The sequence below is a fragment of the Kitasatospora sp. NPDC002551 genome, from assembly GCF_040296005.1.
Taxonomy (GTDB): domain Bacteria; phylum Actinomycetota; class Actinomycetes; order Streptomycetales; family Streptomycetaceae; genus Kitasatospora.
The window spans coordinates 1-56,565 of the sequence record NZ_JBEOWI010000033.1 but is presented as its reverse complement, the minus strand read 5'-3'; the positions used below and the strand labels follow the sequence as shown (position 1 = coordinate 56,565).

The 56,565-nt window shown below is 74.0% G+C and carries 50 protein-coding genes, 3 pseudogenes and 1 riboswitch; of the genes and pseudogenes, 34 read left to right on the top strand and 19 right to left on the bottom strand.

Annotated features, from left to right (window positions below):
• Window positions 1-44 precede the first annotated feature (44 nt).
• Window positions 45-1,109 (bottom strand): winged helix-turn-helix domain-containing protein, encoded by a 1,065-nt coding sequence (locus ABT093_RS25535; RefSeq protein WP_350568466.1) that lies wholly within the window; start codon window positions 1,107-1,109, stop codon window positions 45-47.
• A 102-nt stretch (window positions 1,110-1,211) separates the two neighbouring features.
• On the opposite strand from ABT093_RS25535, the gene ABT093_RS25530 reads away from it, so the two are divergent.
• The 6 genes from ABT093_RS25530 to ABT093_RS25505 all read left to right on the top strand — a co-directional run bounded on the left by ABT093_RS25530 (window position 1,212) and on the right by ABT093_RS25505 (window position 6,485).
• Window positions 1,212-2,393, top strand: coding sequence for an MFS transporter (locus tag ABT093_RS25530; RefSeq protein WP_350568465.1), 1,182 nt, complete (start codon window positions 1,212-1,214; stop codon window positions 2,391-2,393).
• 289 nt (window positions 2,394-2,682) lie between these two features.
• Entirely contained in the window at window positions 2,683-2,967 is a 285-nt protein-coding gene (locus ABT093_RS25525; protein WP_350568464.1) for a hypothetical protein, read from the top strand.
• 47 nt (window positions 2,968-3,014) lie between these two features.
• Entirely contained in the window at window positions 3,015-3,374 is a 360-nt protein-coding gene (locus ABT093_RS25520) for a GNAT family N-acetyltransferase (RefSeq protein WP_350568462.1), read from the top strand.
• Entirely contained in the window at window positions 3,371-3,850 is a 480-nt protein-coding gene (locus ABT093_RS25515; protein ID WP_350568461.1) for an OsmC family protein, read from the top strand. The genes ABT093_RS25520 and ABT093_RS25515 overlap by 4 nt, the downstream gene beginning before the upstream one ends.
• A complete protein-coding gene (locus tag ABT093_RS25510; protein ID WP_350568460.1) occupies window positions 3,843-4,811 on the top strand; it encodes a pirin family protein in 969 nt (322 codons plus the stop codon). Before ABT093_RS25515 ends, ABT093_RS25510 begins: the two co-directional genes overlap by 8 nt.
• Window positions 4,812-5,534: 723 nt before the next feature.
• The gene (locus ABT093_RS25505; RefSeq protein WP_350568458.1) at window positions 5,535-6,485 is read left to right on the top strand and encodes a ribosome-inactivating family protein; all 951 of its coding nucleotides are present in this window, start codon (window positions 5,535-5,537) and stop codon (window positions 6,483-6,485) included.
• Window positions 6,486-6,738: 253 nt separating this feature from the next.
• Here the strand turns inward: ABT093_RS25505 and ABT093_RS25500 are convergent, their stop codons facing one another.
• A complete protein-coding gene (locus ABT093_RS25500; protein ID WP_350568456.1) occupies window positions 6,739-9,519 on the bottom strand; it encodes a helix-turn-helix transcriptional regulator in 2,781 nt (926 codons plus the stop codon).
• 224 nt (window positions 9,520-9,743) lie between these two features.
• Between ABT093_RS25500 and ABT093_RS25495 the strand changes: the two genes are divergently transcribed.
• The 3 genes from ABT093_RS25495 to ABT093_RS25485 all read left to right on the top strand — a co-directional run bounded on the left by ABT093_RS25495 (window position 9,744) and on the right by ABT093_RS25485 (window position 12,381).
• Window positions 9,744-10,430: an alpha/beta fold hydrolase gene (locus ABT093_RS25495; RefSeq protein ID WP_350568455.1), complete on the top strand. Its 687-nt coding sequence runs from the start codon at window positions 9,744-9,746 to the stop codon at window positions 10,428-10,430.
• Between the two features lie 42 nt (window positions 10,431-10,472).
• Window positions 10,473-11,318: an alpha/beta fold hydrolase gene (locus ABT093_RS25490; RefSeq protein ID WP_350568454.1), complete on the top strand. Its 846-nt coding sequence runs from the start codon at window positions 10,473-10,475 to the stop codon at window positions 11,316-11,318.
• Window positions 11,319-11,694: 376 nt separating this feature from the next.
• Window positions 11,695-12,381, top strand: a complete 687-nt coding sequence (locus tag ABT093_RS25485; RefSeq protein ID WP_350568452.1) for an alpha/beta fold hydrolase — start codon at window positions 11,695-11,697, stop codon at window positions 12,379-12,381.
• Window positions 12,382-12,430: 49 nt separating this feature from the next.
• Here the strand turns inward: ABT093_RS25485 and ABT093_RS25480 are convergent, their stop codons facing one another.
• On the bottom strand, window positions 12,431-13,696 hold the full coding sequence (locus ABT093_RS25480) for an FAD-dependent monooxygenase (RefSeq protein ID WP_350568449.1): 1,266 nt from the start codon (window positions 13,694-13,696) through the stop codon (window positions 12,431-12,433).
• Between the two features lie 204 nt (window positions 13,697-13,900).
• On the opposite strand from ABT093_RS25480, the gene ABT093_RS25475 reads away from it, so the two are divergent.
• Complete coding sequence (locus ABT093_RS25475; RefSeq protein ID WP_350568446.1) at window positions 13,901-14,836, top strand: LysR family transcriptional regulator; 936 nt, start codon at window positions 13,901-13,903, stop codon at window positions 14,834-14,836.
• Here the strand turns inward: ABT093_RS25475 and ABT093_RS25470 are convergent.
• Complete coding sequence (locus ABT093_RS25470) at window positions 14,809-15,774, bottom strand: AraC family transcriptional regulator (protein WP_350568443.1); 966 nt, start codon at window positions 15,772-15,774, stop codon at window positions 14,809-14,811. The two genes, ABT093_RS25475 and ABT093_RS25470, sit on opposite strands and share 28 nt — an antisense overlap.
• Before the next feature lie 159 nt (window positions 15,775-15,933).
• Between ABT093_RS25470 and ABT093_RS25465 the strand changes: the two genes are divergently transcribed.
• From ABT093_RS25465 to ABT093_RS25455, 3 genes are all read left to right on the top strand, one after another.
• A complete protein-coding gene (locus tag ABT093_RS25465) occupies window positions 15,934-16,068 on the top strand; it encodes a hypothetical protein (protein ID WP_350568441.1) in 135 nt (44 codons plus the stop codon).
• 95 nt (window positions 16,069-16,163) lie between these two features.
• On the top strand, window positions 16,164-17,429 hold the full coding sequence (locus tag ABT093_RS25460) for a YcaO-like family protein (RefSeq protein WP_350568439.1): 1,266 nt from the start codon (window positions 16,164-16,166) through the stop codon (window positions 17,427-17,429).
• Window positions 17,422-18,441 (top strand): GNAT family N-acetyltransferase, encoded by a 1,020-nt coding sequence (locus ABT093_RS25455; protein ID WP_350568436.1) that lies wholly within the window; start codon window positions 17,422-17,424, stop codon window positions 18,439-18,441. The genes ABT093_RS25460 and ABT093_RS25455 overlap by 8 nt, the downstream gene beginning before the upstream one ends.
• Window positions 18,442-18,545: 104 nt before the next feature.
• Here ABT093_RS25455 and ABT093_RS25450 read toward each other — a convergent pair whose 3' ends face one another.
• The 5 genes from ABT093_RS25450 to fxlM form a co-directional block, all read right to left on the bottom strand.
• Window positions 18,546-19,448, bottom strand: coding sequence for an MBL fold metallo-hydrolase (locus ABT093_RS25450; protein WP_350568434.1), 903 nt, complete (start codon window positions 19,446-19,448; stop codon window positions 18,546-18,548).
• 35 nt (window positions 19,449-19,483) lie between these two features.
• Complete coding sequence (locus tag ABT093_RS25445) at window positions 19,484-20,326, bottom strand: alpha/beta fold hydrolase (RefSeq protein ID WP_350568432.1); 843 nt, start codon at window positions 20,324-20,326, stop codon at window positions 19,484-19,486.
• A 122-nt stretch (window positions 20,327-20,448) separates the two neighbouring features.
• A complete protein-coding gene (locus tag ABT093_RS25440) occupies window positions 20,449-20,883 on the bottom strand; it encodes an NUDIX hydrolase (RefSeq protein WP_350568429.1) in 435 nt (144 codons plus the stop codon).
• Window positions 20,884-20,968: 85 nt separating this feature from the next.
• On the bottom strand, window positions 20,969-22,123 hold the full coding sequence (locus ABT093_RS25435) for a hypothetical protein (protein WP_350568427.1): 1,155 nt from the start codon (window positions 22,121-22,123) through the stop codon (window positions 20,969-20,971).
• A 5-nt stretch (window positions 22,124-22,128) separates the two neighbouring features.
• Window positions 22,129-23,799, bottom strand: a complete 1,671-nt coding sequence (fxlM, locus tag ABT093_RS25430; RefSeq protein WP_350568529.1) for a methyltransferase, FxLD system — start codon at window positions 23,797-23,799, stop codon at window positions 22,129-22,131.
• Here fxlM and ABT093_RS25425 point away from each other — a divergent pair.
• The 3 genes and pseudogenes from ABT093_RS25425 to ABT093_RS25415 form a co-directional block, all read left to right on the top strand.
• Window positions 23,785-24,045, top strand: coding sequence for a hypothetical protein (locus ABT093_RS25425; RefSeq protein WP_350568425.1), 261 nt, complete (start codon window positions 23,785-23,787; stop codon window positions 24,043-24,045). The genes fxlM and ABT093_RS25425 overlap by 15 nt on opposite strands.
• A 200-nt stretch (window positions 24,046-24,245) precedes the next feature.
• Window positions 24,246-25,274, top strand: a complete 1,029-nt coding sequence (locus ABT093_RS25420) for a polyprenyl synthetase family protein (protein WP_350568422.1) — start codon at window positions 24,246-24,248, stop codon at window positions 25,272-25,274.
• 38 nt (window positions 25,275-25,312) lie between these two features.
• Window positions 25,313-25,402 (top strand): annotated as a pseudogene (locus ABT093_RS25415) (IS5/IS1182 family transposase); the annotation flags it as partial.
• 113 nt (window positions 25,403-25,515) lie between these two features.
• On the opposite strand, the gene ABT093_RS25410 reads toward ABT093_RS25415, so the two are convergent.
• The 6 genes from ABT093_RS25410 to ABT093_RS25385 form a co-directional block, all read right to left on the bottom strand.
• Window positions 25,516-26,256 carry a (2Fe-2S) ferredoxin domain-containing protein gene (locus ABT093_RS25410; RefSeq protein ID WP_350568419.1) on the bottom strand — a complete coding sequence of 247 codons (741 nt, stop codon included), beginning with the start codon at window positions 26,254-26,256 and terminating at the stop codon, window positions 25,516-25,518.
• Window positions 26,253-27,026 carry an ABC transporter ATP-binding protein gene (locus ABT093_RS25405; protein ID WP_350568417.1) on the bottom strand — a complete coding sequence of 258 codons (774 nt, stop codon included), beginning with the start codon at window positions 27,024-27,026 and terminating at the stop codon, window positions 26,253-26,255. The genes ABT093_RS25410 and ABT093_RS25405 overlap by 4 nt, the downstream gene beginning before the upstream one ends.
• Before the next feature lie 38 nt (window positions 27,027-27,064).
• Entirely contained in the window at window positions 27,065-28,144 is a 1,080-nt protein-coding gene (locus tag ABT093_RS25400) for a FecCD family ABC transporter permease (protein ID WP_350568415.1), read from the bottom strand.
• Window positions 28,141-29,154 (bottom strand): ABC transporter substrate-binding protein, encoded by a 1,014-nt coding sequence (locus ABT093_RS25395; RefSeq protein WP_350568414.1) that lies wholly within the window; start codon window positions 29,152-29,154, stop codon window positions 28,141-28,143. Before ABT093_RS25395 ends, ABT093_RS25400 begins: the two co-directional genes overlap by 4 nt.
• A gap of 53 nt (window positions 29,155-29,207) precedes the next feature.
• Window positions 29,208-29,412: riboswitch (cobalamin riboswitch) on the bottom strand.
• Between the two features lie 121 nt (window positions 29,413-29,533).
• Entirely contained in the window at window positions 29,534-31,294 is a 1,761-nt protein-coding gene (locus tag ABT093_RS25390; protein ID WP_350568412.1) for an ABC transporter ATP-binding protein, read from the bottom strand.
• The gene (locus ABT093_RS25385; RefSeq protein WP_350568528.1) at window positions 31,291-32,916 is read right to left on the bottom strand and encodes an ABC transporter transmembrane domain-containing protein; all 1,626 of its coding nucleotides are present in this window, start codon (window positions 32,914-32,916) and stop codon (window positions 31,291-31,293) included. The genes ABT093_RS25390 and ABT093_RS25385 overlap by 4 nt, the downstream gene beginning before the upstream one ends.
• 421 nt (window positions 32,917-33,337) lie before the next feature.
• On the opposite strand from ABT093_RS25385, the pseudogene ABT093_RS25380 reads away from it, so the two are divergent.
• The 17 genes and pseudogenes from ABT093_RS25380 to ABT093_RS25300 all read left to right on the top strand — a co-directional run.
• Window positions 33,338-33,515 (top strand): annotated as a pseudogene (locus ABT093_RS25380) (aldehyde dehydrogenase family protein); the annotation flags it as partial.
• A gap of 423 nt (window positions 33,516-33,938) precedes the next feature.
• Window positions 33,939-34,295, top strand: a complete 357-nt coding sequence (locus ABT093_RS25375; protein WP_350568410.1) for a beta/gamma crystallin domain-containing protein — start codon at window positions 33,939-33,941, stop codon at window positions 34,293-34,295.
• Between the two features lie 357 nt (window positions 34,296-34,652).
• Complete coding sequence (locus tag ABT093_RS25370; protein WP_350568408.1) at window positions 34,653-36,155, top strand: FAD-binding oxidoreductase; 1,503 nt, start codon at window positions 34,653-34,655, stop codon at window positions 36,153-36,155.
• A gap of 243 nt (window positions 36,156-36,398) precedes the next feature.
• Window positions 36,399-37,847, top strand: a complete 1,449-nt coding sequence (locus ABT093_RS25365; RefSeq protein WP_350568406.1) for an amidase — start codon at window positions 36,399-36,401, stop codon at window positions 37,845-37,847.
• On the top strand, window positions 37,848-38,063 hold the full coding sequence (locus ABT093_RS25360) for a hypothetical protein (protein WP_350568403.1): 216 nt from the start codon (window positions 37,848-37,850) through the stop codon (window positions 38,061-38,063).
• Between the two features lie 426 nt (window positions 38,064-38,489).
• The gene (locus ABT093_RS25355) at window positions 38,490-40,295 is read left to right on the top strand and encodes a condensation domain-containing protein (protein ID WP_350568401.1); all 1,806 of its coding nucleotides are present in this window, start codon (window positions 38,490-38,492) and stop codon (window positions 40,293-40,295) included.
• Window positions 40,296-40,366: 71 nt separating this feature from the next.
• Complete coding sequence (locus ABT093_RS25350; protein WP_350568399.1) at window positions 40,367-41,689, top strand: MFS transporter; 1,323 nt, start codon at window positions 40,367-40,369, stop codon at window positions 41,687-41,689.
• Entirely contained in the window at window positions 41,686-43,041 is a 1,356-nt protein-coding gene (locus ABT093_RS25345) for a type III PLP-dependent enzyme (RefSeq protein ID WP_350568397.1), read from the top strand. Before ABT093_RS25350 ends, ABT093_RS25345 begins: the two co-directional genes overlap by 4 nt.
• Window positions 43,038-43,712: a holo-ACP synthase gene (locus ABT093_RS25340; protein WP_350568394.1), complete on the top strand. Its 675-nt coding sequence runs from the start codon at window positions 43,038-43,040 to the stop codon at window positions 43,710-43,712. The genes ABT093_RS25345 and ABT093_RS25340 overlap by 4 nt, the downstream gene beginning before the upstream one ends.
• The gene (locus tag ABT093_RS25335; RefSeq protein WP_350568527.1) at window positions 43,594-44,025 is read left to right on the top strand and encodes a hotdog fold domain-containing protein; all 432 of its coding nucleotides are present in this window, start codon (window positions 43,594-43,596) and stop codon (window positions 44,023-44,025) included. Before ABT093_RS25340 ends, ABT093_RS25335 begins: the two co-directional genes overlap by 119 nt.
• Window positions 44,022-45,584: a class I adenylate-forming enzyme family protein gene (locus tag ABT093_RS25330; RefSeq protein ID WP_350568391.1), complete on the top strand. Its 1,563-nt coding sequence runs from the start codon at window positions 44,022-44,024 to the stop codon at window positions 45,582-45,584. Before ABT093_RS25335 ends, ABT093_RS25330 begins: the two co-directional genes overlap by 4 nt.
• A gap of 86 nt (window positions 45,585-45,670) precedes the next feature.
• The gene (locus ABT093_RS25325; protein WP_350568388.1) at window positions 45,671-45,940 is read left to right on the top strand and encodes an acyl carrier protein; all 270 of its coding nucleotides are present in this window, start codon (window positions 45,671-45,673) and stop codon (window positions 45,938-45,940) included.
• 90 nt (window positions 45,941-46,030) lie between these two features.
• On the top strand, window positions 46,031-47,683 hold the full coding sequence (locus tag ABT093_RS25320) for an ATP-binding protein (protein ID WP_350568385.1): 1,653 nt from the start codon (window positions 46,031-46,033) through the stop codon (window positions 47,681-47,683).
• 265 nt (window positions 47,684-47,948) lie between these two features.
• The gene (locus ABT093_RS25315) at window positions 47,949-48,401 is read left to right on the top strand and encodes a cupin domain-containing protein (protein ID WP_350568383.1); all 453 of its coding nucleotides are present in this window, start codon (window positions 47,949-47,951) and stop codon (window positions 48,399-48,401) included.
• Between the two features lie 88 nt (window positions 48,402-48,489).
• Window positions 48,490-49,230 (top strand): alpha/beta fold hydrolase, encoded by a 741-nt coding sequence (locus tag ABT093_RS25310; protein WP_350568380.1) that lies wholly within the window; start codon window positions 48,490-48,492, stop codon window positions 49,228-49,230.
• A 422-nt stretch (window positions 49,231-49,652) separates the two neighbouring features.
• Window positions 49,653-50,192, top strand: coding sequence for a hypothetical protein (locus tag ABT093_RS25305; RefSeq protein WP_350568378.1), 540 nt, complete (start codon window positions 49,653-49,655; stop codon window positions 50,190-50,192).
• Window positions 50,189-53,098, top strand: a complete 2,910-nt coding sequence (locus ABT093_RS25300) for a hypothetical protein (RefSeq protein ID WP_350568376.1) — start codon at window positions 50,189-50,191, stop codon at window positions 53,096-53,098. Before ABT093_RS25305 ends, ABT093_RS25300 begins: the two co-directional genes overlap by 4 nt.
• A gap of 98 nt (window positions 53,099-53,196) precedes the next feature.
• Here the strand turns inward: ABT093_RS25300 and ABT093_RS25295 are convergent, their stop codons facing one another.
• The 4 genes and pseudogenes from ABT093_RS25295 to ABT093_RS25280 all read right to left on the bottom strand — a co-directional run.
• Window positions 53,197-54,027, bottom strand: a complete 831-nt coding sequence (locus tag ABT093_RS25295; RefSeq protein ID WP_350568373.1) for a PIG-L family deacetylase — start codon at window positions 54,025-54,027, stop codon at window positions 53,197-53,199.
• Between the two features lie 114 nt (window positions 54,028-54,141).
• Window positions 54,142-54,546 carry a DUF4259 domain-containing protein gene (locus tag ABT093_RS25290; protein WP_350568371.1) on the bottom strand — a complete coding sequence of 135 codons (405 nt, stop codon included), beginning with the start codon at window positions 54,544-54,546 and terminating at the stop codon, window positions 54,142-54,144.
• 106 nt (window positions 54,547-54,652) lie between these two features.
• Window positions 54,653-55,048 carry a VOC family protein gene (locus ABT093_RS25285; RefSeq protein ID WP_350568525.1) on the bottom strand — a complete coding sequence of 132 codons (396 nt, stop codon included), beginning with the start codon at window positions 55,046-55,048 and terminating at the stop codon, window positions 54,653-54,655.
• Between the two features lie 24 nt (window positions 55,049-55,072).
• Window positions 55,073-55,345: pseudogene (locus ABT093_RS25280) on the bottom strand (ArsR/SmtB family transcription factor); the annotation flags it as partial.
• Window positions 55,346-55,528: 183 nt separating this feature from the next.
• On the opposite strand from ABT093_RS25280, the gene ABT093_RS25275 reads away from it, so the two are divergent.
• Window positions 55,529-56,353 carry a hypothetical protein gene (locus ABT093_RS25275; RefSeq protein WP_350568369.1) on the top strand — a complete coding sequence of 275 codons (825 nt, stop codon included), beginning with the start codon at window positions 55,529-55,531 and terminating at the stop codon, window positions 56,351-56,353.
• The last annotated feature ends 212 nt before the right edge of the window (window positions 56,354-56,565 follow it).

Sequence of the window (56,565 nt, the reverse complement as noted above, 5' to 3'; positions counted from 1 at the left end):
GTCGTCCCGTCGTTCCGCCGCCGTCGGCCCCCGGGCCGACCGGTTCAGCGCCGCCCGCCCCCGTCCGGTGCCGCGTCCAGCAGGACCTGGCCCGCCGGCGTGCGGTGGTACAGCACCGAGCGGCCCGCCCGGCGGCGCAGCGCCAGCCCGGACTCGCGCAGGATCCGCAGATGGCGGCCCACCGAACCGAGCGGCAGCCCGGTCAGCGCGACCAGCTGACTGGTGGTCTTCGGCGCGTCGAGCAGGGTGAGCAGCTCGGCCCGGCCCGGCCCCAGCAGGGCGGCCAGCGCCCCCGGCACCGGGGGACGGCCCTCCTCGGCCAGCACGCCCGAGCACGGGTAGACCACCGCGTACCGGCTGCCTCGCGCCGCGCGCCGCCGTCCGTCGACCGGCGGCACGTCCCAGCACAGCCAGCTCTGCTGCGGGGTGACCGGGACGAACAGCAACCGCACCCCGGTGAGGTCCAGCGGCTCCGGTCCGTCGTCCCGGTGGCCGATCCCCAGGCGGTCTCCGCCGAGCCAGCGCATCCCCGGCCGCAGGTCGCTCAGCGCGTCCGCCCAGCCGCCCGCGCCGAGCCGGGCGGTGCGCGCCAGCACGTCCGCCTCGATGATCCGCCGGCGCCGCGCCCAGCCCGGCTCGACGGTCTCCGTCCACACCCAGGCCAGCAGGCCGGCGGCGCGCTCCGCGAGGTCGTCACGGTGCAGCGGGGACGGCAGCGGGCCGCCCAGGGTCTCGGCCAGATCGGCCCGGGCGACGGCCGGCGGCGTCGCCCGGACCTCCGCCAGCTCCCGGGCGAACAGCGCCCCATCCGTGCGGGGGCCGCCCGTGCGGGGGCCGTCCGCGCGGTGCTGCTCGGCTCCCGGCGTCGGGGTGAGGAAGGTCGCGTTCCAGCGCGGGCCCAGCGCGGCCCGGACCACCGCGGCGGTGACCGGGTCGGCGGCCAGGCGCTCCCGGTAGCGGGGGAGTGCGGCGTCCAGCCAGCGCCGCTCGCCCGGGTGGGCGCCGCCGCCCCGGTGCAGCGTTTTCAGCGCGGCGACCGTCTCGGCCAGCGGGGAGAGCACGAACCGGCTCCCCGCCAGGGTGTCCGCGTCCAGCCGCCACCAGCCCATCGCCCCTGCCCCTCGCCGCCGTTCACCTGCGCGGTTCGCCCACGTTTCGCCGCCCGGCGAAAACCTAACGCCGCGCCGGCCGCGCCGGAAAGACTCCGCCGCATGCGCACCTACCGAGAGCTGTTCCGCCGGCGCGAGTTCACCGCCCTGTTCCTGTACTCCGCCGCCCAGACGGCCGCCCAGACGGTGGCCGGGCTGGCGCTGGGCGTGCTGGTGTTCCGGCGGACCGGATCGCCGCTGCTCGCCTCGCTCGCCATGTTCGGCCCGGCCCTCGCCCACCTGCTCGGGGCGGTCACCGTGCTGTCGGCCGCCGACCGGCTCCCGCCGCGCGCCGCGCTGACCGGGCTGGGCCTGCTGCTCGCCGCCGGCACCGGCGTCCAGGCGCTGCCCGGGCTCCCGGTGGCGGCGCTGTTCCCGGTCCTGCTCGCCTTCGGCGTGGCGGGCGCGGCGGGCGGCGGGGTGCGCTACGGGCTGCTGCACGAACTCCTCAGCCAGGACGGCTACCTGGTGGGGCGCTCCGCCCTCAACCTGGCGGCGGGCCTGGTCCAGATCGGCGCCTTCGCCGTCGGCGGGGCGCTGGTGGCCGCGCTCGCGCCGTCCGGCGCGCTGCTCACGGCCGCCGCCCTGCACCTGCTGGCCGCGGGCACCGCCCGCGCCGGACTGCGCCCGCGCCCGCCCAGGGCCGCCGGCCGGCCGTCCGTCGGCGGCACCTGGCGGGTCAACGCGAGGCTCTGGTCCTCCGCGCCGCGCCGGTACGTCTACCTGGCGCTGTGGGTGCCCAACGGCCTGATCGTGGGCGTCGAGGCGCTCTACGTCCCCTATCGCCCGGAGGCGGCCGGTCTGCTGTTCGCGGTGGGGGCGCTCGGCATGCTGGTCGGGGACGTGCTCGCCGGACGGTTTCTGCCGGCCCGGTGGCGGGAGCGGCTGGCCGTACCGCTCTGCGCGCTGCTCGCCGCGCCGTACCTGGGCTTCGCGCTGGAGCCCGCGCTGCCCCAGGCGGCCGCGCTGGTCGCGGTGGCGACCGTCGGGTACGCGGCGGGGCTGCTGCTCCAGGAGCGGCTGGTGGCGCTGACGCCGCCCGAGCTGAGCGGGCAGGCGCTCGGCCTGCACGGGTCCGGCATGGTCGCCCTGCAGGGCGCCGGCGCGGCGGCGGCGGGCGCGCTCGCCGAGGCGACCTCGGCCACCACCGCCATGGCCGGGACCGCCGCCGCCTCGCTGGCCGTGACCGCGCTGCTCGCGCCGGGCCTGCGGCGCTCGCGGGGGAGTGACGGTGCCCGCTGCTAGCATCCGCGCACATCCGAACGAAGATCGAACAGGGCGGGGCGCGGTGCGGGAAGACCAGCTGCGGAAGCAGGCGCAGTCACAGGAGTCACAGGATCCGGATCCGGACGGGAGAACGCCCCGGCGCCGCCGCATCGCGATCGGCGTCGCGGCGGGCGTGTGCACGGCGGCCCTGGTGGGCGCGGGCGGCTGGGCGATGAGCGGCTCGGACGCCGTGGAGCCGGCGCCGTCCCCCTCCGCCCCACCGACCGCTTCGCCGTCCGCCTCACCGAGCGCCTCGCCGGTCCCGACGGTGCCGAGCGCGTCGGAGAGTCCGTCGGCCGACGTCCCCGTCGTCCCCTCCGCCCCGGCGGCCCCGCCCGTCCAGCCGCCGGCCCAGCCGGTGCCCCCGCCCGCCGACCCGAAGCCGGCCCCCAAGCCGACCGCCGACCCGCCCGAGGGCCCCGGCCCGGACCAGGGGACCGTCCCGCCGCGCCCGGTTCCCACCCTGCCGCCGCGCCCCACCTCCTGCCCGCCCGGCCAGATCGCGTCCTGGGACGGCTGCCACCCCCTGCCCCCGCCGATCACGCTCTCCTGACCGCCCCACCGCCCGGTTCGCGCCGGGCGGTCTTGATCGCTCATTAGTTGAATGCTAAATTACTTCCGACGCCAGGGCCCGACCCCCAGGAGGACGAAATGAGCACGACCGCCGTCGCCGACAACCCCGAGAAGTCCCGTTACGAGATCACCTCGGACGGGGAGCTCGCCGGCTTCGCCGAGTATCACCGCTACGAGGACGAGATCGCCTTCATCCACACCGAGATCGACCCGCGATTCGGCGGCCAGGGCCTCGGCGGAATCCTCGCCCGCGCCGCGCTCGACGACGCCCGCGCCAACGAGCTGGCCGTGCTCCCGTACTGCCCGTTCATCCGGGGCTGGCTCACCAAGCACCCCGAGTACCACGACCTCGTCCCGGCCGCCAAGCGCGAGCGGTTCGGCCTGTGACCGCCGAAGCGACCGGCGCGGTCCCGGCCGCCGGGCCGGAGTTCGTCCGCGCGGCGGGCGCCGTCGCCACCAGCACCGCCGACGACTACCGCGTCGACATCCGCTCCGGCCGCCACCAGCTGGCCGCCGACGAGCCCGAGTCGGCCGGCGGCGCCGACACCGCCACCACCCCGGTCGGCCTGCTGCTCTCCGCGCTCGGCTCCTGCACCGCGATCACCCTGCGGATGTACGCCCAGCGCAAGCAGTGGCCGCTGACCACCGTGCGCGTCCACCTCGGCTACGAGAAGGGCCCGGAGAAGGCCGTCCGCATCACCCGGCGGATCGACCTGATCGGCGACCTCGACGACGCCCAGCGCGCCCGCCTGCTCGACATCGCCGACCGGACCCCGGTCACCCGGGCCGTCTCCGCCGGCACCCCCATCGTCCCGGCCGCCCCGCGCGCCTCGACCTCCGGAAACGGGGCCCACCATGGCTGAATCCGACCTCGTCACCGCCGCTCCGACCGTGCGCGGCGGCCGCGCCGACACCCCGGGCGGCGCCGTCCACGAACTCCTCGCCCCGCGCGAGACCGCCCTCGGCGGCAGCACCGTCGTCCGCCGTCTCCTTCCGAACCTCGGTCGGCGGATGGTGGGCGCGTGGTGCTTCGTGGACCATTACGGTCCGGACGACATCGCGGACGAGCCGGGCATGCAGGTGCCCCCGCACCCGCACATGGGTCTGCAGACGGTCAGCTGGCTGCACGCCGGCGAGGTGCTGCACCGCGACAGCCTGGGCAGCCTGCGGACGGTGCGCCCGCGCGAGCTGGGCCTGATGACCTCCGGCCGGGCGATCTCCCACAGCGAGGAGTCCCCCCGCCCGCACGCCCGCTTCCTGCACGGCGCCCAGCTCTGGGTCGCCCTCCCGGACGCCCACCGCCACCGCGAGCCCGCCTTCGAGCACCACGCCGAGCTACCCACCGTCACCGCCCCGGGCCTGCACGCCACCGTCATCCTCGGCACCCTCGACGGCGCCACCTCCCCGGGCACCACCCACACCCCCCTCGTCGGCGCCGACCTCACCCTCACCGCCGGCACCGGCCTGCGCCTGCCCCTCGACCCCGACTTCGAGTACGCCGTCCTCACCATGTCCGGCACCACCGACGTCGACGGCGTCCGCCTCGGCCCCGGCTCCATGCTCTACCTCGGCACCGGCCGCCGCGAACTCCCCCTCCACGCCCCCACCGACGCCGCCTTCCTCCTCCTCGGCGGCGAACCCTTCGCCGAGAAACTCGTCATGTGGTGGAACTTCATCGGCCGATCCGGTGACGAGATCGTACAGGCACGAAACGACTGGGAGAAGGGAATTCGATTCGGCGAAGTCCACGGCTACGACGGGGCCCGGCTGAGGGCGCCGGAGCTTCCCGACATCCCGCTGAAGGCGCGCGGACGGGTGCGCTGACCTGCGGAGACGCGGCGCATATGACGTTCGCTGCTCTACTGCTGGTTGGCTACTTCAGGCGGCTGGGGCCGTTGGTGCAAGGTACCGGTCCGATGATTCCCGATTCGAGGTGCGCGCGGAAATCGGGGCTGCCCTGATTCTCAGGTGTCACTGTGTGCCGCAGGGTTTGATCAGCTTAATGCTGACTCTTTGCTGACTTTTCTGATGGTGAGTCAGTCCCCTCGGTGGGGCGCCGCCGCGTTCCCGGCTCGCGCATGTCGCGGTCCCTGAGGCCGGCAGAGGCGCGGTGCCGCTGGCCGTGCCCGGCCTCGCCGGCGGGGAGATCGGAGAACGGCCGTTCCTCTCACCGCGTATGGACTCCACACGCCTCCTTCAGTGCTTCCCGAAGCTCGGGGTGACTCTCCGCGCCGCCCTGCGTGACGCGCACGACTGGACAAAGGCGCCCGGAGCCAGCCGAACTACGTCAAATGACGGAAGCGACTGCCTGCGGAGCGTTCCTATGGTGTGGCTGGCGCACCGTCATGTTCTTGGCGTAGGCGGGAGGACCTGAAATCGGCGGCCGCATCGGACCCGGGACCGGAACCGTTCACGACGCCTCCGTCGGCGAGGACGATGCTGCCGCAGTGTTCCCGCTCACTCATCGGAACTACGCAGCGGCCAGGGGGCGGGAACCGGCCGCTGGCCGGTTCCCGTCCCCTCGCCCATCCTCGAAAGGGAACCGAGATGCTCACGGAAGTTTCCGATTCGTCCACCACCCGCCCGCTGCACCGCCGCGTCCTCGTGTTCGCGGCGCTTCTCGTCGCACTCGCGACCTCTCTCCTGGCACCGGGTCCAGCCCGGGCCGACGTGAACGACCACGACATCGGTCACGTCTGGCTGAACCTGGGCTCGCCGGGCTCCTCCGCCCAGAACAACTACGCCGCCTTCGTCAACAGCCTGCGGCAGGCCGCCGGGCACGAGTACCGCAACGGCGTCTGGCAGACCCAGTCGCAGCCGACCAGTCGGCTGATCCGCATCGACCTCACCTCGCCGGACGGCCGCACGGTGTGGCTCTGGGTCACGCCGCACGACCTGTACCTGCGGGGCTTCACCAGCCAGGCCAACGGGACGACCTATTTCTTCAACGACTTCACGGACTTCCCCAACCTCTTCCAGGCCCTGAGCGGCCACCTGCTGCTGCCCCCGAACCACAGCCTCAGCCAGCTGTCCTTCGGCTCCAACTACAACGCCATGCGGCAGGCCGCGGGCCGCGGCCGTGAGTCGATGCCGATCGGGTGGAACGACCTCACGGCCTCGATCGACAACCTCGCGAGCACGGGCTACCCGTACGGCGCCGCGCAGCAGAACGTCGCCAGGTCGCTGATGTTCATGATCCAGTTCACTTCCGAGGCCGCGCGGTTCTGGGATGTCTACGGCGTCACCCGGGACATCCAGGGCGGCAACCGGCCGGTGTACCAGGGCCTCCCCGAGCGGCAGCAGTACCTGGAGAACTCCTGGGACCAGATCTCCCGGTACGCCTACGACGTCAGCAACAACCCCAACACGCCGCCGGTCAACGTCACCGGGGTCGGCATGTTCTACTCCTTCGGCGACGTGCAGCGCTGGATGGCGATGCTGATCGGTGTCACCAGCCAGGTCAGCTCCACCGGCGACTGGAACCACGCCGAGCTCTGACCCGCTGGTCCGGGCTTGGGCGCGTGGGTCCCGCCGGCAGCCGGGTTCGAAGGTGGAAACCGCCGGATGCCCTGACCGTCCCCGCGAGCCCGGTGGCCCGGCCTCGTGGGGACGGCCGCTCCTTGAGTCCGAACGGCCGACGCACTCCGTCCTCCGACGACCCTCCGACGGTGGTGGCCCGGCTCCAGCACCAGCGGGGCCTGGCGCTCCTGCGTCGAAGAGCGGTTGATCGGGAGCATCCGTCCGTCGGCGGTCAGCGCGGCGGGCGTTCCACTCCCTCCAGCGCGTCGCGGAGGGCGGCCCGGCTGGTGATGCCGAGTTTGGGGAAGGCCTGGTAGAGGTGGGTGGAAACGGTGCGGGGGGAGAGGTAGAGCCTGGCGCCGATCTGTTTGTTGGACAGTCCGAGGGCGGCGAGGCTGGCGATCTCCCACTGCTGCGGCGTCAGCGGGCCGCGGTCGCCGGCGCCGCGGGCCGGGGCGCCGCAGGCGCGCAGTTCCGCGCCGGCGCGCTCGGCCCAGGGGGCGGCGCCGAGCCAGCCGAAGGCCTCCCTCGCGGCAGCCAGGTGGTTCCGGGCCTGCGCGGGGGCCTTGGCCCGGCGCAGGCGTTCGCCGTAGTAGAGGCGGATCCGGGCCTGCTCGAACGGCCAGCGCTCGGATCCGCCGACCGCCAGCGCTTCCCGGTACCGCGACACGGCCTCGTCGTCGTCCGGGGCGGCGAGACCGGCTGCGGCGAGCACGACCATCCTCAGCCGCGGCGAGACCGTGTCCAGGCCTGCGGCCTGTGCGGCGGCCACGTGGTTCAGCGCCCGGTCGCGTCGTCCGGTGCGCACCGCGGCCTCGGCGGCGTCGAGGAAGACCCACAGGGCCTGTCCGACGAAGGGCGCCAGTGTTCCCGGTGCGGAGATGACGCTCAGGTGCCGGTTCGCCTGCTCGAACTCGCCCTGCGCCAGGGCGATCGTCGCCCGGACCTGCGCGGCGTACCGGCGTACTGCTTCGGCCCGCCGGGAGCCGGCCCACTGGTCCATCCGGTCGGCGCAGGCGCGGGCGGCGTCGAAGTCGCCGCAGGCCGCGGACACGCAGCCGAGGGTGAACGTCGCCGTCCAGGATCGAAGCGGACAGTCGAACTCCTCGCAGAGGTCCAGCGCCTCACGGCAGAGGCGCCGCGCCTCCGACCACCGTCCGGAGAACCAGGCGTGGCTGCTCAGCAGGGACAGGGCCTGGATCGCCGGGAGGATGTTCTCGCCCCGGCCGCCCCCGGCTGCCATGCGCCGCAGCGACTCCTCGACCAGGCCCAGGCGGTCGCCGTAGGCGCAGGCGGTGCCCACCTTCAGGATCCGGACCGGGTCCCGCTCGGTGGTCAGTGCCGCGGCCGCGGCGTCGAGCCGCGCCCAGTCCGACGGCCGGGCCCTTGCCGGGTCCCCGAAGACGGTCCGCATGAGGTGGAGGGTGTCCGGCACGGGGTCGAGTCCGTCCGCCAGAACGTCGAAGTCCGCCCACAACTCGGCACGCCCGCCGTAGACGCAGACCATGAGCAGCGCTGCCAGCGCCTCCGGCAGGGCCGCGTCCGGGCTGCGGGCCGACCGTCGCTGCTCGATGGCCCCGCCGAGCAGCCGGAAGGCTGTGTCGACATCACCGTAGCTGTTGAGCAGGAACACCGAGGCCGCCATCGCCTGGGGGAGGGAGTCGGCGTCGGGGTCCGCCTCGCGGGCGTCCTCCAGCAGACGGGGGACCTCGCGCAGGCCTCCCGTCAGGCTGGCGCCCACGTACGCCGCGCCGGCCAGCAGACGGGCGCGCTCCGCCCCGGTCGGGCTCAGCCCGGCGGCGCGGACCAGGGCCTCCACCGCGTTCGGCCCGTCGCCGCGGCGGGCGCTGACCTCGGCGACCTCCTCCAGGAGGGCCGCGATCTCCGCATCGGGGCCGATCGAGGCCTGCGCCAGGTGCCAGACCCGTTGCTCGGGCACACTGGTCCACGCCTCGGCCAGCGCGCGGTGCACGCCGCGCCGCTGGTCACTGGAGGCCAGGTCGACCACGGCCGAGCGGATCAGCGAGTGTCGGAAGCTCAACCGGCCGGTGGCGTCGTCGATGTGGACCAGCCGCACGCGCTCGGCCGGCGCCAGGTGCTTCAGACTGCACCGGCCGGCCACGGCGCGTCGCACCACCTGGAGGTTGCCGCTGCCCTCCAGCGCCGCGACGAGCAACAGGTGCCGGGTCGGGGCCGGCAGGGTCCTGACCCGGGCGGCGAAGGCCGCCTGCAGCCTCTGGGTCAGCGGGATGCTCCGCGGGAGCGGCGCGGCCGCGGTGCGCTGAGGGTCGGTCAGGGCCGCGGGGAGTTCCAGCAGGGCCAGGGGATTGCCCTCGGCGTCGGCGATCAGCCGACGGCGGACGCGGGCGGCCAGCGCCGGGAACCGGCGGGTCAGCAGCGCCTCGGAGTCGGCCGGGCTCAGCGGGCCCAGTTCGTGGACCGGTAGTCCGCCGTGGTCGAAGAAGCCCTCCTCCCCGGCTCTGGCGGCGCACACCAACCCCGCGCCGCTCCCCGGGAGTCGGCGTGCGACCCGCTCCAGGACCGCGGCGCTGGAACGGTCCAGCCACTGCACGTCGTCGAGGACCAGCAGGACCGGCCGGTGGTCGGACATGCTCTTGAGGAGCAGGACCACGGCCTCGGCGACCGCGTCAGGGCCGGGGACGATCCCCGGCTCGATGCCCAGAACCGTGGCCAGGGCAGGAGCCCCGGTCGCGGCGCGACGCAGCTCGTGCGTGGCCGTCAGCAGCTGTGACAGGGCCGAGTAGCTCGTTCGGGCGCGGTACTGGACGCCGGTGGCGCGCAGGACCTGGATCCCCTGGGCCGTCGCCCTGCCGGCGACGGCGCCCAGCAGCGCCGTCTTGCCCACCCCGGGCTCGCCCAACAGCACCACGGACCCGCCCGATTCCGGGACGGCGGCGATGAACTCGTCGAACCGGGCCAGGTCCGGTGACCGGCCGACCAGCGACCCGGGCGGGTCGTCCGGTGTCGTGTCCGGGGCCGATTCGTCCCTCATGCCGTGCCTCCACCTCGGGCGTTCCGGATGCCTCCATTGAAGCCGCGGGGAATGTCCGCGAGCCAGGGCGGAAGCAGGTGCGGACGGGCGGTGTCGGTCCTCCGGTCCGCCTCGGCCGGCCCGCCGGCGCCCCTACGTCATTTGACGGGAGCGGCCGCTCCGCCGGCGCCCCTACCGTCGCCTGCGGGGCCGGGCACCCGGTTCCACAGGCGGCTGGAGGAACGATGGATCAGGCACGCGGCAGTGTCGTACTCGTCCACGGAGGCTTCGTGGACGGCTCCGGGTGGCAGGGCGTCTACGACGTGCTGAAGGACGACGGCTACGACGTGGCCGTCGTCCAGAACCCCACCTTCTCCCTGGAGGGCGACGCGGACGTCACCCGCCACGTGATCGAGGGGATGCCCGGTCCGGTCACCCTGGTCGGACACTCCTACGGTGGCGCGGTGATCACCGAGGCGGGCACCCACGAGAAGGTCAGGGCGCTGGCCTACATCGCCGCGTTCGCCCCTGACCAGGGAGAGTCGGTCGCCACCCTGATCGCCGACCCGCCGCCGGGGGCACCGGTGCCGCCCATCCTGCCGCCGGTCGAGGGTTTCCTCCTCCTGGACCGGGACGCGTTCCCCGAAGCCTTCGCCGGTGACCTGCCGCAGGCCCGGGCCCGGTTCATGGCCGACTCCCAGGTCCCCTGGGGCCTGGAGGCCCTCAACGGCGCGGTGTCCCGGCCCGCCTGGCGCTTCAAGCCGTCCTGGTACCTCGTCGCCGCCGACGACCGGATGATCCCGCCGCCCGCCCAGCGCGCGATGGCCGAGCGGATCGGTGCCACCACCGTCGAGGTACCCGGCAGCCACTCGGTGTACCTCTCGCAGGCCGCCGCCACCGCAGATCTGATCAAGCGGGCCGCGCGCGGCTGACGCCGGCCCGGTGGTCCCCCGCCCCCACCCAGGAGGAGTCCCATGAGTACGGAAATCACCCGCCGGACGGTACTGGCCGCGGGAGCGGCGCTGGCAGGGTCGGCCGCCCTGTCGACGGGCGCCGGAGAGGCAGCCGCCGCCGAGACCGACAGCGCCGGAGAGCGGAGGCCGGGAGCGCGGCCCACCATCGTCCTGGTCCACGGCGGCTACGCCGACTCGTCGTGCTGGAACGCCACCATCGGCGAGTTGCAACGCAGGGGCTACCCCACGGTCTGCGGATCCAACCCGCTTCGCGGCATTCCGACCGACGCGCCCTACATCGCCGGCCTGCTGGACAGCATCGCCGGACCGGTCGTGCTGGTCGCCCACTCCATGGGCGGAACGGTCATCACCAACGCCGCCGCCGGGAAGGCGAACGTCAAGGCCCTGGTGTACGTCGCCGCGTTCGTGCCCGACGTGGGTGAGACGCAGGGCGAACTCATCGGGAAGTTCCCGGGGAGCGAGGTCCTCCCGGTGAGCGTACCGGTGCCGTACACCAAGGCCGACGGCACGAGGGGGACCGAGTTCTACCTGGGCAAGGACGGTCAGGCGGCCTTCGCCGCGGACCTCTCCAAGGCCGACTTCCGGATCCTCCAGGCCACCCAACGGCCGTTCGACGCCGACTCGTTCACCTACCCGACGACGGCCGCGGCCTGGCGGACGATCCCGGTCTGGGGCCTGGTCGCCGGCCGGGACAAGGCGATCCCGCCGGCGTGTGAGCGCTGGATGTACGCCCGCGCCAACGCCCGCAAGGTCGTCGAAGCGCCGACCTCCTCGCACGTCGTGATGCTCAGCCACCCCGGCGTTGTGGCCGACCTCATCCACGACGCCGCCAGGTCGGTCGGCTGACACGGCCACGGCCCGGGTCCGTCCCCTCATCGGCGGCCCCGGGCCTCCGGGGGTCCGTTCGGCCCACCGTCCCGGGGGCGTTCCCGAGAGCCGCTCGGCAAGTGCGCGCGCCGGCCTGCGGTCGACCTTGCCGTTCTTCCCCCGTGAGGGGCTGCGCGAAATGACGGTGGAGCGCTGACGGCGGCGTAGCCCGCCAGGTGGACGAGGCCGGGCAGTCCTCATGCCCACACCCCGGCAGCTGCGGGGAACAGCGCGCTCGCCCCCGGAACGGCCGCGTCGGCCGACTCGGCGGGCGCGGCCCACTGCGATGAGTCATAGTGTCGATACGCAGTGAAGTCATGCCGTCATGGCTTGATGTCCACGAAGGAGGAAGATCATGGCCGGCAGGGCCAGCATCGTTTTCGCCCACGGACTCTGGGCCGACGGGTCGTGCTTCAACAAGCTCATCCCCGCGCTCCAGGCCGAGGGCCACCAGGTGTCCGCTTCGCAGCACGGACTCGACTCCCTCGAGGGCGACGTCGCATGCGTGACCCGCTCCATCGATCACGTCCCCGGTCCGGTCGTGCTCGTCGGCCACTCCTACGGCGGCACCCTGATCACCAAGGCCGGCACCCACGACCGGGTGGGTGCCCTGGTCTACATCGCCGCGCTCGCCCCCAGCGAGGAGGAGACCTCGCAGGACCAGCAGGACAAGTTCGCCCGCACACCCGTCTTCGATCACATCGACGTCGCCGACGGCCGCATCTGGCTGCTGGAGTCGGGCATCGGCGACTTCTGCGGCGATCTGCCGGAAGCCGAGCAGAAGCTCGTCCTCGCGACGGGTGCCGTGCCGGTCCCCGACCTGTTCGACCAGCAGGTCCCCGGCACCGCTTGGCGCACGAAGCCGAGTTGGTACATCGTCGCGAACAACGACCGCACCGTGAACCCGGAGCTGGAGCGGGCCGCCGCCGAGCGCATGGGCGCCAAGACCTACGCCGTCGACAGCAGCCACGTGCCGATGCTCTCGCACCCCGACTTCGTCCTCGACGTCATCCGCGACGCCGCGAAGACCCTTGAGGCGTAGCGCCCTCGCCGAAGCGGTGTGAGGTTCCCGCGCCGCGAGTGCCGCTCTCTCACCCACGGTTTCGTTCCCGGGCGGCGGCGACGGCGGGGACCGTCCAGGACGGGTGGGTGTTGACCTCGGTCACGGTGGCTCCGGCCAGCCGCTTGTAGCGGGTCGCGATCCTCTCGGCCTCCCCGGCGGGCAGCGCCCCGCTGTTCTCCTCGGCCAGCGCGATGGTCTTCTCCGGTCCCAGGTCCCGGTTGGCCAGCACGATCGCGTTGACAGTCGGCCGGCGCATCCGGTCGTAGCGGCGGAGCGCGGCCTCGGCGTCGTCGTCCCGGGCGAGGCACCAGGCCAGCACCCGGCTGTCGACGACGGACTGCGAGCCGCCGTTCATGCCCATGGGGAACATCGGGTGTGCGGCGTCGCCGAGGAGGGTGACCCGCCCGAAGCTCCAGCGCGGCAGCGGGTCGCGGTCGGTCATCGGGTACTCGAAGACCGCCGAGGAGCGTTCGGCGAGCGCGGCGAGGTCGATCCACGGCAGGTTCCACGACGCCAGCCCGGCGCGGGCCTCGTCCGCGCCGACGCGGCGGCCGGGGCCGCCGGGAGGCGGGGCGGCCGGCCCGTGCCGGACCTCCAGCACCCAGTTCACCAGGGCGTCGGCGCCCGCGGTCGCGGGGTCCTCGATGGGGTAGGCGACGAACTTCGCGCCGGGGGTTCCTCCGGCCACCACGATCGACCGGCCGTCGAGGACGTGCGGGTGCGGTGCGACTCCACGCCACATGTGGACGCCGTTCCCGCGTGGGGAGCTCTCGTGCGGGTACAGGCGCCTGCGGACCACGGAGTCGATGCCGTCCGCGCCGACCAGCACCTCGGCGTCGTCGGCCACGGGCAGACCGCTCGACCGGTCCAGGAAGTGGGCGCGCACGCCGTCCGCGCTCTGCTCGAAGCGCTGGAACAGCAGGCCGGTACGGACCGAGTCCGGTCCCAGCCGCTCGCGCACCGCCGCCAGCAGCAGCAACTGCAGCCGGCCGCGGTGCACGGAGTACTGCGGCCACCGGTACCCGGCCGCGCGGCCCAGCGGTTCCTCCCAGACGGTCCGGCCCGCCCGGTCGCGGTAGCTGAGCCGGTGCGCGGGCAGGGCGACGGAGGCCAGTTCGCCCCCCAGGCCGAGTTCGGAGAGTTCCCGCACGGCGTGCGGCAGCAGGTTGATGCCGACGCCGACCGCCTCGACCTTCCGCGCCGCCTCGTACACCCGTGGCGCGAAGCCGGCGGCGTGCAGGCTCAGGGCGCAGGTCAGCCCGGCGATGCCGCCGCCGACGACGGTCACTCTCATCTGTCTGTCCTCGCCCTTTCGTCGGGCCGCGGGTCCGGCTGACACCCTGTCACCAGGCTCGGCGCCCCGGCCGCGCGCGTCCAATACGCAGTGGTGATGGCAGCCGTCACGATCGCTGATCGCACAAGGCGCGTACCGGCGCCCGGAAAGTCGGATGCGGTCGCAATATGATTTCTCAGCTGGGCAGTTGGTAGTTTGTCGGCCATGGAGCTCCGTACCCTTGAGTACTTCGTCGCGGTAGCGGAGGAGCGGTCGTTCACGAAGGCGGCGGCCCGCTGCCATGTCGTGCAGCCCGCGATCAGCCAGCAGATCCAGGCCCTGGAGAGGGAACTGGGGGAGCCCCTGTTCGAACGGCTGCCCCGGCAGGTGGTCCTCACGTCCGGCGGCGCCGCCCTGCTGCCGCACGCCCGCGCCTGCCTGGCGGCGGCCGCGTCGGCCGTCCTGGAGTTCGCGGACCGGTCCGGTCTGCTCGGCGGCTCGTTCGCGCTGGGGACCGTCGGCGGCCTGGAAGGGACCGTCGTTCCCCGGCTGCTGGGGGAGTACCACCGCCGGTATCCGCGGGTCGCGGTGAGCCTCGCCGGGGCGTCCAGCCCCTCGCTGCTGACGAAGGTTCGCGACGGGGAGGTCGACGCGGCTGTGGTCGCGGGGCCACCGGACGGCGAACCCGCCGCCGTCGCCTCGCGCGTGCTGCTGGAGGACCGGATCGTCGCGGTCCTCCCGGCCGGAAGCCGGTCCGCGAACCGTCCGATGACCCTCGACGAGGCGGTCCGGAGTCCGGTCATCAGCTACGGTCCCGACAGCGGGGTGCACGCGTTCATCCGCCGGGCCTTCGCCGCGCAGGGGCTTCGGCTGGACATCGCCTACGCGACGAACGACGTCGCCCTCCAACTCGCCCTGGTCGCCGAGCGGATCGGTGTCGCCCTGACCTCCCGCGCGAGTCCGGCCCTCGCGGCCGACCGGCGTTTCACCGTCGTGCCGCTGGAGCCCGCCATCCGCCTGCGGAAGGTGTTCGTCTGGCGGGCGGGCACCCGGCCGGGTGCGCCGCTGCGGGCCTTCCTCGACCTGTGGACGGAGCTGTCCGACCGCCCGTCACGCGACGGCGGTCCGGCGGTTCACGCGGAGCGGACCGTCTCCCGGTAGCGGCGGGGGGACAGGCCGGTGGTGCGTTTGAACGCATTGCTGAAGGCGCTCTCGGAGCCGTATCCGAGAGAGGCGGCGATGGCCGCCAGCGGTGTGTCCGCGCGGCGCAGTGCGTGCTCGGCCCGGTGCATCCGCCAGCGGCGCAGGTAGGCCAGCGGTGGGACACCCGCCACGTCCTTGAAGCGCTTGGCGAAGCTGGTGCGGGACATCGCCGCGGCCCGGGCCAGTTCGGCGAGGGTCCAGGGGCGGGCGGGGTCACTGTGCATCAGGCGCAGGGCGGGCGCGATGCGCTCGTCGGCGAGGGCGCGCATCCGGCCCGGCGGGCAGGGGCCGGCGTCCGCATCGCTGAGGAAGGCGCGCAGGACCTGGAGAAGGAGCAAGGGGGCGAAGTGGCCGGCGGCGAAGGACGCGCCGGGGCGGTCGGAGGACAGCTCGCGCAAGGTCTGTTCCATGAGCCAGCAGGCGGTGGCGGCGTCGGCCGTTGCGGCGCCGACGTGCAGCACGGGTGGAAGCGCGCCGAGCAGCAGGTCCTTCGCGGCCGTGTCGAGTTCCAGCTCGCCGCCGATGGTGACGGTGTCCCGGCCGCTCTCCCCGGCGTGGAGGAAGGGCGCGGTCGAGGCCCTGAGCAGGGGAAGCGCGTCAATCGCGGGCACCGCCGGGTCGCTCGCGAGAGCATACGCGCGGTCGCCGGCCAGGACGGCCAGTTCGCCGGCTTCGAGACGGACGGGTTGACCGGCGCCCTGCACCGTCAGCCAGACGGCGCCCCGCAGCACGGCCTGGATCCTGAGTCGGCCCGGCGCCGGGAAGGCCAGGGACCAGGTGCCGGCGGCCGTGAGGCCGCGCGACAGGGCGCAGCGGACGTCGGTGAGTTCGAGGGTCTCGCTGACGGGATCGCCCGGGGCGGCGCCGAAAGCGGGTGCGGACGGTGGTGCATCCATGTGCGGGACTCTCGCGCAAGTTGCGCGGACGGGCAAGCATTCACACGACGCTGTCGACTGGTCACGATGAGTGGCGGGTCGTGTGCGCACCGGACGCCGTGCGGCCCGTGCCCGGCCGCCGCCCGGTGGCCGGCCGACGAGTTCCAGGAGGTAGTTCCCATGGGCGGATTCCAGGACCGCGACAAGTTCCACCCGGACGAGGTGGTCCTCTCGGCGGCCGAGCGGCGCGTCATCGCCGAGCTCCTGACGGACGGTGGCCAGGCCGAGCCGGGCGAGTCCACCGACGAGGGCTGACGCAGCCTCGAGCCAGCAGGCCCAGGGGTGCCGGTCCGCGACCGGCCGTAGGCCGGCCGTCGCGGACCGCGCCCCGCTCAGCAGACGGGATGCCCGTGACCACCACCACCCACACCGCGCCTCCCCAGTGCGGGGAACGCGGCCTCACCCCGCAACAGGCGTTCACGAGGGCCGCGTCCGCGATCGCCGCCCTGGGGCTGGAGGCCGATCTGGCGCCGGTCCTCGACGGCAGCCCCGGGACGTGGCGATGCGTCCTGCGGCGCGGCGGCGAACCGCTGCGCACCGGGCTCGGGCTGGGCAAGGGCAGCCGGGCCGAGGCCCGTGCCGGGGCGCTGTTCGAGGCTCTGGAACACCAGCTCAGCGGGGTGGACGGACTCGCCGCCTCCGAGATTCGGTTGGCCTCCGCCCACCGCGTCGCCGGCGGCCCGCTCGGGCGGGACGTCGCCGCCGCACTGCTCGCCCAGGGGCCGGACCGGCCGCTGGGGTGCCTGCCCTACCGCTCGGTCGACGGCGGCCCGGACATCGACGTCCCGCTCTTCCTCTCCATGCCCGAGTACCTGCGACCGGCGGGGGAGGACCTGCGCCGCCAGGCCGGCGACACCTACGACTACCGGTCGGTGGGCCGCTACTCGGTCAACAACGGCTGGGCCGCCGGCGCCGATCCGGTCGAGGCCGCGGTGCACGCGATCAACGAACTGATCGAGCGGGACGCGCTGTCCATGCTGCTGATCGGCAGCTTCCTGCGCCAGCCCGCGCGCCGGCTCGTCGTGGTCGAGCCGGAGACGCTGCCCCCGGGCCCGGCCGCGCTCCTCGGTTTCGCCACCGCCCGCACCGGCCGCCCGGTGCACCTGATCGACATGACCACCGACCTGGGGGTGCCCGCGTACACGGCCTACCAGAGCGCACCCCCGGGGCAGCCCGCGCGGATCTGCGGCTGGGGGGCGTCGCTGTCCCGCGAGTACGCGATCTCCCGCGCGGTGAGCGAACTCGTCCAGCTGCACAGCACCGTGGGTCTGCGCGAGCAGTACGCGCACTTCCTTCCCGAGCAGCGCGACGACACCGGACCCTATCCGGCGCTGCACGCCTGCTACCTGTCCGACTTCACCGCTGCCCTGGCCACCGCCGAGGTCCGGCCGTTCGAGCCAACGGCGGTGCCCGACACCCCGGCAGGACACCTCGACCAGCTTCTCGCGTTGCTGGCGGACCACGGCTTCTCCGTCTACCAGCGCAATCACCACGTCACACCGGACCTCGCCGTGGTCAACGTGCTGGTGCCCGGCCTGGAGCGGTTCATGCTGGTCACCGACGGGCAGGTCGTGGTGCCCGGCGAGCGCGGACTCGCGGCGGCCCGCGGTGAGTGAGCTGCTCTGGCGCCCGCTCGCCGAGGGTGACGCCGCGCGGGTGGCCGGGCTGCTGGCGGCCTGCGAGCAGGCCGACCGCACCGACGACCGGCGCGACGCGCGGGACCTGCTCGACGACTGGGCGGCTCCGGGCATCGACCTGGCCGCCGGCACCGCGTCGGCCTGGGCCGGACCGGAGCCGGTGGCGTACGCGGTCACCCGGACGCGTGAACACGCGGACCCCGTCCACGAGATGACCCTGGACCTCGCGGTGCACCCCGCCCACCGGATGGCCGCCACCATGACGGACCTGCTCTCCCGGTGCCACCGCGCCGCGGTTCGCCGACACCGGGAGAGCTTCGGAAGCACCCCGCTGGAACTCCACGTCCGGACGCACGGCCACCGGCGCTGGCTCGCCGAGGCGCTCGACACCGCGGGCTACCGGCGGGTGCGGACCTACCGGGGCATGCGGCTCGACCTGGCGGAGCACGGGCCGGCGGCCGGGCCGGTGCGGCCGCCGGGGACCGTGCTGGTGCCGTTCGAGGACCACTACGACGCGCTGCTGCTGGCGGCCCGCAACGAGATCTTCGCCCACAACCCGGGCAGCGTCCCGATGACGCCCGAGGCATGGCGCCATTCCGTGACCGGAAGCCCGTACTTCCGTCCCGAGTCCTCCTTCCTGCTGCTCTCCGCCGACGGCCGGGAACTCCTCTGCTACCTGCTGTCCACCGAACTTGCCGAAGCGGGGCGGGAACGCGAGCTGTACCTCGCCAACGCCGGGACCCGCCCCGACCTGCACGGGCGGGGCCTGTACCGGGCCGTGTTCACCCACACGCTCGCCCGGGCGAAGGAGCGCGGCTACCGGTGGGCCGTCATGGACGTCGACTCCACCAACGCCATGGCGACCGGCGGCTTCTACGAACGCCTCGGCGCCCGCACCTTCCGCACCTGGACCGGACACGCGCTGGACCTCACCGGCGGCACCGACCGCGGGGGTGCCGCCTTCCGGCCCGACACCGGTCCGCCGCCCTGACCGGGCCGCGGGCCGGGCCCGGTGCCGGAGGTGAAGGCCTCATCCGTCGCAGGAGTCCCACCGGCGTTGCGATCGCCACCGTGCACCGCCCCCGTCGGGTGGGCCTACTGCCGCCAGGCCGCGACGAGGTTCTGGACCGGGTCGCCGCCCTCGCGGGCGAGGTGGAGGGCGCGGGCGCCGACCCACAGGACGGTGGGGCCGAGGTGGTCGGGGTACTGGCGGAGCATCGCGTGGAAGTAGGCGGTCGGGGTGTCGTGGGCGGCGAGGGTGGCCTCGGCGGTGTCGAGGTAGCGGCGGGTCTCGGCGATGAGGCGCTGGGCGTCGTCGTCGAGGTGCTTGTTCTGGTGGCTCGCGACGATGTGGCGCGGTCGTAGTGCGGCGACGGTGTCGATGGCCTTGCGCCAGGGGGCGAGGTCGCCGTCGGGGGACTCGGCGAGGTACATGTGCACGCCGTTGTAGAGGACGTCGCCGGCCACCACCAGGTCGAGGTCCGGTACGTGCAGGACGGCGCTGTCGGCGCTGTCCGCGTGGCCCACCTCGATGAGGTGGAGGTCGTGTCCTTCGAGGGTGAGGCGGTTGCCGGGCGCGGTGACGGCGGTGACGGGGGCGGGCGGGATCCGGCCGGGCCAGATCGCGTCCCAGAGCACCTCGCGGGCGTGGACGTTGGTGTGCATCTGGGGGATGGCGCCGGTGGTGGTGACCACCTGGGCGCCGAAGCGTTCGGCGAGCAGGCCGGCGGTGAACCAGTGGTCGCCGTGTCCGTGGGTGGCGACGATGTGGGTGAGGTGCTTCCCGCTCGCCTCGACCCAGTCGCCGACGTCCTGGGCCTGCTCGCGGGTCAGCGGCGGGTCGACGAGCACGGCGTCGTGCCGGCCGTGGACGAGGGTGACCGCGAGGGGCTGGAAGGCACGGGGCCGTCCGTCGGGCAGCGGCCCGGGGCCGTGCATCGGCAGCGGGTCGGCGACGTACACGTCGTAGCCGAGGTCGGTGGCGGTGGTGGAGGACATGGCTTCTCCCGTCAACGAGGGCGATGGGGCGGGGTTCACGTGCGGTCGAGGAAGTGGGTGACGTCGGTGGCGAACTCCTCGTGGTGCTGGAAGAGGAAGCCGTGTGCCGCGTCCGGGTAGATCCTGATCCGGGCATCCGGGAAGAGTCCGGCCAGCAGGTGGGAGTAGCGCGGGAGGATCATCGGGTCGCTGTCGCCGTTGGCGACGAACACGGGCGCCTGGATGGCGGTGACCCGCTCCAGGAGCGCGAGGCCCGGGGTGCCCCACGCGGTGACGGCGTCGTACTGGGCCTGGCGGGTCTGCCAGGTGGTGGGCGTGTCCAGCTCGGCCCGGGAGAACATCCGCCCCAAGGCCTTCTCGCCGGCGGACCGGCTCTCGGGCGATCGGGTGTAGAAGACGTCGAGCACTTTCGCGGGATCGATCTCGGGGGTGCCGACGGCATCGATGACCCAGGGCGCCCAGCCGTGCATGCCGGGCGCGCCCTGGGGCGCGGCCGAGGCGAGCACGAGGCGCCGGACCGCTGAGGGTCGGATCAGCGCGATCTCCTGGGCCACGAAGGAGCCCAGGGAGAAGCCGAGGAGGTCGACCCGGGTCAGCTCCAGGGCGTCGAGGAAGGCGAGGGCGTCCACGGCCATCTGCGCGACGGTGCCCGGCGTGGTGCCGGTGCTGCCACCGACGCCGGCGTTGTCGAAGGCGATGACGCGCCGGCCCCGGGCCAGGGCGTCGACCAGCGCCGGGTCCCAGTTGTCGAGGTTGCCCCGGAAGCGCATGAGCAGGACCAACGGCACCCCGCCCTCGCTGACCTCGCGGTAGGCGTACCGGATGCCGTTGGCGGCGGACAGCGTCGTGACAGGGGCGTGTGCGTAGGACTGGGTCATAAGGGTGTCCGGCTGCGACAAATCCCCTACGAGCTACCTCGCGGGCCTCCACCCTCGCGGCGCGATGATCTGGATCAAGGACCTCACCAGCGCCATCCATTGATCACAACCAAATACGCGCCCTAGTCGGACAGGCGTCCGAGCAAGGCGCCGTGGCCGGATTGGAGGATGTGTGCGGCCTCCAGCGGGATCCAGAAGCACTCGAAGCGGGTGGGCTCCTGCTCGCCGTCGTGGTCCTCCCGGCTCGTCCACCGCTCCGGGGTGGGCTCGGTGAGCTCCAGGTGGAAGATGTGGCGGTGCTGGATCTCGAACCGGTACGGGCTGATGTCGTACTCGGTCTCGCCGAGCTTGCGCACGATCGTGAAGTCCGTGAGCCCGGTCTCCTCCCGGGCCTCCCGTAGGGCGGCGGCCTCCGGGGTCTCGCCCGGCCGGATGCTGCCGGCCGGGACCTGGATGCCGACCTCCTCGTAGGTGTAGTCGGTGTGCCGGAACACCAGCAGCCGCCCGTCGCGCACGATGTAGACGAGCACCTTCTCTTTGGTGACCTTCTCGGGCATCGGAAAACCTTAGGGAGTAGTGGGCGGTGACACGAGTACTACGTGCGGTGCCCGGCTGGTCAAGCGGGCTGATCAGCAGGTGAAGTCAGGGATGTGCCTCGGGTGCCGGGACCGGCCGGCTGTGGTGGCGATCAAGCGGATCACTGTCGGGCGACCTGGAGTCGAAGGGGGATCTTTCGATCGCTTCCCGGGCTAGATCCAGACCGGTCTCAAGCCGGTCCTTTATGGGCCTGGGGAGGATGGCGGAGCCCAGGCCGCAGGTGGCGAGGATTCGATTGAGTGTGGTGGCCCGGTCGGGGGCGAGACGGTTGACGAGGCCCTCGTGGGCGAGGAGGTCGCGCAGTGCGTAGCCGTCGCCGGATTCACTCGTTCGGCTGGTCAGCTGATTGAGTAGATGCTGGGCTGCCGGTGAGTCGGGGCCTGTGGCATCGAGTGCGGTCAGGGCGAGGCGGGTGGAGAACACGGCCAGGCCCTGGTCCGGTTCGTAGGTGAGGCATTGAGCTACGGCGACTTCGGCGGCTTCCTGGTTTCCGGGGCGGCACAGCGCGGTGAGTACCGAGGTGACGGCGTCTTCCCAGGGCGCGCCCGGTTCGGTGCCGTCCAGGAGCGCGAGGGCGCCGGGCAGGTTGCCGGTGGTAGCGGCGGCGAGGACGGCGGTCTGGCGGCCGTCAAGGATGCGCCGGCCGATGCCCTGGTGCTCTTCGATGTGGCGCAGGGCGTCTGTCCAGCGGCCGGCGGAGGTGAGGGCGCGGGTGCCGTCGGCGATGACGACGCGCCACAGCCACGTGCGGACCTCGCCGCGCTGCTGGTCGGTCTCGGTGAGGCGTGCGGGGACGGTGATGCCGTCGAGGACGGTGCCGGTGGCGGTGATGACGGCGCTGTAGAGGTCGAGGAGGAGCTGGTGGCCGCGCTGGTGGCGGCCGGCGCGGATGTGGAGGCGCGCGAGGTTGACGATCGGCTCCAGGCCGCGGATGGCGCTCATCGCGGGGAGCGGTCCACGGGCGAGGTAGAGGGCGGCGTGGCGGTGGCAGAGTTCGCGGGCGTAGTCGGGCAGGTCGAGGTCGGAGGCGAGGAGGGCGGCCTGGTTGAAGGCGGTGGATGCGAGGCCCGGGTCGGCCTGCCGGGAGGCCGTGTCGGCCAGCTCGCAGAGCCGGCCGACACGGGCGTTCAGGGGCAGGCACGCGGGCCGGTGGCGTGCGACCAGCGGGAAGCGCCGGGCGACGGGACCGGTCGGGTGCACGGGGGCTACTCCCAGGTGACGGTGATCGGGTGGTGCGGGCGGGCCAGGACGAAGCGGCCGGCGGTCGGGTCCGCGGGGGCGGGGGAGTCGGGGAGTTCGATACGCGGGGTGCGGTCGCGGAAGCCGGCGTTCCAGGTGCGGATCTGCCCGGTGACGAGGTCGGCCAGGGTGGCGCCCGCCGGGCCGTGCCCGATCACGCCGGTCTCGTAGGTCTTGCGGCCGTCGGCGGCGGGCGTGCCCGGGCGCAGGGTGAGGTAGGCGAGGGAGCCGGCGTCCACGGTGGCCATGGCGCCCCAGCCGAACATCGGGTTCACGCCGCGTTCGCGGGCGTTGCCGGTGACGCTCATCCGCATGATCGAGTTCGGGAGGGTGAGGGCCAGCCACAGGTCCTGGTACTCGTAGGTGGTGCCGGCCGGGATCGTCACGCCGGTCCACGTCTCGTGGCGCTCGCTGTCGAGGACGCCGGCCAGGAGTTCGGCGTCGACGGCGGCGTGCTGGTCCTTGTGGACCTGGAGGGTGACGTCGCCCTCGCGGGTGAGGGTGACGGTGCGGCGGGCGTCGTCCATGCTGCCGCGCAGCGGCATGAAGACGGCGAGCCGGTCGTCGACCGACACCCAGCCGCCCTCGCCGCGCTCGAAGGCGATGGTCCGGGAGGCGGTGCCACGCAGGCGCATCGGGAGGACGATCCGGCCGGTGGGTTTGACCTGCTGGAGCCAGGCCGTGGGCATCTCGCTGGTGCTCACCGTGGCGATCACGCGGTCGTACGGGCCGCCGTCCGGGTGCCCGAGCGCGCCGTCGCGGAGGACGACGTCGACGTTGGTGATGCCGGCCTCGGCCAGGTGCTTGCGGGCGCCGTCGACGAGGTCTTCGTCGACGTCCACGGTCACCACGTGCCCGCCGGGTCCGACGATGTGGCCCAGGTAGGCGGCGTTGACGCCGGTTCCGGCCCCGGCTTCGAAGACCTTCTCACCGGGCCGCGCGCCGAGCTGTTCGAGCATCAGGGCGACGATCGCGGGCTGGGACGCGGCGCTGATCCGGGTGCCGGAGCCGTCGGCCTTGGTACAGGTGGGGTTGTCCGCGTAGGCGGCGTCCAGCGGGAAGCCGGGCAGAAACGACTCGCGGGGCACCGCGCGGAAGGCGGCCTCGACCGCCCCGGTGCGGATGGCTCCTTGGTCGAGCAGACGGGTGGCGAGCCCGCTGCGGAGTTGTTCGGCCGATCCGGCTTCGTTGCTGAGAGTAGTCATGTCGGTGACCCTAGTGGTTGTGTGGATGGTGGATCCCGAGGGCTTGGAGCCCTCGGTGGAATGGAAGACGGCGTCCAACGCCCGGGCGGCCAAAGCGGATTGGTGTTCGACCGGCAGGCCGGCGCGGTTGGCGTGGAAGACGATGTGGTGGGCGAGGACAGCGCGCAGGCCGCGGGTGAGAACGCCGTCGCGGGCGAGGCGGGCGAGGTCCTGGCCGGCCTGCTGGAAGGCGTGGACCCAGGTGGCGTGGTGGGCGAGCGGGGCGGTCTCGCGGGTGAGTGCCCAGGTGTCGAGGCGCATCAGGTGCTGTACGGAGGCGGTCAGGGCGGTAGCCCGCTCGGAGGTCACGGGCGTGGGGGCATCGCGTAGCTGGGCGAACCGGGCCCAGACGTCGCCCTGCTCGTCGCGGCGCCGGCGATGCTGCGCGAGCAGGCCGCCGGCCTCAACCGGGCGGCACTGATACGCACGCTCGCCCGCCTGCGGCCCGGTGACGGCCTCTCGACGCCGCTGGCCGCGACCCGGGCGTCACTGCGACGCCTGGCCCGACGCCACCAGGCGATGGACGAGGAGATCACCGAACTCGACGCCGGGATCGGTCCACTGGTGAGGCGGGCCGCCCCGGCGCTGCTGGAACCGTCCGGCGCCGAATCCCGCGGCTCGCTCCGCGCGAACCGGTGAGAAGACCGCTCATGCGGGCTGGCCAGCCCGTCCGACCGACGACGAGCATCAACCTCGGATGTGTCCCCACCCGTGAGCAGTTCAACGAGAGAACCCGATAGCCGTCACGGTAAGCACCGTTGCGGTACTAGTGTCTCCGTACCTTGATTCTCGACTCTTCGAACGAATTCAAGAGCCCGGCCATTCACACGGAGGACACCTTGACGGCAAGCGCACCCACTTGGAGTTCGGACGCTGTGCTGCGGCGGCTGCGCGGCACGGGCGAGGGGCTGACCGGCTCGGCCGGTCCCGGCGCAGCCGCCGACCGCGCGATGGGGCGGGCCCTGACCGGCTTCCTGGACCGGATCGCCGGGCGTGGCTCGGGGCCGGCCGTGGACGGAATCGTCGCGCTGCCGTTCCTGGTGCACGGGACACACTCCGGAGACCCGGCGCCGGCCGAGCCCGCGGCGGTGGCGCACGTGCTGTGGTGGGTCACGGCACGCTACCTGGACGACCTGTCCGACGCCGGGCCCCGGCCGTCCGCCGCAGCCGACACGGACAGTACGGACCAGGATCTGCTCGCCGTGATCGGCATCGCCTGCCACCTGGCGACCGAGGCGCTCGACGAGGCGTGCCGCGACGACCCGGAGCGGGCGCTGCGGCTGCGCCAGGAGCTGTCGCGCACCTGGCACCGGGCGATAGCCGGGCAGCTCGCGGACCTCACGGCGACCGCGGCGGCGGCGACGGCCGAGGAGGTCATGGCCGGCTACCTGGGGAAGACCGGTGCCCCGTACGCCATGGCCGCAGCGATGGGCGCGGTGCTGGCCGGGTGCGATGAGGCGCGCGTGGACGCGTGGCGCGACCTCGGCGCGCGTTTCGGCGTGCTGCGGCAATTGGTCAACGACCAGCGGGACATCTCCTCGGGACGATACGAGGACCTTCGCAACGGGACGGCCACCTTCATGGTGGTGCAGTATCTGCAGTCGCTGTCCGAGCCGGAGCGCGCGGTGGCGGAGAAGCTGCTGGCCGGGTGCGCGGACTCCGCGGCGGCCCGGGAGGAGTTCGCGGCGCAGCTGACCGAGCCGAGCCGGCTGCGGGCGTTCGCAGCGGTTGCCAGGCCGCTGGTCGACGGGCTGCACGCGAGTATCGACGAGGCCGGCGGGGTGGGCGAGTACGTCGCGGGGCTGCACGGGCTGGTCGATCAGACCGTGAACCTGTACCCGGAGTTCCTGCTGGGCGTCCGGGACTGAGAGCCGGGACCGGGGGGTCCTCAAACTCGTTCCGGACGGTGGAGACGTTCACGGGTCTGCGGAGGCGGCAGTTCGAGGGCCTGGTGCGGGTGGTGCGGGAGCGGGGTCGCAACGGGCCGGGCGGCGGGGCCGTGGAAGACCATGCCGTCGGGGATGCCGACGAGCCTGCTTCACCGCGCCGTGGGTGGATCGCCGCGGGCCGGGAACGGAGTTCACTCCGCTCCCGCGCCGGTGATCGTGATCAGCCGTGGTGGTCCGCCCGCTCCTTCCGGTGGCGGGGGAGCCGGGTGGACTCCACCGGCCGTCCGCCGGCGAGGTGCTCGGTGACGATGCGGTGCGCGGCAGCCGGGTCGACCTTCCCGTACCAGACGTCGTCGGGCTGCACACTGACGACGGGGGCCTGGTTGCAGGGGAACTGGCACCCCGTCTGGGTCACGAGCACGTCGTCGTCGCCGAGGCCCTGCTCGGTCAGCCCCTGTACCAGGGCGCGCAGTCCCTCCTCCGCGCCCATGGCCGCGCAACGCGGGCCGCGGCACACCAGGACCTGGTGCCGGTGGCCGGGGACGTCCTCCCAGGCCGTGGACGTGAGGCCGGGTTCCCCGCCGGTGACGGCCTTCGTCACCCCGGCCACCGTGGCGACCGCGTCCGGCGAGTCGGCGAGGCGGGTCGCGACGAGGAGTTCGGGGCGGTGGCCCGCGCGCTCGCGCCACCAGTGCGCGGCGATCCGCCGCAGCCAGGAATGGGCCGGGCCGGAGGCCGCGAGTCGGACGCCGATCACGACCACGGTCCCGGTGCCCGCGTCGGCCAGCCTGGTCAGCTCGGCCGACAGCGAGGGGTCCGCCTGCTGCAGGAACGCGATCGAGGCCCGGTGCGAGGCCGCCGCCCGGAGGAGTTCGTCACGGCGGACGGCTTCCGCGACCGACATGCCGACCAGGAGCACGGCACTGCGGCGGGCGAGGGCTTCCGGGACCGGGGAGGTCATGGCGTTGTCCTTTCGTGGAGCAGTCCGTTCCACCGGATGTGCGGTCGGTCGTGCTGGGGGTGCCGTTCCACGGTGGCGTCGACGCCGTAGACGTGCGCGATCATGGGCGAGGTGAGCACGTCGGAGCCGGGCCCGTGGGCGACCAGTCGGCCGTCGAGCAGGACGGCGACCTCGTCGCAGTAGGCAGCGGCGAGTTCGAGGTCGTGCAGCGCCGCCACCGTGGTGATGCCCAGCCCGCGCACGGTGCCGAGGAAGCCGAGTTGGTGGCGCAGGTCGAGGTGGTTGGTGGGCTCGTCGAGCAGCAGCACTCCCGGCTCCTGCACCAGCGCCCGCGCGAGCTGGACCCGTTGGCGCTCGCCGCCCGACAGCGTCGGCCAGGACCGGTCGAGCAGGTGGCCGACATCGGCCGCCGCGACGGCACCGGCGAACACCGCCCGCTCGTGGGCGTCGTCGGCGGCGTCCGCCGGGACGGGCCAGCGGCCGCGGTGCGGGGTGCGTCCGAGGTCGATGACCTGACGGGCCGACAGCGACAGCCGGGTGTCCGCCTGCTGCTCCATGAAGGCCACCTGGCGTGCTCGTCGGCGGGCCGTGAGCGCGTGGAGATCCTCACCGTTCAGGAGTACCCGTCCCGCGCTCGGCCGGGTCAGCCCGGCGACCGCGCGCAGCAGGGTGGTCTTCCCGGCGCCGTTGGGTCCGAGCAGGCCGGTGACCCGGCCGGGGGCGAACGCGAGCGAGACTTCGTCCAGCAGCGTGGCTCTGCCGATGCGCACACGAAGGCCCTCCGCACGCAGCCCGGCGGGCGTCGCCGTCACTGCCCGCTCCCGTCGGCCCGCCCCTGGCGCCACAGCAGCCAGGCGAAGAAGGGCGCTCCGAGCCCGGCCGTGATGACGCCGACGGGGATCTCCCGGTCGGGGAGGAGCGAGCGCGCCACGATGTCGCCGCCCACCAGGAGGGACGCGCCCACCAGCGCCGACACGGGCAGCAGGAGGGCGTGGCGCGGGCCGCAGACGAGCCGGACCACGTGCGGTACGACCAGGCCGAGGAACCCGATGACGCCGGTGTTGGCGACCAGGCACGCGGTCACCAGCGCCGCGGTGGCGACGAGGACCCAGCGGGTGCGCTCGACGTGGACGCCGAGGGAGCGGGCGGCGGTCTCGCCGAAGGCGAAGGCGTCCAGGTCGCGGGCCGATGAGGCCAGGACCGTGACACCGGCCAGCGCGACCGCCGTCAGGAAGACGGCGGTGGGCCACCGCACGCCGGCGACCGAGCCCAGCGTCCACTCCATGACACCGCGCGCCGCGTCGCGGTCCCCGAGGACCAGCACGACGAACGAGGTGTAGGCCCCGCACATCTGTCCCACGGCGATGCCCGCGAGCACGGTCCGGGTGGTCGGCAGCGACCGGGTGCGCGCGCCGGCCAGGGCCAGGACGACGACGGCGGCGATCAGGGCACCGGCGAAGGCCGCCGTCGCCACCGCGCCGGTGCCCAGGGCGCCGGACACGCCGACGCCGAGCACGATCACGGTGACCGCGCCGGCCGCGGCTCCGTCCGAGATCCCGAGCAGGAAGGGATCGGCCAGGTCGTTCCCGGTCAGCGTCTGCAGCACCGCACCGCAGACCGCGAGGCCGGCGCCGGTGGCGGCCGCTCCCAGGACCCGCGGCAGCCGGAGCTGCCAGACGATCTGGTCGTCGAGCAGCGTCACGTGCGGGTCGCCCAGCCCGAGACGCCGCGCCACGACATCGATCACCGTCCGGACCGGCTCGTGGTGCGAGCCCACGGCCAGACCGAGGAGCACCGTGGTCAGCAGCAGGGCCGCACCGACGGCCAGGGCCGCCGCCGCGCGGCCCGGACCAGCGGGCCGCACGGCGGGGCGGGTTGCGGTGGTCATGAACCCGGGCGCAGCTTGCCCAGCCCCTCGGACACCCGGGCGGCGCCGTCGGCGAGCCGCACGCCGGGAGTCGACTCCGAGAACGGCACCACCACGAAAGCCTTGCGCTGCACGGCGGTGAGCCTGCTCAGCACCGGGTCGTTCTCCAGGTAGTCGATCTTGGACTGGGCCGTGTCCCAGTCGGCGTCCGCGAGCACGACGGCGTCCGGGTCCGCGGCGACGACCTTCTCCCAGCTCACGTTCTGCCAGGAACCGGGCAGGTCCGCGAAGACGTTGCGGGCGCCGACGGCGTCGAGCACCAGCTGGGGCCCGCCGTGGCCGGCGCCGATGTACGGCGCCTTGGTGTCCGAGTCGAACCACAGGACCTTCAGGCCTTTGCCGGCGGCTGTCGCCGTGAACCGGGCCAGCTGCTGCTCCTGCTGCCGCTGGATCGCGGTGGCCCGCTCCGTGACACCGAAGACCTCGGCGACGTCGTTCAGTTCGCCCCACATCGCCTGCCAGGTCGTCGGCGGCACCTGGCTCCTGTCCGAGCAGCCGAACGGGGACAGGTACGACGGGATCCCCTGGCCGCGCAGTTCCTCCCGGCTTCCCGCGACCTTGTCGGTGAACGCGCTGGAGTAGGAGGCGTACAGGAAGCCGGGACGGGCCGCGAGGAGCTTCTCCTTCGTCGGGTACTCCTTGGAGAGCACCGGAACGGAGTCGTAGGCTGCCTTCCACTTCTCCGGGACGGAATCGTCGAGATAGGCGGTACCGGCCATGCGGGACTGCAGGCCGAGGGCCAGGGCGACCTCGGTGGCACCCTGGTTGAGCGTCACCAGCCGGTCGGGCGGCGCGCCGACGGTCACGGTGGTCCCGCAGTTGTCCACACGGACGGGCTCGGCACTTCCGGTCGTCGCGCTGGACGCGACGGGCGCGGGGGCGCCCGCGCAGGCGCCGAGTACGCCGGCGAACAGGACGGCCGCGACCGCCCGGCCGGCACGGACCGGACCTGCGGGGCGTGCGGAACGCATGGATCGGAACGGACGCGGAAGACCGCTGGGCACGTGTTCTCCAAAACCCTCGTGGAACATGTCGCGCCGTGGCCGGTCTCCTGGCTTCCGCATCGACACACCGAGGCCGACCTTCCCGGGCGGCTCATCCAGCCCGCCCAGTGGCCCTGACCGCTGGGGAAGCCGGTCAGCGAGGGCCGCGGTACTCCGCGGCAACAGTGGCGAGGGCCGCACCGGACTCAGACCGGTTTCCCGAACACCACGGCGATTGCAAGGTATCAGGCACGGTCGGGTCGGTGCCGCCCGGCACCTGGGACGGCCGTTTGGACAGTTCGGGCTCGGATAGCCCGGGCACGCGACTGATGCGCGAACTCCCGGGGACGTACGCCGTGCCGAAGACTCACCTTTCGCCGTTCCACGACCGCCACAGATCCGAGTACGGTCCGCCCGCGCCGACCAGGTCGTCGTGGGTGCCCAGTTCGACGATGCGGCCGGACTCCATGACGGCGATGCGATCGGCGTCGTGTGCGGTCTGCAGCCGGTGGGCGATGGCGATGACGGTGCGGCCCGACCGGACGGCGGCCACTGCCCGCTCCGCCTGCCGGGCCGTCGTCGGGTCGAGCAGTGACGTGGCCTCGTCCAGGATCAGGGTGTGCGGGTCCGCCAGATGCACCCTGGCCAGGGTGAGCTGCTGCGCCTGGGCGGCCTCCAGTTCGACTCCGCCCGAGCCCAGCGGGGTGTCCAGGCCCTCCGGCAGTTCGGCCACCCAGTCCGCTTCCACGGACCGCAGGGCCGCGAGGACGGCCTCGTCGTCGGCTTCGGGGGCGGCCATGGTCATGTTGTCGCGGAGGGTGCCCATGAACACGTGGTGCTGTTGCGTGATGAGGACGATGCGGTTGCCCAGTTCGCCCGCCGCGGCCTGGTCGGCGACGGGCACGCCGCCGACCAGGACGTGGCCGGCGTCAGGGACGTCCGCACCGGACAGCAGCTTGCCGAGGGTGGACTTGCCGGCTCCCGACCGGCCGACCACCGCCAGCCGTTCACCGGGACGGACCAGCAGGTCCACGTCCTTGAGGATCTCGTGCCCGGGGACGTAGGAATACCCCACGCCCTTGAGCTCGATGAGGTCGTCCACAGGGGCCGACACGGGAGCGTCAGCTGTGTGCGACACCAGCCCGACACCCTTGATGCGGGCGAACGAGGCGCCGCTGCGCTGCAGTTGTTCGACCCAGACGAGCATCTGGTTGAGCGGGTCGACCAGCTGCCACATGTACAGGCTGCCCGCCACCACGACTCCCAGGGAGATCGTGCCGTTGAGGTAGCCGAACCCGCCCACGAGCAGGATGAGCGCCATGGGCAGCGTGTGCGCGAACTCGGTGACCGGGAACAGCACCGTCCGCAGGGAGAGGGTGCGCATGCCGGCGCGGTAGGTGGTGTCGATGGCCTCGTCGAGAGTGCTGTTCCGCAGTTCGCCCAGCCCGTAGGCCTCGACGGTACGGGCGCCGTGGGCGGTGGAGTTGAGGATCTCGGAGACATCGCCGGCGGCCGCTCCCTCGGCGAGGTAGGCGTCGCGGGAGCGCGCGAGGTACCAGCGGCTCACCCCCCACACGAGCGGCAGTCCCACGACCGAGCAGAGACCGAGCAGCGGGTCGAGGAGGAAGACCGCGGCGAAGATGAACACGACCTGGATGCCGGAGATGAACATGTCCGGAGCCGCATTGCGCAGCGTGGCCGCGACGGTCGAGACGTCCAGGGTGGTACGGGTGACCAGATCACCGGTGCTCACCTCGTCCGCGACACGCCCCGGCAGCGAGAGGGTGTGGTCGACGACCTCCTCGCGGAGCCTGGCGAGCGCGCGCTCGCCGAAGCGATGGGAGAGACCTCGCGCGTAGCGCGACAACACCAATCGGGCCGCCGAGAAGCCCAGAACCGCCGCGGCCAGTCCGTCGACCGCGGAGACGGACAGGTCACCGGACTCGGCCCTGGTCACGATGCGGCCGAGGAGCCAGGGACCGGCCGCGCCGGCGAGCGCGGCGAGGCACGTCAGCAGCAGCATCGCGCAGACGGCGCCCGCGTCGTCCCTCATCAGCTGCCAGCCGGCCCGGCGAACCGTCCTGGCATCGGCGATCGGCAGGCGGGGCGTCCTGTCGGACCTGCTCATCGGGACTGTCCTTCCAGGGGCTGTGCCACGGCGGCTTCGCCGGGGATCCCGGCGCTGCCGCGGAACACCAGTGCCGCGTATCCCGGCTGGTCGGCGAGGAGCTCTCCGTGCGTACCGGTCGCCTGCACCTTTCCGTTCACGAGGTAGGCGACTTCGTCGGCCTGGCCGAGCACGAGCGGCGAAGTGCTGACGACGAGGGTGGTCCGCCCGTGCCGGTGCGCTGCCACCCGGGCGGCGACGGTTGCCTCCGTGTGCGCGTCCAGGGCCGACGTCGGTTCCACGAGCAGGAGCACGGCCGGATCCGCGAGCAGGGCCCGCGTCAGCTGCAGCCGCTGGCGCTGTCCTCCCGAGACGTTGCGGGCCTGGTTCTCCAGGCGGGTGTCGAGCCCGTCGGGGAGCGCGTCGATGATGTCCTCCGCCGCGGCGGCGTGCAGCGCCCGCCGGATGTCCTCGTCACAGCGGCCGGTGCTGCCGGTGCTGCCGGAGACGACGGAACGCAGGGGGCCCGGGAACATGTAGGCCTCGTTGTCCGTGAGCAGGATGTGCCGCCTGAGCGCCGTGCGGTCCCAGTCGGACAGCTTGAGGTCCCCCCAGGAGGCCTCGGAGTCCGTGTAGCCGGCCAGCCGGTCCACCACGGCGCGCGGCTCGTCGGGACGGGCACCGACCAGAGCCGTCACCTTCCCCGGGGCCACCACCAGGCCCGATACGGGGTCGCGCAGCAGGCCGGGAGCGGCTGGGGGGTCGAGCCGGGTCCGGTGCTCCTCGGGGGCCGGCGCGAGCGCCAGGATGTCGACCACCCTCCGTGCGGAGACGAGCCCGCGCGGCAGGTCGTCCGCCCCTTCGATCAAGGACGAGACGGGTACCAGCAGCGCGGCAACATAGCCGTAGACCGCCACCAGCTCACCTACGGTGATGGCCCCGCTGGCCGCCATCCGCGCGCTGATCCACGTCACCACGGCGAGGAAGACCATGGGCAGGCACGCGGTGAGTGCCTGGACCCAGCTGGTGATGGCAGCGACGCGGTATCCGAGGGGGACCAGAGCCCGGGAGCGTTCCCGGTACCGCCCGGCGAACAGGGGCTTGCCGCCGATCCCGTTGAGGACGCTCAGGCCGGCCACCATGTCGCCGGCGAGAGAGGTCAGAGCACCCTGGTCCTCCCGGTAGCGGCTTTCGGCGCCGTGCAGCTTTCCCAGCAAGGGGCCGACGGTCAGGGCCAGGGCCGGGACGCCGAGAAGGACCACCACGGCGATGACGGCCGAGATCCGGACCAGCAGGACGGCGGTTGCGGCATACGCGATGACCGCGCCCACGCCGGGTCCGGTGATGGTCAGAGTCTGGGCGATCCTGCCGATGTCGCCGACCTGGAGGTGTGTGAGCTCACCCGCGGACACCTGGCGGGGCAGCGCCGACCCCAGCCGGGTGACGTGGCGCGTGACGACCTGGACCGTCCGGTAGGCCGCGTCCACACGGATGCGCGTCATGGTGCGGTGCCGCAGGATGCCGAGGACCGCCGTCCCGGCCCCGGTGACGACCACGGCGCCGATCCAGAGGAGCAGCATCCCGGTGTCCCGCGCCTTGAGCCCCTCGTCGATCGTCTTCGACAACAGGTACGGCGGAAGCATGAGCGCACACATCCACGTACTGCCCCAGAGGGCACCGAGCAGTACCCGCCTGTACTGACTCGTCGTCAGCCACCACAGGAACCGCAGCGGGCTCCGGTGATCCGGCAGGCCCGGGGACTCGTAAGGAACCCGGCGCGCGCCTTCGGGCAGGTCTGATCCAGGTATCAACTCGGCCGTCCTTGCGTGGGATCGAGGGTCGTCGGCGAATGATCCGGCTGTGGCACCGCATGCGCCGTACTCAAGAAAATGCCATACGGCCGAACGGCCGGACGGCGTGAGGTCGCCATGCGCCAACGAAGGTGACGGGCCTTTGCCCCGATAGACGGACATCCCGGACACCGGATCTCGTGGGTCCGGAGGAAGAGGTGGCACCCGTGGTGCACAGGCACTGCTCGGAGGATTTCCGGGCGGACGCGGTACGGCGGGCAACGCCGTCGTCCCAAAGCCCGACACCCAGGCCGCGCTCACCGCGCCCACCGGGCTCCGGTCGCTCGACCTGATGTACGAGGCGGGGCTGCCGGCCGATGTGTGGCGGATCGGGGTCGGCCGGGGCGGGTCGATCGGCGGCGCGCCGATGGACAGCGCCGACTGCATGAGCCGAACGGCAGGGGCTCGGCCGCCACGAGATCACCGACCGCTGGCGGGAGTGGTGATCGGGGCGCGGCGGCTCGGGGTGGCCGGCCGGTAGCGCAGCACGGAGACCCTTCCGGGGGCGGCTCCGCGGGTGGCCGCGACATCGGTCGTGGTACCCGGAAGCGCGTGCCGCCACGATCGGGTGCGGTCGCAGCCCGCTGCTTCGTGGTCGGAGTGTCGCGGCCGGACGGGGGGCGGGGGTCAGTACGTTGAGGCCTCGGGTCCTGCGGCCGGGTCACCGACGTGCACAGCCGTGAGGAGCCCGACCGGTGCGTGGCCGGCCGTTCGGTTCACCGAGCCGGTGAAGGACCGTCCGAGCACCGTTCCTTCATGACGTGACGTCACCGACAGGGCCGGGCGGCGCCCCGGCCCTCGTACGAGGAGAATCCGTGATCTCGAAGACCAAGCGAGCCGTCTGTTCCATGGCCGTGGCGCTCGCCGCGGCCGCCACGTTCACCGTCGGCCTGCCGGGCGGCGAGGCCTTCGCCATCGACCACGTCGAGTGTGACGGGGGCCGCAACGACTTCCTGAAGATCTGGTCGCACCTCGACGGCCGCGACAGCGTCGACTGCTACGCGAACGGGGGGAGGACCGACTTCGGCGGGTGGTGGGTCGACCGGATCTCCACCGGCAACAACGACCTGACCTACTTCGACGTGAACGGTGACTCGGTGAGGATCCCGCGCTGGACCGACATCACCTTCCCGAACAACCCGCCGAGGGTCGCCGCCATCCGGATCGGGTGACACGGCGGCACCCGGTCGGCTCCCCGCGCCGGGACGGGAGTCGCGGCTCCCGCGCCCGCGCGGGAGGTGCCGACGAACGGTGCACCGCACGCGGGGCCTCCGCGGCTGCGGACGCGTGTGCGGTGCACCGAACGGCGGAGCTCGATCAGATCCCGCGCGACCACGCAGAGCGCCGCCGACGCCCGCCGCGCCCCGCCCGCCCCCGGCTCGCCGCTCCGCCGGAAGGCGCAGCCCCGCAGGCCCGCGGGCCGTGACCGCGTGACGATCGGTGGGACAGCACGACCTGTACGCCGACCGCCGCCTGCCGTGCGTCGTACGCACACGGCAGGCGGTCGCCGGGAGAAGGGCGCAGCACCCATGACCATCGACCGCCGACGCTTCCTCACCACCCTCGGCGCCGCCACGGCGACGGCCGTCGTCGGCACCCCCGCCCGCGCGCTCACCGCCTTCCCGGCCCGCCCCCGTAGCTGGGCGGCGGTGGCGCCCCCCGACTGGCAGGCGCTGCGCGATCGCCTGGGCAGCCGGCTGGTGCTCCCGGCCGATCCCGGCTACGGGACCGCCCGCCTCGGGTACAACGAGCTGAACGACGGCCAGTTCCCCGCCGCCGTGGCCCAGTGCGTACAGGCCGACGACGTGCGGGCCTGCCTGGACGTGGCGCGCGGGCACGGGCTCCCGATCGCGGCCCGCGGCGGCGGCCACGGCTACCTGGGCTACAGCGTCCCCGACCGGGGCCTGGTGATCGACCTGCGAGGGATGGCCGACGTCGTGGTGCACCCCGACGGCACCGCGGAGGTCGGCGCCGGCGCCCGCCTGATCGAGGTGTACGCGGCGCTCGCCCAGGCCGGGCGGCTGCTCCCGGCCGGAAGCTGCCCCACCGTCGGGGTCGCCGGGCTGACCCTCGGCGGCGGCATCGGCGTGCTGGCCCGCAAGTACGGGCTCACCTGCGACCGGCTGGGCGCCGCCGAGGTGGTGACCGCCGACTCGTCGCTGCTCACCGCCTCGCCCGTCGAGGAGCCCGACCTGTACTGGGCGCTGCGCGGCGGAGGCGGCGGCAACTTCGGCGTGGTCACGCGGTTCAGCTTCGACACCGCCCCCGCGCCCGACCTGACCGTCTTCGTGCTCCGCTTCGCGGCCGGCTCGGTGACCGAGGTGCTCGGGGCCTGGCAGGAGTGGGTGGACGGGGCGCCGGACGAGCTGTGGGCCAGCTGCCAGATATCGGCCGGCACCCCGCCCCGCTGCCGGGTCGTCGGCTGCTACGTGGGCGGTCCGGGCGGCGCCGACCCCCTGCTCGACGAGCTGGTGGAGGCCGCCGGTACCGCTCCGACCTCGCGCACCGTCTCCCCGAGGGACTATCTCGGCGCCATGAAGTTCATGGCCGGCTGCTCGAACGACACCATCGCCCAGTGCCACCCCGTCTCGGAGGGCGGCAGGCTCCCTCGGGCCGGCTTCGTCGCGGTCTCCCGGATGCTGGGCCCGGTGCCGCTGGACCCGGCGGGGGTCACGGAACTGATGACCGGTCACACCGGGGTCGACCTGCTGCTCGACTCGCTGGGCGGCGCGATCGGCGAGCTCGCCCCCAGCGCCACCGCCTTCCCGCACCGCGAGTCGCTCGCCAGTGCCCAGGTCTACGCCGGCGCCACCCCGGCGACCGAGGACCAGGCCCGCGCCACCGTGGAAGCGATCCGGGACGGGCTGGCCGACCTCGGCGCGCTCGGCGCCTACGTCAACTACATCGACGCCACGCTGCCCCGCTGGGGCCGCGCCTACTACGGCCGGAACCTGCCCCGGCTGAAGGCCGTGGCCCGCCGCTACGACCCTGACGGCGTCTTCGCCTTCCCCCGGTCCGTGGCGGCCGCCTGAGAAGGTGCCGGGCCATCGACCGACTGCGCGCCGGGAGGTGTCTGGCGGCGGTCCCGGGTGCGGTCGGCACCTCCTGACGGCTGCTCCGACGCACCCCTCACACCGGAGCGGATGTGAGGAATGCCACACGCCGACATGGTCCCCCACGTCCGCTAGGGTCGACTCAGATCCGCCCTGAGCAGGGATTTTGCGTCGGCCACAGCGATGTGACCGGCGCGGGTCTGGCCTTTCCTGGAGATTTGCATGACCGATCTGGCATTTCGCTCCGCAGGTCAGCTCGCCGCCGCAGTCGCGGCGAAGGAGGTATCGAGCGTCGAGCTTCTCGACCACTACCTCGACCGGGTCGAGCGGCTCGATCCGAAGGTGAACGCCGTCGTCGCCCGGGACGAGGAGGGTGCGAGGGCCGCGGCACTGGCGGCGGACCGCGCGGTCTCCCGCGGCGAGCCGCTCGGCCGCCTGCACGGCGTCCCGGTGACGATCAAGGACAGTCTTGAGGTTGCGGGCATGCGGACCACCGGGGGGTCGGCCCGCTGGGGACATCATGTCTCGACGAGCGACGCCGAGGCGGTCACGCGGCTCAAGAACGCGGGAGCGATCGTGTTCGGCAAGTCCAACATGCCGCCCGACGCCCGGGACTGGCAGACCTACAACGAGGTCTACGGGACCACGAACAACCCGTGGGACCCGACCCGCGGACCGGGCGGTTCGTCCGGCGGGTCCGCCGCGGCACTCGCCGCGGGGCTGACCGGCCTGGAGCTCGGCGGCGATTCGGCAGGCTCGATACGGGTGCCCGCCCACTTCTGCGGTGTCTACGGGCTGCGCACGTCGTTCGGGATCGTGCCGAGGTACGGGAGCGTCTCGGGACATGCTCCCGGGACGCTGGCGGATTTCGACATGGCGGTACTCGGCCCGCTCGGCAGGCACGCCGATGACCTCGACCTGGGCCTCGACGTCCTCGCGGGAGCGGACCACGACCGCGCTCCGGCGTGGCGGCTGGAGCTGCCCCCCGCCAGGTCGGGCACCCTGCGGGGGTTCCGGGTCGCGGCATGGCTCGACGACCCGTTCTGCCCCGTCGACGGCGAGCTGTTCGCGATCATGAAGACGACGCTGGAGGCGGTGCGGGCCGAGGGCGCCGTCGTGGTCGAGGGCGAGGGACCGGTCGGGCTCGAAGAGACGATGGCCCTGTACCGGCCGTTGCTGATGGCGCAGAGCGGGCTGGTCGAGCCGGACGAATCGTATGCCGGGCTCGTGGAGCGCGCCGCGGCGGAAGGGACGGCGGGCGGGCTCGCGTCGGACCTGACGATCCGCTTCCGTGACTGGCACGCGCTCGACGAACGCCGGCAGCACTCCCGCCGCCGCTGGGCCGAGTTCTTCCGCGACGTCGACGTGCTCATCTGCCCGGTGAGCCCGACGGCCGCCTTCCCGCACGACCACCGACCCGACCCCGGCTGGTCGGTCCGAACCCTGCGGGTCAACGGCGCCGACCGGCCGTACCACGAGATGCTCACGTGGATGGCGCCGTCGGCGGTCAACCATCTGCCCGCGGCGGTGGCGCCGGTCGGGGCGACCCGGGACGGGCTTCCTGTCGGCATCCAGGTGATCGCTCCCTACCTGCACGACCGCACCGCGGTCCAGTTCGTGCGGTGCCTGTCGAAGGTGATCGGCGGGTTCCGGCGTCCGCCGGGGTTCTGAGTGCCGCATCGCTCGTCACCGACCGGGTCGAGCCACCTGACGGTCGCCGCGCCGACGTGTCCGGGCCTGGTGCTCGTCCTCGGCTGGCAGGCGCTCCGCGCCCAGCCGGTGACCGCTCTCGCCGCGCCGACCGGCGCCGCGCTCCTCGCACTGGTCGCCGCGGCGGGCGCGGCCGCGGTCCTGGTCCTGCGGCACGCCCGCGCCGCGAGCGGCTGATCCGGCTCTCCGACCGTCCCGGCCACAGCCACACCGCCGTTCGGCGGGCGGATCGCCGCTGGGCACGCCGCAGCCGCTCATCAGGTCGGTGACGAGCCGGACGGCGTCGTCGCCGGCGTCTGTCCTGGACCTGTGGGGCGGAGGGGACGACGGCGCGCCGGGCGGCATCTGTCGCTCCGTCGGGCCACCGCCCCGGCCGCCTCGCCGGCGCCGGACCGGCAAGCGATCGGCAACTCCCGGGCGGCCGGAGGCTTCCGGCCGGCGGGTCCGCCGACGGGTTCCGGCAGCCCAGGACCCCGGCGTTCGCCGCGCACACCGGAACTATTGCCGATCCGCCTTCCTGGTCGCCCCGCCAGCCCCCGGCTTCACTGGCACCGCACGAGGCCCGGAACCACCGGGCCCGGAGTCGCCGGGGAGGCAAGCGGCATGGCACGGCGGAGGCTGTTGTCGAAGATCGGTTTCTCGGGACTCTCCGCGCGCAGCGGTCCACTGGCCTTCGGCCTCACCAACCTGCTGCGCGCGGTCATCGTGGACGACGACCCGTCCCACCTGAACCTCACCACGGTGCTGCCGGTCCCGGACGGCACCGGGCTCGCCGCGGTGGAGCAGGCGATCGGCGTGCTGCTGGAGAGGCACGAGTCGCTGCGTACGACCTACCGGATCGCGCCGGGCATCGGCCCGGACACCGTCCAGGTGGTGGCCGGCGAGGGAGCGATCGACCTGCTGTGCGTGGAGGCCGACGGCGACCCGGCCGAGGCCGCCGTCGAGCTGGCCGGGGAGCTGCGGCGCGGGGGCTTCGACCTGGCGGCCGACCTTCCGCTGCGTCTGGCGGTGGTGCTCCGCGACGGCGCACCGTCGGCACTGGTCTGCGTGGTCTGCCACACGGCGATGGACGCCACCAGCTGGGAGATCCTGGTCGAGGAGTGGTCCGCCCTGATGGACGGCCGCGAGCTGCCGGCCCCGGCCGCGCTGCAACCCGTCGACCTGGTGGAGCTGGAGGCGCGGCCGAGCGTGCGGCGGATCACCGAGTCCGCGCTCGGCTACTGGGACGCCCGGATGCGCGCCGTGCCGCAGGCGACGTTCGCCGTGCCCGGCCTGGCCGACCCGGCGCGCAAGGACTGGCACCACACGGGCCTGCGGATCGTCTCGGGCCGCGCCGCCGAGCACCTCGACCGGATCGCCGAGCGCACCGGCGTCTCCCGTTCGGTCGTCACGCTCGCCGCGTTCGGCGCGCTGGTCGCACGGCGGGTGGACGAGCCGCGTTGCGCGATCACCTCGCTCTCCGCGAACCGGGTGGTCAGAGAGCTGCGCGGCTACTTCGGCACCCTCGCCCAGGACGCCCTGCTGCTGCTCGACGTCGAGGCCGCCGCGACCTTCGACGAGTTGGTCCGGGCCTGCCGGGCCGAGGCGATGCGGGCCTACCGGGCCAGCTGGTTCGACCCCATCCGGGCCTGGGAGGTGATCAACGGCGTGGGCGCGCAGCGCGGCGTCTCCTTCGCCCGCGACCTGGTCTTCAACGACATGAGCGCGCTCGGCCCCGGCCCGGCCGGCCCGGCCGGACGGCGCTTTCCGGCGGTGCGCACCCCGGCCGAGGACAAGCCGCTCGGCCGCTCCGACGAGGCCCTCGACCTGCGCCTGGAACCGCTGGCGGCGGAACTCGTGCCGAGCCGACTGGTGCTGATCGCCCATCGGCTGGAGGGGTGCCTGGACCTCGGACTCTGGGCCGACCCGCAGGTCCTGCCCGCCGGGGAGGCGGAGGAGTTCGGCCGTTCGCTGGTGGCGCTGCTGGCCGCGGCGGCCGAAGGTGACGTGCCGCTGGAGCGGCTGCCGGAGCTGACCGGCGTCACCCCGGTGCCGCGCGGCGACGGCTGGGTGCGCAGCGACGGCTGCCGGGTCGAGCTCGCGGCGGTGCGCCGACTGGCCGCCGAGGTGCTGGGCGACCGGCTGCACCTGGTCGTCGCGGAGCCGGACGACCGGCTCGGCCACCGGCTGGTCTGCCACCTCGCCGCCCCGGTGGGTGATCCGGCGGGTGATCCGGCGGACGCGGCGGCGGGCCTCGCCGCCGTGCACCGGCGGATGCTCGACCTCCTGCCGGGCCGGCCGACCGCGATGGCGCCGCAGTGGTACGTCGCGCACGCCGCGCCCGCGCCCTGCGGCCCGGGGGTCGGGGCGTACGCCGATGCCGTCGCCTGGCGGGCGCTGCCCGTGCTGGCCGAGGGGTCGGGCCGGTGAGCAGCGTGGAGGAGGTCCCGGCCACCGCCTCCGCGGACCGGACGAGGGAGCGTGTCGCCGGCCCTGTCCCCGTGGACCGTGTGCCGGCGGACCGTGCCGCCGGGGCGGCTGCGCTCTGGAGCCGCGACTTCCGGCTCTTCTTCACCGCCCGCACCGTGGCCATGCTCGGCGACGCGATGCTGCCGGTCGCCCTGTCGGTCGGCATCCTGGACGCGGGCTACGGCCCGAGCGGGGTCGGCTACGCGCTCGGCGCCTGGACCGCCGCGCTCGCCCTGTGCATGCTCTTCGGCGGCGCGCTCGCGGACCGCCTGACCCCGCGCCGGCTGATGGTGTGGGCGGACGGCGTGCGCCTGGTGGTGCAGTCCGTGGTGGCGCTGGGCTTCCTGCTCGGCACGCCCTCGCTCTGGCAGATCGTCGCCGCGCAGGTGGTCAGCGGCGTGGCGACGGCGATGTTCCAGCCGGGCGTGGCCTCGATGGTCCCGGCGGTCGCCCCGGACGTCCAGCGGGCGAACGGGTCGCTGCGCGTCGCCGAGGCGCTGGCGGCCCTGTGCGGACCGGCCCTGGCCGGCGCCATGGTCGCCGGACTCTCGCCCGGCTCCGTCTTCGCGGTGTACGCGGCCACCTACGGCATCAGCGGCTGGTGCCTGCTGCGGCTGCGCGTGAAGCTCGTGCCACAGGCCGCCGGGGACGGTTCGCTCCTGCGCCAACTGGCGGACGGCTGGCGGGAGTTCCGCGCCAGAACGTGGCTCTGGGCGGTGATCGCGCTGTTCACCGTCTACGGGTTCACGGTGGCCGGGGTGTCGCTGGCGCTCGGCGGCGTGCTGATCATCGAGGAGCACGGGGCGACGGCCTACGGCACCGCGATGGCGGCCTTCGGCGGTGGCTGCGCCCTGGGCGGGGTGCTGGCGATGAAGGTCCGCCCGCGGCGGCCGCTGCTGGCCGGGGCCGCGGCGCTGACCGTCTTCACGCTCTACCCGCTGGCCCCGGCGCTCGGCCTGCCGCCGTGGGCGCTGGCCACCGGGTGGGGGGTGGCCGGGGTGGGCTGCGCCTTCTGGGGCGTGGTCTGGGCGACGACCGTCCAGACGCAGGTCCCGACCGGACTGCTCAACCGGATGTATGCCTACGACGTCACCGGGTCGCTCGCCGCGATGGCCCTCGGCCGTACCTTCGCCGGGCCGCTGGCCGACCGGTTCGGCGGGCAGCAGGTGCTCGTCGGGGCCACCGTGCTGGCGCTGGCCTGCTGCGCCGCGCTGCCCGCGGTACCCGCGATCCGCGGGCTGCGCGCCGTCGCCCCCGGGGGCGACGCACCCCACAGCGACCCGTCCGCCGACCGAGCCGCCGACGCAGCGGGCGACCGAGCCACCGACCGAGCCGCCGAGGGGACCCACCGATGACCACCGGGGAGACGACCTTCCAGGGGATCGCCGTCACGGAGCTGGCCGAGCGCTTCGGCACGCCGCTCTTCGTCTACGACGGCGAGGTCCTCGAACGCACCTACCGCGACCTGCGGGCCGTCCTGCCGCCCGCCGTCGACGTGTTCTACTCGCTCAAGGCCAATCCGAACATCAGCGTCTACGCCCTGCTGCGCTCGCTCGGCGCGGGGGCCGAGGTCTCCTCGCACGCCGAACTGGTCACCGCGCTGCGCGCGGGAGCCGCGCCGCAGGACGTCATCTTCCTGGGCCCCGGCAAGGACACCGCCGAACTGGCCGCCTGCGTCGAGGCCGGGATCCACGCGGTGGTCTGCGAATCGGTGGAGGAACTGCTGCGGCTCGACGAGCTGGCCGCGTCGGCCGGCCGGGGCCGGTGCCGGGCGATGCTGCGGATCAACCCGGACTTCGCGACCAAGGGCTCCGGCCTCGCGATGGGCGGCAAGCCGCGCCAGTTCGGCATCGACCTGGAGGTGCTGCGCTCGGCCCGGGCGGTGCTCGCGGGCCTGCGGCACGTCGAGGTCACCGGCCTGCACGCCTACATGGGCACCCGCTTCCTCGACCACGCCGACGTGGTGCACAACACCCGGGAGATCCTGGCCGCCGCAGAGCGGCTCTCGGTGGAACTCGGCGTCCCCTTGAGGACGGTGGACTTCGGCGGCGGCCTCGGGGTGCCGTACTTCGAGAACGAGAAGGCCCTCGACACGGCGGCACTCGGCGTGGGGATGCACGAGGCGGTGGCCCCGTTCGCGGCCCGCCACCCCGACTGCCGGCTGATCATGGAACTCGGCCGCTACCTCACCGCCTGGGCCGGCACCTACGTCGTGCGGGCGCGCTATGTGAAGCAGTCCAGGGGGGAGTGGTTCGTGGTGGCCGACGGCGGCACCAACCACCACATGGCGGCGGTCGGCGTCGGCAGCTTCGTCAAGCGCAACTTCCCCCTCCGCCACCTGGGGCGGCCCGCCGCACCGGCCGTGCGCGCCTATTCGGTCACCGGGCCGCTGTGCACGCCGAACGACGTGGTCGCGAAGAAGGTCGAGCTGCCCGAGGTGGCCCCCGGCGACCTGCTCGGCGTCGAGCTCTCCGGCGCCTACGGGCCGACGGCCTCGCCCGGTCTGTTCCTCGGCCACGGCTATCCGGCCGAGGTGCTGGTGCACCGGGGGGAGGCCCATCTGGTCCGGGAGCGGGACACCCTGGACGACCTGCTGGGCAAGCAGCGGCTGGTCGGCCTCGTGCCCGTGAGCGCCGTGACCGCCGTGAGTGCCGCGACCGACCTGCCGAGCCCGACCCCGACCCCGACCGCCGGAGCCGCGCGGTGACCGGTGCCCCGGCGGTCGGCATCGACGTCCTGGAGCTGGGGGAGCTCGACCGGCTCTGCGAGCGGCCGTGGTTCCTGCGGCACTGCTTCGCGGCGGAGGAGCTGGCGCGCGCGGAGCGGCTCGGACCGGGCCGGCGCCGGGAGTACCTGGCCGGCCGGTTCGCCGCCAAGGAGGCCGTGCTCAAGATGCTCGGCACGGGGCTGTTGCGCGGCATCGCGCCGCGCGAGATCGCCGTCGGCCAGGACCGGGCCGGGCGTCCGCTGCTCCACCTGCACGGCCGCGCCGCCGCCCGGGCCGCCGATCTGGGGCTCCGCGCCACCGCCGTGTCCATCGCCCACAAGCGCCGGACGGTGGCCGCCGTGGCCGTCGGCCGCCTCGACCCCCGCCCCCGGGACCCCAGCCCCCCCCGACCCGCCCCCCTTCGACCCCCGCCCCACCCTCCGGAAGGAGCCCCGCATGGACCGACCGCCCGCCACCCTGCCGCGCGAGGAGCGGCCCGCCGCCCCGTCCGGGCCGGCCGGAGCCGAGGGCGACACGCCGCTCGTCGCCCGGCTGCGGCTGCGTCTGGGTCAGGAGGACGCCCACTACGGCGGCGGCCTGGTCCCCGGCGCCCGTCTGCTGGGGCTGTTCGGCGACCTCATCACCGAGATCACCGTCCGCACCGACGGTGACGAGGGCCTGCTCGCCGAATACTCGGCGGTGCGCTTCACCGCGCCCTGCCGGCCCGGCGATTACCTGGAGCTGACCGCCCGGCTGGTGCACCGCACCCGGCTGCGCCGGAAGGTCGAGTTCGAGGCGTACAAGGTCATCGCGGCCCGGCCCGACCGCTCGCCCTCGGCCGCCGAGGTGCTCGCCGAACCCCTGCTCGTGTGCACCGCCACCGCGACCGCGGTGGTTCCGCCGCCGCCCCGGCCGGCTCGGCGCGCCGGTACCGGTCAGACCGCCACCACCCGCCCGACCACCGACGACGGGAGCATCCGATGACCGCCCCCGGGACGCCGCCGGCGCCCGCCCTGCTGCACGAGATCCTCGACCGCGCCGCCGAGCTCCGGCCCGACCGGCCCGCCCTTTCCCAGGGCGAACTGACGCTGAACTACCGGGAGTTCGCGACATCAGCCCGGCGCCTGGCGGGCCGCCTGCGCGCCGCCGGGGTCGGCCGCGGCGACCGCGTGGTGGCCGCCGCGCCGTCCGGACCGGCCCTCGCCGTGCTCGTCTACGCGGCCTCCCGGCTCGGCGCCGCCTACACCCTGCTGCACGAACAGGTCCACGGCGCGCCGCTGCTCCACGTCCTGGACGACTGCGAGCCGCGGCTGCTGATCACCGAGGACGCGGCGGACCGGGCCGCCGCCGGCGAACGCGCGATCGCCGTGCTGCCCCTGTCGGAGCTCGTCGAGGCCGCCTTCCCGCCGCCCGGAAGCGGGCCGGCCGATCCGGCGGACCCGGCCGACCTGGCCGACCCGTCCGGCGAACCGCCGGCGTCCGGCGTCCTCGCGGTGGACCCGGTGAGCCTCATCTACACCTCCGGCACCACCGCCCTGCCCAAGGCCGTGGTCAGCACCCACCAGCAGGTGCTGTTCGCCGCCCGCGCCATCCAGTCGGTGCTCGGCTACCGCGCCGACGACGTCGTCTACTGCCCGCTGCCGCTCTCCTTCGACTACGGCCTCTACCAGGTCCACCTCTCGGTGCTGAGCGGCGCCCACCTCTGGCTCGGCCTGCCGAACGAGGCCGGCCCGCTGCTCCTGCGCCGCCTGGCGGCGACCGGGGCGACCGTGCTGCCCGGCGTCCCCTCGGCCAGCGAGGGCCTCGCCTGGCTGCTGCGCCGCTCGGCCAACAAGCTGCCCGCCCTGCGGCTGCTCACCAACACCGGGGCGGCGCTCTCCACGGAGACCATCGCCGCCCTGCGCGCGAGCCTGCCGAACCTCAGGGTGCAGGTCATGTACGGCCTGACCGAGTGCAAGCGTGCCACCGTCATGCCGCCGGACGGCGACCTCGCCCGGCCGGGCTCCTGCGGCCTGCCGCTGCCCGGCACGGAGGTCCTCGCCGTCGACGAGGACGGCGCCGCGGTGCCGCCCGGGGAGATCGGCCAACTGGTGGTCCGCGGCCCGCACGTGATGGCCGGCTACTGGCGGCGCCCGGAGCTCGACGCCGAGCGGTTCCGGCGCCGGGACGGCCTCTTCCCCGAGCTGTGGACCGGGGACTACGGCTGGCTCGACGAGGACGGCTTCGTCTACTTCAGCGGCCGCCGGGACGATCTCTACAAGGAGAACGGCTTCCGGCTCAGCGCCACCGAGGTGGAGGCCGCCGCCCACCGGGTGCCGGGCGTCGTGTCGGCCGCCGTCCTTCCGCCGGAGGGACGCCGGCCGTCCGTGCTCGCCGTGGTCGGGCGGATCGAGGCCGCCGAGGCCCTGGAGCTGATGCGCGAGCAGATCGAGGTGTACAAGATCCCGCGCCGGTGCCTGGTGCTCGACGCGCTGCCGCTCAGCGCCAACGGCAAGGTGGACCGCCGCCGGCTGGCGGTCCTGGTCGCCGAGGTCGCCGCCTGACGGGCGGGGCCGCCGGCCCACCGCAGTGAACCCCGTCCCATCCATCGCAGTGGCACAGTGTCACAGTGCCACGGAGGAGAAACATCATGACCGACCGTCAATTCATCGTCCAGGCCCTGGAGTCCGCCCTGAGCGACGTCCTGGAGCGCGACATCGCCGGGCTCGCCGACGACGTGCGCCTCTTCGACGACCTCCACCTGGACTCCACCACCATGCTGGAGCTGCTGATGGCCCTGGAGGACACGATCGACCTGGTGGTCGACCCGGAGACGCTGGACATCGAGGACTTCGCCTCGGTGGGAACGTTCACCGACTTCGTCCTGGCCACGCGCGGCGGCATCGCGGCCACGGCCTAAAGCTGCAAGCTGGACAAGCTGGTCTAGACCTGCGTTCGCGTCGCTCGATATCTTCACCACGCGGGGGCCGAACACTGTGGGGGTGACCGGGTGTATGCCGACGGTGCGGCGTCAACCAGAGTCGGGCAGTCCGGCCGGCTCCTGCGCACGTTCCGCGAGGCCCGTGGGTGGACGCAGGAGCGGCTGGCGGACGCGTCCGGGGTCAGCGTCCGCACCATCGGCAACCTGGAGAACGAACGGGTCGGCCGGCCCCGGCAGAGTTCGGTGCTCGCCCTCTGCCGGGCGCTGCAACTGCCGCGCGCCGAGGCGGACCGGATCGTCCGCGAGCTGAGCCGCCGCCCGCGCCCCGTCGTCGTGCTCGCCGAGCGCCCGTGGACGGCGCCGTACGGCGGGGCGCCGCCGCACGACCCGGCCTGCTTCGCGCCGCCCGTCCACGGTGCCGAACTGGTCGGCCGCTACGAGGAACTGCGCCGGCTGGGCCGGGCCCTGGAACACCACCGCGTCGCCACGCTCACCGGACCGCCGGGCATCGGCAAGTCCCGGCTGGCCGCCGCGTACGCGCTGCGCGCACCGGGCCCGGTCTGGTTCGTCGACCTCGCCCAGGAGGAGAGCCGGGCCACCCTGTCCGCCCTGGCCGCCACCCTGCGCGACCCCGGCGTGCGGCCGCCCGCCCTGCTGGTGCTGGACAACGCGGACGACGCCCTCGACGCGGCCGCCCGGCTCGCGGGCGTCCTGCTGCGCCCGTCCGGCGGCGCGACCAGACTGCTCACCACCGGCCGCGAACCGCTCGGCCTCACCCCGGAAGCCGGCTGGCCGCTCGGCCCGCTCCCCGTCCCCCTGGAGCCGACCAGACGCGGCGTCCTCGCCTCCCCGGCCGGGCGCCTGTTCGTCCAGAGGGCCGCCGAGGCCGCACCGTTCTGGCAGCTCTCCGAGGCGAACTGCGCCGCCGTCGCCCGCCTCTGCACCGTTCTCGAAGGGCACCCGCTCGCCCTGGAACTCGCGGCCGGCCAGCTCAGCGCGATCTCCCTGGAGGACCTCCTCTCCCGGATGTCCCACCAGCTGGACCTGCTGGAGCGCCGGCGGGCCCCGCAGCAGGGCCACCACCAGTCGCTGCGCCAGGCGCTCCAGCGCAGCTGGATCCGGCTTCGCCCGATCGAGCAGCGGGTCTTCGCCGCCGTCTCGGTCTTCAGCGGGGACTTCTCCCTGGAGGCGGCCGAGTACCTGGTCGGCGGCGTCGAGCGCGGTGGCGGGCGCCGTGGTGGTGACGGCGGCGGGCGCGGCGGCGACCGTGCCCCGCTCCCCGGAAGTTCCCTCGACACCGCGCGGGCGCTGCGTGACCTGGTCACCCAGTCCCTGGTCAGCGTGCACCGTTACGGCGACCGGCTGCGCTACCGGCTGATCGGCCCCGTGCGGGCCTTCGCGGCCGAACGCGGCATCGAGACGGGCGACTACGCGGGCCTGCGCCGCCGGCACGCCCACTACTTCTGCGGGCTCGCCGAGCGGCACGCCCGGCTCGCCGCGGCCGGCGAGGCCGCCCGGCTGCTCCCGTGCGACGAGGACAACGTCCGCGCGGCCGCCCACTACGCCCGCACGCTCGGCGACTTCGTCCTGTGGACCAGGATCATGCGGAGCCGGCTCTGCCTGCCCGAGCGGTGGGCCGGGCCGTCAGGCGGTCCCCGGTCCGAGCCGTCGCCCGGGCCGCCGGCGGATCCGGCGCCGCTCGGCACCGCGCGCCGGGAGTGACGAGGGCGCGGGCGTCCGGCCCCGGGTCCGGTCCTTCGGCGGTTCGGCGTACCACGACCGGAGGATGTGGAGCAGCAGAGGACTTCGTGACGATGAGGCCGGATTCCGTCCCGGTCCTCGCAACCGGGGGAGGGGAGCCGGCCCACCCGCGCCGCTCGCGCCCGGGTGTCACAGATCCGCCGGGTCGGCGGTCAACACTGTCGACGGGGCGGGGCGAGGGGCTCCGCCCGATCACCCGGACACGGACGACGGAAGGTGCACCAGGATGTCGGACCACCACGCAGGACACGTGCACGGACCCGGCGGCGGCCCGTCGGCTCGGGCGGGCTGGATGACCGCGGCGCGGATGCTGCAGGACGCCGGACCGCTCACGATCCCCGAGGGCGCCTCCGCGATGACCGTCCACATCGAGTGGGCGCCGGGCGACCCGGGCACCCCGCCGCACCGCCATTCCGGGCCCGCCTTCGGGTACGTCGTCGAGGGCGCGGTCCGCTTCGAGCTGGAGGGCGAGCCGGAGCGGGTGGTGGAGGCCGGCGGCACGTTCTGGGAGCCGGGCGGCGACGCGATCCACTACCAGGACGGCAACGCACTCGCCGACGCGCGGACCCGGTTCGTGGTGACCATGCTGTGCGCCCCGGGGAGGCCCATGCTCGAACTCGTCCCCGAGGACGAGCTCGCCCGGCGCGCCCACCTGCGGGCCCCGCGCCCCGCCGGGTGAGCGCACCGTTCCCCGGCCGCCGACCCCCGCCGGACGGCCCCGCACCGGCCGTCGGGCACCCGATCCGCACGACGGAGGACCCAGCCGCATGCCCGCCATCCTCGTTCACGGCGTTCCCGACACCCACCGGGTGTGGGACGGCGTGCGCCGCCACCTGACCCGGACCGACGTGGAGGCCTGGGACCTGCCCGGCTTCGGCGCCCCGCGCCCGGACGGTTTCCGCTCCACCAAGGAGGAGTACGTCGACTGGCTGATCGCCCGGCTGGAGCGCGTCGGTGAACCGGTCGACCTGGTCGGCCACGACTGGGGCTGCATCCTCACCGCGCGCGTCGCCTCCCTGCGGCCCGACCTCGTCCGCACCTGGGCCGGCGGCAACGGCCCGGTCGACGCGGCGTACGCGTGGCATCCGCTCGCCGAGGTCTGGCAGCACCCCGCCGACGGCGACCGCTTCATGCGCGAGCTGCGGCCGGACGCCTTCGCCGCCGACCTCGCGGCCGGCTTCGAGGTGCCGGCCGACCTGGCCGGGGAGATGGTCGGCCGGGTGGACGAGGCCATGAAGGACAGCATCCTGAGGCTCTACCGCTCCGCCGTGACCGTGGGAGCCGAATGGGAGCCGGGCCTCGTCCGGGTCACCGCGCCCTGTCTGGTGTTCTGGGGCGCGCGCGATCCCGCCTGCCCGATCGCGTCCGGCGAGCGGCTCGCCGCCGCCCTGCGCGCTGACGGCGTCGTGGCGCTCGACTGCAACCACTGGCCGCCGCTCCAGCGGCCGGCCGAGCTCGCCGCGGCCGTCGAGGCGCACTGGAGGGCGGGCCCGGGCCGGGCCCGGTGACCAGGGACCGGACCTCGAACCGCAGGGCGGGGGCGTTCGCCGGACCGCACCGGCTCCGCGTGCCCGCCCGCGCGGACCGGGCCCTCGGCGCGCCGGCCCGCCCGCGCTCGCCCTGCCGGACGCCGACCCCGGTGAGCGGCTCGGCCTGCGGGTCGCCGTCGTGGGAGACGCCGATCTGCGGGCCGGAGCACGTCACAGGTCCCCCCGTGCGCCGGGACGGATCCGCGCCTACCGGCCACGGACGGACCGCGGGCCCGACCCGGTGTTCCTGAGCGGCGGTCCGGCGAGGCTGCGGTGCGATGCCCGTTGACACCCGATCGAGTGATTGCGGGACGTGGCCGCCCTCCGTAGCGTCAGGAGGTCGTTGGTCCATCGGTGTTCAGGAGCACGCGATGGCGACCGCCCCGTTGACAGGAGGACAAGTGACTTCGCCGTCCGAGCAGATAGCCGGTGTCCGGGTCCGTGACCTGGTGCGGGATGTGGTCGCCGCCTGCGCGCCCGAGGAGGTCGTGGTGGTCGACGGCCTGCTGCGGCAGAGCGACGCCGAGGTGCTCGCCCGGCTGCGGCGGCGCCGCGGCGACCGGGATCCGCTCGGGTTCGGTCTCGCCGACATCGTGCCGCTGGTGGCCCCGGTGCTGTGGCTGACCCTGGAGCGGGCCCGCGAGAGGATCGCCCAGAACCTGGTGGAGGGCGCGTCGCGCGGCTCGTCGACGCTCTGGCGCCGGATGCTGCGCCGTCGGTCGGCCCCCGAGGTCATCCCACCGCTGTCCCGTGAGCAGCAGCGGCTGGTCCACGGGATGGTGCTCGACGCGGGAGGGGAGGCCGGACTCTCCCCGGACCTCGCGCGACGGATCGCCGACGGCGTGGTGGCCGGCCTCGTCCTGGCCGACCCGGACGAGGAACCGGGCGAACCCCGCGAGGGGGCGGAGGCCGTCCCGGGCGACGGTCCGGGGGAGCGGTGACGACCACGGCCGGGCGGAGTTCGGACGGCCTCGACGAACGGGTGCTGGGCGCGGGCACGAACGCCCGCTTCGCCCTCCTGCTGGTCCTGCTCGTGGCAGCCAGCGGCTCGATGCTGCTGCCGGTCCTGACCTTCTTCCGCGCGGGCAGTTCGACCGGCTGCCTGCTGGCGGCGGGAGCCGACCTCGACCGGCTCGGCACACTGGGCTCCACGCTCCGTACGACCGGGCAGAGCCTCGCCTACCTGCCGTGCATCGCCCGCGACGATCCGCCGCTGCCGTGGTGGCAGATCCTGCTCGGACCGGCCGCCGTCCTGCTGCTCGCGACGGCCGTCGCGGCCGTGCTGCCGCGCTGGAAGCAGCGCGGCGGACGCTGCGTCGAACTGGCCCTGGTCGACCGCACCGGCGCCGTGGAAGCCAGGGTCCGGGACCTGGCCGCCGGCCGGGTCGACCAGGTGCCGGCCCTGTTCGTGGCGCCCGTCGTGTTCACCCGCAGCGGTACGGTGTTCGGCGGCAACCGCCGTCCCCGGCTGCGGCTGAACGCGGGCCTGGTCGCCTGCCGCGACACCGACCCGGACGCGTTCGACGCCATCGTGCTGCACGAGCTCGCCCACGTCGCCAACCGCGACCTGACGGTCACCGGCGCCACCGTCGCGCTGTGGCGGTCCTTCCTTACCCTCGTCCTGTGCCCGTACGTGCTGATCACGTTCTGGAAGGGTGCCCGCCTGGTGGCGCGGGGCGGCTCGCTGTTCACCGCGGACTACTCCCGGCAGGTGGTCCTGCCGATGGTGACCGTCCTCGTGATCTCCGTCGTCCGCGCGGAGGTGCTGCGCAGCCGTGAGCTGCACGCCGACCTGACGGCCCGGCGTTGGCGCGCGCCACTGGAGCACGTGTGGGCCACCATGCCCGCGCGGGACGACCTGCGCGGGGTACGGCGGCGGGTGGACGGCGCGCTGGAGCTGGTGCGGACCCACCCGCGCTGGGAGGTCCGCCGCGACGCGCTCGCCGATCCGGCGCCGCTGTTCGAGGTCAGGGCGCTGCTGATGTTCCTGATCGGCGTGATCGCCGCGCTGACGAACTATCACCTGATGTGGCACTTCGTGCCGCACATGGCGATGATGAACGGCTGGCTCTACCAGACGGTCGGGGCCGCCCCGGCGGCGGTGGTGGCGGCGTCGACCGCGCTGCTGCTGTGGCGGGCGGTGGTCCGGGCCACGGTCCTCGGCCTGCGCCCGCCCACCGGCGTGCGCAGCGGGCTCTGGCTGGGCGCGGGCCTGGTCGCCGGGTCGGTGCTGAACGGGCACACCACCGGCGGCCTGTGGCTCCCGGCCAGGTGGGGGGCGCTGGGCCTGGTGATGGCCGCCGCCGTCGGCTTCACCTGCTGGACCACCCAGTGCGCCCGGCTGGCGGCCACCGTCCGACCGGGCCGGTCGCTGCGCCTCCCGCTCGCGCTCGTCCTGGTGGCGGGCTGGCTCGTCCTGTCGGCCTGGTTCACCTGGTGGGACTACTACGGTGCGCTCTTCGTCCACGGCGTCCGGTACGACGGCGTGGCCGCCCGGCAGGCCGTCGTCCACTGGTTCCCCGGCGCCGGGACCGTCCGCCCGGACACCAGCGCCCTGATGGCACAGGTCCTCCCCGTGCTCCGCGAGGCCGTCCGGGTGCCACTGGTACCGCTCGCCGCCGTCGCGTCGTGGGCCGTCCTGCTCCCCGTGTGGGCGGCCGGGCCGCCCGCCGGCCGGGTCCCACCGTCCCTGCGCCGGGCCCTCGGCGCCGCGCTCGGCGGCGGGGCGCTCGCCGTCCTGTGCGTCGGCGCCGTCCAGGCCTGGTTGCACCACCTGGACGTGGGCGCGGACCGGCGCGGAGGCCTGTACGCCTTCAGCTACGCGATCTGGTGCCTGGCGGCGATCGTCCTCGGCGCGGCCGTCGCAGCCGCGGTCGCGGCCCGCGCACCCGCCCTCCGGCTGCCCGCGGCCCTGGTCGCCGCCGGGACCGCCACGCTGCTCGGCATCGGCGGCACGGTGCTGCTGATCTCCGCCGACGGCTGCCTCGGGCCGCTCTCGGTGCTGAACGACAGCTGCGCCTGGCGGCCCGCCTGGCGGCAGCTGCAGGGTGGCCTGACGTTCCATCTGGTCATCCACGCGGCGCTGCTGCTGGCACCGGTCACCGCCCTGCTGATCACCGCCCTCGCCGCGCTCGCCCGCAGGACGGCCGGCCGGCGGAGACCGCACCACGTCGGATCCGGCCCGGTCACCGGGCTCCCGTCCACGCGGCGGCCCCGCCTCCTGTCGGCGTTCGGCCACGGAACGTGTGCCGTGGCGCTGGCCACCGCGGCCGTCCTTCTCGTCGCCGACGCCCACGACCAACTCCGCTCCCACGCACAGGCGGTGACGCCCACCACCCAGGCCCAGTTCCAGCAGTCCATGGGCCTGCCGACGCTCCCGGTGTCGCCGGGCATGCGCTGGCGCCAGGTCCACGCCTGGTACCGGGTCGGTGGCCGGTACCTGATCGAACACGCGCTGGCGGACGGCACCGCGCTGGTGAAGGCCCTGACCGAGGCCCGGCGCGACGAGCGGATCGAGGTCACCCCCGCCCTGATGGCCAAGGTGCGCCCACTCTGCACAAGTCTGGGGAACGCCGCCGGCTGGGAGCCCTACTACTTCCAGGTCCCGGACCCGGCCGCGCAGGCGCTCTGGCACCGGTTCGGGGTGACCGCCCTGGCCGCCGGCCCGCGCTGCGCCGAGGCCGTCGACCGCTCCGACAGCGCCGCCTTCCTCACCTCCCTGGCCGACCTCCTGAAGGCCGTCCGGGCGGTGCGTGACGTCTCCGGCCGCGTCGGGCAGATCCTCGACAACCCGAAGGACCGCGTCTTCACCGGCCCGCCCCTCGCCCCGCCGCAACCCCGCCTCTGACATCGCGCATCCCGTTCACGGGCGGTGGCGCCGAGGCGGGGCCGGGCCCGGCGGCGACGCGGGGCGCCGCCGGGCCCGGCCGGTCGGCCGGGGGCTGCTCAGCGCAGGCCGGCGAAGAGGTCGTTCTCGGGGAGCGCCGCGTCGGTGGTGTCCTGGACCCGCACGAAGGTCTCCACGCCCATCAGCTGGGTGAACTTCTCCTTGCCCATCTTCAGGAAGAAGATGTTCTCGCCCTGGCTGGCGTGCGCGGCCAGCGCGTCGAACTTCTGGCCGCCGAACCCGGTGGTGTCCACCCAGGTGGTGATCTCCTCGTCGGGGAGGCCGATCTCGGGTATCCCCGACTCCTCGGAGCCCGGCTCGTCCCACTCCGCGCCGAACTCGCGCATGACCTCCGCGAACCGCGCCATCATCGAGCGCGGGGCCGTCGTCCAGTACACCTTCGGCGAGATGCCGGCCAGCTCCAGCGCCCTCGTGGTGATGCGGTTGGCCTGGATGTGGTCGGGGTGGCCGTAGAAGCCGTTCTCGTCGTAGGTCACGACGACGTCGGGCCGGTACTGCCGCATCAGGTCGGCGAGGCGGGCGGCCGCCTCGTCCACCGGCGTCGTCCAGAACGAGCCGGGCGCGTCGTTGGCGGCCCAGCCCATCATCCCGGAGTCCCCGTAGCCGAGCATTTCGAGGTGCCCGACCTTGAGATGCTCGCAGCTGGCCTCCAGCTCCCGGCGGCGCATCGCGGCGACCGCCGCCGGGTCGTGTCCGGCCTCGCCGGGTTTGACTCCTTGCGGGCCGTCTCCGCAGGCGCCGTCGGTACAGGTGACGAGCACCGTCCGGATGCCCTCGGCCGCGTAGCGGGCGAGCACACCCCCCGTACCGGTGGCCTCGTCGTCGGGGTGGGCGTGCACGGCCATCAGGGTCAAGGGCCGGTCGGTCATGGGGCTCATCCTTCGGTCTGCCGGGTGTTCGGCCTCAGTCTGCGGCACGGGGCCGACAGAGAGCGGTCCGCGGTGCTTCTGATCGACTGTTGGGAACGACGGAGCCGCCGCCCCCTATTCCGGGGAGCCGGGCCCGTTCGCCTCGTCCGACGCCTCCCGGGCGGTGACCTCGGCCAGCTGGTCGAACGTGCGGTTCAGCACCGACCGGCGTTCCTCCTTGTAGCGCGGCGAGGGCTCCAGGCCGTCGATGCTCCGCTCCCAGACGGCCATGAACGTCGCCTTCCACTGCGTGATCACGCGGGCCTCCGGCAGGTCGTGGGCGCCGTGGCCGGCCAGGGCGAGGGTGTACAGCAGTTCCAGGTTGCACGGCACGGCGACGCCCCAGTACTCGTCGGGTTCGAGCTCGACGGGATCGCCCGCCATCGCCTGGGAGACCTCGTCGACGAGCCGGTCGACGACCACCGACAGGTGGTCCAGGGCCGTGTCGCTCTCGAAGTTCCCGCTGCCCCACGTGCCCACAAGGTGCTCCTCAGAAGGTTGCCGCTGTCCGTCCCGGTCAGCTGTCCCGGTCATCGAAGCAGACCGCACTGACAACGCCGGGGCGAGGGGCCGGCCGGACGAAGCGCTACGGGCGGTTGTGGTGGACGATCTGGATGAGGTTGCCGCAGGTGTCGTCGAACACGGCCGTGGTGACCGGGCCCATGGCGGCCGGCTCCTGCGTGAAGACGACACCCCGCTCGCGGAGCCGGGCGGCCTCCTCGTGGACGTCCTCGACCTCGAAGGAGGTGGCCGGGATGCCGTCCTTGACCAGCGCCTCCTTGTACGGGGGGACCGCGGGGTGGCCGGAGGGCTCCAGCAGCAGCTCGGCGCCCTCGGGGTTCTCGGGCGAGACCACGGTCAGCCACCGGGCACCGCCGCCGAGCGGGATGTCGTTCTTCTTCACGAAGCCCAGCACCTCGGTGTAGAAGCGCTCGGCCTTGGTCTGGTCGTCGACGAACACGTGGGCGACGTAGATCTTCATGCTCCGGTCTCCGGTTCCTGCTTCCTGTGGCCTGAGCCAGCGCGAGACGATCTGCTCAAGCGGTCGGGTGGTGAGGTCGTGGAACTTGTAGCGGCCCTCGCGCCGCGTCGCTATCAGCCCGGCGCCCTCCAGCACGGCGAGGTGCTGGCTGACCGCCTGACGTGACAGGCCCAGCCCGTGCTTCGTGGAAAGCCGGGCACAGATCTCGAAAAGGGTCTGGCCGCTGCGCTCCGTCAGTTCGTCGAGGATCGTTCTGCGGGTCGGGTCGGACAGCGCCTTGAAAACATCGTCCGGCACACCCCCAGCATAGGCAAGTCGCCACTTGCCTATCCAGTCGGGGGAGCGCGGCCGAGACCGGGATGCCGTGGCCGGCGAAGGGCGGCGGAGATCCGCCGGGCGTTCGGCGGCCGTACAGTGTCGGGCGTCGCTCCCGGGGCGCGGGCGGCGGACGCGGGGCATCCCGTACATCGAGGGTGGGGCATGGACAGCAGCGAGTACGACGAGTACGAGGCCACGGTCAGAGTCCGGAAGGGCGCGCGTTTCGCGCGGTCGAGCAAGAGCCCGGACGGCTATCGCGCGGTGACACGGGACCCCGGCACCCATGAGGTGGGTCAGGCCGAGATCTTCTTCACGAAGGAGAGCCGGCCGGATCCGGTGGCGGCCGACCCGCAGGACTGGCCCGACCCCGACCCGTACGAGTCGGAGGCCCGAGCGCGGGAGCGCCGGGAGGAGGCGGAGTTCGTCGCCGAGGTGCTTGTCCACATCGGCCTCAGGCTGGCGGAGGTGGCCGCGCCGCACGTCAGGAGGTGGTGGCACGAACAAGCGCTTCCGGCGGTGAGGGCGACGTGGAACGACCGGGCACTCCCGTCCGTGAAGGCGAAGTGGAGCAGCGCCCGAAGTCGCCTCGGTGGAAGCCGGGGTGAGGCCGGGGAGGACCCGCAGGAGGTGGCCGTCTCCGCTTCGGACGATCAGCGGACGACGATGAGCGGCGCGGAGGCGCGGAAGCGGTTCGCCGCGGCCGTGATGGCCAGGATCTACAGCGACGGGCAGCTCCGGCTCCTGCGCAACGCCCGGATCGTGGACGAGGGGGAGGGCGGTCCGGTGGAGCTGGGGGCGACGGACGATCTCACGCCCCGGCGCATCGGGGAACAGGTCGCGTTGCTGCTGGAGGCGGACCCTTCGCTGCTCGGTGAGGACACCCTGGCCGAACTCGCGAAGCTTGTCGCGCGGATTCGGGCCGACGGCGGCTACGCGCCCGCCCCGGGAGCGGTAGGGGCGCTGCCGCGCGACGGACGGAACGGCTGACGGCGCAGGCGAGGGGGCGACCGCGGTGGGCCGGGTCGTCGGACCCGTCGATCCGCAGGGGCGCCGCCTGCCGTCGGATGGGCGGCCCCGTGCCGCGTGGCCGTCGCCGGCCGCGGGGGGGGGGGGGGGGGGGGGGCGCCGCCCGCCCCCCCCGCCGCGGCCGCGGCGGCGGGGGGGGAGGCGGGGGGCCGGCGGGCGGCGGCGCGCGGGGC

Coding starts and splice junctions, on each gene's coding strand:
- ABT093_RS25530 (WP_350568465.1), top strand. CDS start 1,212: ATGCGCACCTACCGAGAGCTGTTCCGCCGGCGCGAGTTCACCGCCCTG.
- ABT093_RS25450 (WP_350568434.1), bottom strand. CDS start 19,448: ATGTCCTCCACCACCGCCACCGACCTCGGCTACGACGTGTACGTCGCC.
- ABT093_RS25385 (WP_350568528.1), bottom strand. CDS start 32,916: ATGCTTCCGCCGTACCTGTTGTCGAAGACGATCGACGAGGGGCTCAAG.
- ABT093_RS25445 (WP_350568432.1), bottom strand. CDS start 20,326: ATGACCCAGTCCTACGCACACGCCCCTGTCACGACGCTGTCCGCCGCC.
- ABT093_RS25465 (WP_350568441.1), top strand. CDS start 15,934: ATGGGCGGATTCCAGGACCGCGACAAGTTCCACCCGGACGAGGTGGTC.
- ABT093_RS25500 (WP_350568456.1), bottom strand. CDS start 9,519: ATGAGGGACGAATCGGCCCCGGACACGACACCGGACGACCCGCCCGGG.
- ABT093_RS25535 (WP_350568466.1), bottom strand. CDS start 1,109: ATGGGCTGGTGGCGGCTGGACGCGGACACCCTGGCGGGGAGCCGGTTC.
- ABT093_RS25480 (WP_350568449.1), bottom strand. CDS start 13,696: ATGAGAGTGACCGTCGTCGGCGGCGGCATCGCCGGGCTGACCTGCGCC.
- ABT093_RS25390 (WP_350568412.1), bottom strand. CDS start 31,294: ATGAGCAGGTCCGACAGGACGCCCCGCCTGCCGATCGCCGATGCCAGG.
- ABT093_RS25470 (WP_350568443.1), bottom strand. CDS start 15,774: ATGGATGCACCACCGTCCGCACCCGCTTTCGGCGCCGCCCCGGGCGAT.
- ABT093_RS25510 (WP_350568460.1), top strand. CDS start 3,843: ATGGCTGAATCCGACCTCGTCACCGCCGCTCCGACCGTGCGCGGCGGC.
- ABT093_RS25310 (WP_350568380.1), top strand. CDS start 48,490: ATGCCCGCCATCCTCGTTCACGGCGTTCCCGACACCCACCGGGTGTGG.
- ABT093_RS25330 (WP_350568391.1), top strand. CDS start 44,022: ATGACCGCCCCCGGGACGCCGCCGGCGCCCGCCCTGCTGCACGAGATC.
- ABT093_RS25410 (WP_350568419.1), bottom strand. CDS start 26,256: ATGACCTCCCCGGTCCCGGAAGCCCTCGCCCGCCGCAGTGCCGTGCTC.
- ABT093_RS25440 (WP_350568429.1), bottom strand. CDS start 20,883: ATGCCCGAGAAGGTCACCAAAGAGAAGGTGCTCGTCTACATCGTGCGC.
- ABT093_RS25400 (WP_350568415.1), bottom strand. CDS start 28,144: ATGACCACCGCAACCCGCCCCGCCGTGCGGCCCGCTGGTCCGGGCCGC.
- ABT093_RS25295 (WP_350568373.1), bottom strand. CDS start 54,027: ATGACCGACCGGCCCTTGACCCTGATGGCCGTGCACGCCCACCCCGAC.
- ABT093_RS25425 (WP_350568425.1), top strand. CDS start 23,785: ATGCTGCGCGAGCAGGCCGCCGGCCTCAACCGGGCGGCACTGATACGC.
- ABT093_RS25315 (WP_350568383.1), top strand. CDS start 47,949: ATGTCGGACCACCACGCAGGACACGTGCACGGACCCGGCGGCGGCCCG.
- ABT093_RS25325 (WP_350568388.1), top strand. CDS start 45,671: ATGACCGACCGTCAATTCATCGTCCAGGCCCTGGAGTCCGCCCTGAGC.
- ABT093_RS25365 (WP_350568406.1), top strand. CDS start 36,399: ATGACCGATCTGGCATTTCGCTCCGCAGGTCAGCTCGCCGCCGCAGTC.
- ABT093_RS25485 (WP_350568452.1), top strand. CDS start 11,695: ATGGCCGGCAGGGCCAGCATCGTTTTCGCCCACGGACTCTGGGCCGAC.
- ABT093_RS25395 (WP_350568414.1), bottom strand. CDS start 29,154: ATGCGTTCCGCACGCCCCGCAGGTCCGGTCCGTGCCGGCCGGGCGGTC.
- ABT093_RS25355 (WP_350568401.1), top strand. CDS start 38,490: ATGGCACGGCGGAGGCTGTTGTCGAAGATCGGTTTCTCGGGACTCTCC.
- ABT093_RS25505 (WP_350568458.1), top strand. CDS start 5,535: ATGCTCACGGAAGTTTCCGATTCGTCCACCACCCGCCCGCTGCACCGC.
- ABT093_RS25495 (WP_350568455.1), top strand. CDS start 9,744: ATGGATCAGGCACGCGGCAGTGTCGTACTCGTCCACGGAGGCTTCGTG.
- ABT093_RS25490 (WP_350568454.1), top strand. CDS start 10,473: ATGAGTACGGAAATCACCCGCCGGACGGTACTGGCCGCGGGAGCGGCG.
- ABT093_RS25345 (WP_350568397.1), top strand. CDS start 41,686: ATGACCACCGGGGAGACGACCTTCCAGGGGATCGCCGTCACGGAGCTG.
- ABT093_RS25475 (WP_350568446.1), top strand. CDS start 13,901: ATGGAGCTCCGTACCCTTGAGTACTTCGTCGCGGTAGCGGAGGAGCGG.
- ABT093_RS25370 (WP_350568408.1), top strand. CDS start 34,653: ATGACCATCGACCGCCGACGCTTCCTCACCACCCTCGGCGCCGCCACG.
- ABT093_RS25275 (WP_350568369.1), top strand. CDS start 55,529: ATGGACAGCAGCGAGTACGACGAGTACGAGGCCACGGTCAGAGTCCGG.
- ABT093_RS25285 (WP_350568525.1), bottom strand. CDS start 55,048: ATGAAGATCTACGTCGCCCACGTGTTCGTCGACGACCAGACCAAGGCC.